The 42,680-nt window shown below is 72.1% G+C and carries 48 protein-coding genes; 13 read left to right on the top strand and 35 right to left on the bottom strand.

Translation table 11 applies throughout. The annotated features are described in order from the left end of the window. Nucleotides 1–607: 607 nt before the first annotated feature. From tyrS to E1262_RS26255, 7 genes are all read right to left on the bottom strand, one after another. Entirely contained in the window at nt 608–1,885 is a 1,278-nt protein-coding gene (tyrS, locus tag E1262_RS26285; RefSeq protein ID WP_132107235.1) for a tyrosine--tRNA ligase, read from the bottom strand. A 79-nt stretch (nt 1,886–1,964) separates the two neighbouring features. Beyond that, a complete protein-coding gene (locus E1262_RS26280; RefSeq protein ID WP_132107233.1) occupies nt 1,965–2,597 on the bottom strand; it encodes a DNA-3-methyladenine glycosylase in 633 nt (210 codons plus the stop codon). Nucleotides 2,598–2,677: 80 nt separating this feature from the next. Then, nucleotides 2,678–3,820: a mandelate racemase/muconate lactonizing enzyme family protein gene (locus E1262_RS26275; protein WP_132107231.1), complete on the bottom strand. Its 1,143-nt coding sequence runs from the start codon at nt 3,818–3,820 to the stop codon at nt 2,678–2,680. Nucleotides 3,821–3,852: 32 nt separating this feature from the next. Continuing rightward, nucleotides 3,853–4,719 (bottom strand): carbohydrate ABC transporter permease, encoded by an 867-nt coding sequence (locus E1262_RS26270; protein WP_132107229.1) that lies wholly within the window; start codon nt 4,717–4,719, stop codon nt 3,853–3,855. Next, the gene (locus E1262_RS26265) at nt 4,716–5,720 is read right to left on the bottom strand and encodes a carbohydrate ABC transporter permease (protein ID WP_132107227.1); all 1,005 of its coding nucleotides are present in this window, start codon (nt 5,718–5,720) and stop codon (nt 4,716–4,718) included. Before E1262_RS26265 ends, E1262_RS26270 begins: the two co-directional genes overlap by 4 nt. A gap of 17 nt (nt 5,721–5,737) precedes the next feature. Beyond that, nucleotides 5,738–7,177, bottom strand: a complete 1,440-nt coding sequence (locus E1262_RS26260; protein ID WP_162606089.1) for an ABC transporter substrate-binding protein — start codon at nt 7,175–7,177, stop codon at nt 5,738–5,740. Between the two features lie 17 nt (nt 7,178–7,194). Further along, nucleotides 7,195–7,419: a hypothetical protein gene (locus tag E1262_RS26255; protein ID WP_132107223.1), complete on the bottom strand. Its 225-nt coding sequence runs from the start codon at nt 7,417–7,419 to the stop codon at nt 7,195–7,197. A gap of 140 nt (nt 7,420–7,559) precedes the next feature. On the opposite strand from E1262_RS26255, the gene E1262_RS26250 reads away from it, so the two are divergent. After that, entirely contained in the window at nt 7,560–8,630 is a 1,071-nt protein-coding gene (locus tag E1262_RS26250; RefSeq protein ID WP_132107220.1) for a LacI family DNA-binding transcriptional regulator, read from the top strand. Between the two features lie 608 nt (nt 8,631–9,238). Here the strand turns inward: E1262_RS26250 and E1262_RS26245 are convergent. The 5 genes from E1262_RS26245 to E1262_RS26225 all read right to left on the bottom strand — a co-directional run bounded on the left by E1262_RS26245 (nt 9,239) and on the right by E1262_RS26225 (nt 12,927). Continuing rightward, entirely contained in the window at nt 9,239–9,508 is a 270-nt protein-coding gene (locus E1262_RS26245; RefSeq protein WP_132107218.1) for a DUF6510 family protein, read from the bottom strand. 2 nt (nt 9,509–9,510) lie between these two features. Then, a complete protein-coding gene (locus E1262_RS26240) occupies nt 9,511–10,275 on the bottom strand; it encodes a ferredoxin reductase (RefSeq protein WP_132107216.1) in 765 nt (254 codons plus the stop codon). Then, a complete protein-coding gene (locus tag E1262_RS26235; protein WP_132107214.1) occupies nt 10,245–10,844 on the bottom strand; it encodes a sulfite oxidase-like oxidoreductase in 600 nt (199 codons plus the stop codon). Before E1262_RS26235 ends, E1262_RS26240 begins: the two co-directional genes overlap by 31 nt. Nucleotides 10,845–10,955: 111 nt before the next feature. Beyond that, on the bottom strand, nt 10,956–11,984 hold the full coding sequence (locus E1262_RS26230) for a DNA polymerase IV (RefSeq protein WP_132107212.1): 1,029 nt from the start codon (nt 11,982–11,984) through the stop codon (nt 10,956–10,958). Nucleotides 11,985–12,066: 82 nt separating this feature from the next. Continuing rightward, nucleotides 12,067–12,927 carry a prolipoprotein diacylglyceryl transferase gene (locus E1262_RS26225; protein WP_132107210.1) on the bottom strand — a complete coding sequence of 287 codons (861 nt, stop codon included), beginning with the start codon at nt 12,925–12,927 and terminating at the stop codon, nt 12,067–12,069. Between the two features lie 108 nt (nt 12,928–13,035). Between E1262_RS26225 and E1262_RS26220 the strand changes: the two genes are divergently transcribed. From E1262_RS26220 to E1262_RS26190, 7 genes are all read left to right on the top strand, one after another. Next, entirely contained in the window at nt 13,036–13,419 is a 384-nt protein-coding gene (locus E1262_RS26220; protein WP_132107208.1) for a VOC family protein, read from the top strand. A 499-nt stretch (nt 13,420–13,918) separates the two neighbouring features. Beyond that, nucleotides 13,919–14,962, top strand: coding sequence for a LacI family DNA-binding transcriptional regulator (locus E1262_RS26215; protein ID WP_132107206.1), 1,044 nt, complete (start codon nt 13,919–13,921; stop codon nt 14,960–14,962). A gap of 28 nt (nt 14,963–14,990) precedes the next feature. Then, nucleotides 14,991–16,295, top strand: a complete 1,305-nt coding sequence (locus tag E1262_RS26210; protein ID WP_132107204.1) for an extracellular solute-binding protein — start codon at nt 14,991–14,993, stop codon at nt 16,293–16,295. A 12-nt stretch (nt 16,296–16,307) separates the two neighbouring features. Next, nucleotides 16,308–17,264, top strand: coding sequence for a carbohydrate ABC transporter permease (locus tag E1262_RS26205; protein WP_132107202.1), 957 nt, complete (start codon nt 16,308–16,310; stop codon nt 17,262–17,264). Next, complete coding sequence (locus E1262_RS26200; RefSeq protein ID WP_132107200.1) at nt 17,261–18,094, top strand: carbohydrate ABC transporter permease; 834 nt, start codon at nt 17,261–17,263, stop codon at nt 18,092–18,094. Before E1262_RS26205 ends, E1262_RS26200 begins: the two co-directional genes overlap by 4 nt. A 2-nt stretch (nt 18,095–18,096) precedes the next feature. Further along, nucleotides 18,097–19,170, top strand: coding sequence for a glycoside hydrolase family 130 protein (locus E1262_RS26195; protein ID WP_132107198.1), 1,074 nt, complete (start codon nt 18,097–18,099; stop codon nt 19,168–19,170). Nucleotides 19,171–19,190: 20 nt separating this feature from the next. Further along, on the top strand, nt 19,191–21,227 hold the full coding sequence (locus E1262_RS26190; RefSeq protein WP_132107196.1) for a hypothetical protein: 2,037 nt from the start codon (nt 19,191–19,193) through the stop codon (nt 21,225–21,227). A 30-nt stretch (nt 21,228–21,257) separates the two neighbouring features. Here E1262_RS26190 and E1262_RS26185 read toward each other — a convergent pair whose 3' ends face one another. Next, nucleotides 21,258–21,482 carry a hypothetical protein gene (locus tag E1262_RS26185; RefSeq protein ID WP_132107194.1) on the bottom strand — a complete coding sequence of 75 codons (225 nt, stop codon included), beginning with the start codon at nt 21,480–21,482 and terminating at the stop codon, nt 21,258–21,260. A 33-nt stretch (nt 21,483–21,515) separates the two neighbouring features. Beyond that, a complete protein-coding gene (locus E1262_RS31860; protein ID WP_275261822.1) occupies nt 21,516–21,650 on the bottom strand; it encodes a hypothetical protein in 135 nt (44 codons plus the stop codon). A gap of 59 nt (nt 21,651–21,709) precedes the next feature. Here E1262_RS31860 and E1262_RS26180 point away from each other — a divergent pair, with 59 nt between their 5' ends. Together E1262_RS26180 and E1262_RS26175 are read left to right on the top strand one after the other, a co-directional pair. Then, nucleotides 21,710–22,135 (top strand): MmcQ/YjbR family DNA-binding protein, encoded by a 426-nt coding sequence (locus E1262_RS26180; protein ID WP_132107192.1) that lies wholly within the window; start codon nt 21,710–21,712, stop codon nt 22,133–22,135. Continuing rightward, nucleotides 22,132–22,890: a class I SAM-dependent methyltransferase gene (locus E1262_RS26175; RefSeq protein WP_132107190.1), complete on the top strand. Its 759-nt coding sequence runs from the start codon at nt 22,132–22,134 to the stop codon at nt 22,888–22,890. Before E1262_RS26180 ends, E1262_RS26175 begins: the two co-directional genes overlap by 4 nt. Nucleotides 22,891–22,977: 87 nt before the next feature. Here the strand turns inward: E1262_RS26175 and E1262_RS26170 are convergent, their stop codons facing one another. Genes E1262_RS26170 through argC form a run of 9 tightly spaced genes read right to left on the bottom strand, consistent with a single transcriptional unit; the run spans nt 22,978 to nt 31,064 of the window. Further along, the gene (locus E1262_RS26170; protein WP_132107188.1) at nt 22,978–23,478 is read right to left on the bottom strand and encodes an O-acetyl-ADP-ribose deacetylase; all 501 of its coding nucleotides are present in this window, start codon (nt 23,476–23,478) and stop codon (nt 22,978–22,980) included. Between the two features lie 16 nt (nt 23,479–23,494). Further along, nucleotides 23,495–24,895, bottom strand: a complete 1,401-nt coding sequence (gene argH / locus E1262_RS26165; RefSeq protein WP_132107186.1) for an argininosuccinate lyase — start codon at nt 24,893–24,895, stop codon at nt 23,495–23,497. 10 nt (nt 24,896–24,905) lie between these two features. Beyond that, nucleotides 24,906–25,178, bottom strand: coding sequence for a hypothetical protein (locus E1262_RS26160; RefSeq protein ID WP_132107184.1), 273 nt, complete (start codon nt 25,176–25,178; stop codon nt 24,906–24,908). Further along, entirely contained in the window at nt 25,175–25,690 is a 516-nt protein-coding gene (locus tag E1262_RS26155; protein WP_132107182.1) for an arginine repressor, read from the bottom strand. Before E1262_RS26155 ends, E1262_RS26160 begins: the two co-directional genes overlap by 4 nt. Continuing rightward, nucleotides 25,687–26,619, bottom strand: coding sequence for an ornithine carbamoyltransferase (gene argF, locus E1262_RS26150; protein WP_132107180.1), 933 nt, complete (start codon nt 26,617–26,619; stop codon nt 25,687–25,689). Before argF ends, E1262_RS26155 begins: the two co-directional genes overlap by 4 nt. Continuing rightward, a complete protein-coding gene (locus tag E1262_RS26145) occupies nt 26,616–27,911 on the bottom strand; it encodes an acetylornithine transaminase (RefSeq protein ID WP_132107178.1) in 1,296 nt (431 codons plus the stop codon). The genes argF and E1262_RS26145 overlap by 4 nt, the downstream gene beginning before the upstream one ends. After that, nucleotides 27,908–28,789, bottom strand: a complete 882-nt coding sequence (gene argB / locus E1262_RS26140; protein WP_132107176.1) for an acetylglutamate kinase — start codon at nt 28,787–28,789, stop codon at nt 27,908–27,910. The genes E1262_RS26145 and argB overlap by 4 nt, the downstream gene beginning before the upstream one ends. Next, the gene (locus tag E1262_RS26135; RefSeq protein ID WP_132107174.1) at nt 28,786–30,018 is read right to left on the bottom strand and encodes a bifunctional glutamate N-acetyltransferase/amino-acid acetyltransferase; all 1,233 of its coding nucleotides are present in this window, start codon (nt 30,016–30,018) and stop codon (nt 28,786–28,788) included. Before E1262_RS26135 ends, argB begins: the two co-directional genes overlap by 4 nt. Continuing rightward, complete coding sequence (argC, locus tag E1262_RS26130) at nt 30,015–31,064, bottom strand: N-acetyl-gamma-glutamyl-phosphate reductase (RefSeq protein WP_132107172.1); 1,050 nt, start codon at nt 31,062–31,064, stop codon at nt 30,015–30,017. The genes E1262_RS26135 and argC overlap by 4 nt, the downstream gene beginning before the upstream one ends. Before the next feature lie 61 nt (nt 31,065–31,125). Between argC and E1262_RS26125 the strand changes: the two genes are divergently transcribed. After that, nucleotides 31,126–32,103, top strand: a complete 978-nt coding sequence (locus tag E1262_RS26125; RefSeq protein ID WP_203454464.1) for a phosphotransferase — start codon at nt 31,126–31,128, stop codon at nt 32,101–32,103. A gap of 12 nt (nt 32,104–32,115) precedes the next feature. Here E1262_RS26125 and E1262_RS26120 read toward each other — a convergent pair whose 3' ends face one another. From E1262_RS26120 to E1262_RS26100, 5 genes are all read right to left on the bottom strand, one after another. Continuing rightward, a complete protein-coding gene (locus E1262_RS26120) occupies nt 32,116–32,682 on the bottom strand; it encodes a Uma2 family endonuclease (protein WP_132107170.1) in 567 nt (188 codons plus the stop codon). A gap of 92 nt (nt 32,683–32,774) precedes the next feature. Then, a complete protein-coding gene (locus E1262_RS26115; RefSeq protein WP_132107168.1) occupies nt 32,775–33,596 on the bottom strand; it encodes an SDR family NAD(P)-dependent oxidoreductase in 822 nt (273 codons plus the stop codon). Further along, a complete protein-coding gene (gene pheT, locus E1262_RS26110; protein ID WP_132107166.1) occupies nt 33,593–36,085 on the bottom strand; it encodes a phenylalanine--tRNA ligase subunit beta in 2,493 nt (830 codons plus the stop codon). The genes E1262_RS26115 and pheT overlap by 4 nt, the downstream gene beginning before the upstream one ends. Next, nucleotides 36,085–37,203, bottom strand: a complete 1,119-nt coding sequence (gene pheS / locus E1262_RS26105; protein ID WP_132107164.1) for a phenylalanine--tRNA ligase subunit alpha — start codon at nt 37,201–37,203, stop codon at nt 36,085–36,087. Before pheS ends, pheT begins: the two co-directional genes overlap by 1 nt. Nucleotides 37,204–37,305: 102 nt before the next feature. Next, nucleotides 37,306–37,833 (bottom strand): PPOX class F420-dependent oxidoreductase, encoded by a 528-nt coding sequence (locus E1262_RS26100; RefSeq protein ID WP_132107162.1) that lies wholly within the window; start codon nt 37,831–37,833, stop codon nt 37,306–37,308. 35 nt (nt 37,834–37,868) lie between these two features. Between E1262_RS26100 and E1262_RS26095 the strand changes: the two genes are divergently transcribed. Next, the gene (locus tag E1262_RS26095) at nt 37,869–38,711 is read left to right on the top strand and encodes a TIGR03619 family F420-dependent LLM class oxidoreductase (RefSeq protein ID WP_132107160.1); all 843 of its coding nucleotides are present in this window, start codon (nt 37,869–37,871) and stop codon (nt 38,709–38,711) included. A gap of 67 nt (nt 38,712–38,778) precedes the next feature. Here E1262_RS26095 and vapC read toward each other — a convergent pair whose 3' ends face one another. The 6 genes from vapC to infC all read right to left on the bottom strand — a co-directional run bounded on the left by vapC (nt 38,779) and on the right by infC (nt 41,747). Continuing rightward, nucleotides 38,779–39,177 carry a type II toxin-antitoxin system VapC family toxin gene (gene vapC / locus E1262_RS26090; protein WP_132107158.1) on the bottom strand — a complete coding sequence of 133 codons (399 nt, stop codon included), beginning with the start codon at nt 39,175–39,177 and terminating at the stop codon, nt 38,779–38,781. Next, nucleotides 39,174–39,386 (bottom strand): type II toxin-antitoxin system VapB family antitoxin, encoded by a 213-nt coding sequence (locus E1262_RS26085; RefSeq protein ID WP_132107156.1) that lies wholly within the window; start codon nt 39,384–39,386, stop codon nt 39,174–39,176. Before E1262_RS26085 ends, vapC begins: the two co-directional genes overlap by 4 nt. Before the next feature lie 36 nt (nt 39,387–39,422). Continuing rightward, nucleotides 39,423–40,232: a TrmH family RNA methyltransferase gene (locus E1262_RS26080; protein ID WP_132107154.1), complete on the bottom strand. Its 810-nt coding sequence runs from the start codon at nt 40,230–40,232 to the stop codon at nt 39,423–39,425. Nucleotides 40,233–40,365: 133 nt separating this feature from the next. Then, on the bottom strand, nt 40,366–40,755 hold the full coding sequence (gene rplT / locus E1262_RS26075) for a 50S ribosomal protein L20 (RefSeq protein ID WP_132107152.1): 390 nt from the start codon (nt 40,753–40,755) through the stop codon (nt 40,366–40,368). Between the two features lie 58 nt (nt 40,756–40,813). Then, the gene (gene rpmI / locus E1262_RS26070; RefSeq protein ID WP_131986157.1) at nt 40,814–41,008 is read right to left on the bottom strand and encodes a 50S ribosomal protein L35; all 195 of its coding nucleotides are present in this window, start codon (nt 41,006–41,008) and stop codon (nt 40,814–40,816) included. A 19-nt stretch (nt 41,009–41,027) separates the two neighbouring features. Further along, a complete protein-coding gene (gene infC / locus E1262_RS31550; RefSeq protein WP_338033383.1) occupies nt 41,028–41,747 on the bottom strand; it encodes a translation initiation factor IF-3 in 720 nt (239 codons plus the stop codon). A gap of 226 nt (nt 41,748–41,973) precedes the next feature. Here infC and E1262_RS26060 point away from each other — a divergent pair, with 226 nt between their 5' ends. Beyond that, the gene (locus tag E1262_RS26060; protein ID WP_132107148.1) at nt 41,974–42,321 is read left to right on the top strand and encodes a DUF1844 domain-containing protein; all 348 of its coding nucleotides are present in this window, start codon (nt 41,974–41,976) and stop codon (nt 42,319–42,321) included. 117 nt (nt 42,322–42,438) lie between these two features. Here E1262_RS26060 and E1262_RS30590 read toward each other — a convergent pair. Then, a partial coding sequence (locus E1262_RS30590; protein WP_162606088.1) for a hypothetical protein occupies nt 42,439–42,680 on the bottom strand: 242 nt, incomplete at its 5' end.

The following is a 42,680-nucleotide window of genomic DNA, read 5'->3' as shown; positions in this document are numbered from 1 at the left end:
ATATTCCGACCACCCCACCCAAAAGGCAGGGCCATCAACCATCATCAGAAGAAACTCAACCCCAGCAACACAACAACCCCCGGTAAGAAGCTGTCGCGTCACCAAAGGAACCCCAAAACCAACCCCCAAAAAAGAGGATCAGCCCGAGGACACAAACAATTGGCATCAACCAAACATCATCAGGCACACTGTTGAGTTCTCAAAAATCGGACGCACCCACAAGCCACCCGCAAGGGCGTCAGCGTGGGACGCTTCGATCCGGTTGTGGATCTTCTTCGGTCAACGCCAGGCGGTTGGCCTGGCGGACGGCTCTGGAATCAGAGCCCCTGCCCGAAGCAGTTCCTTAAGCCTACTGCGTCTGGTTCGCCGAGACAAACCCGTTCGCAGCTCCCGCCACCCGCTCTGACCGGACCCAGACATGGGTCTGCTCAGCGAGCTGAGGTGGTGGTGACTCTGCAGGCCGGCCGCCGTTTCCGGCGTCCCGCTCCCCGTGAGCCGAAGAGAAACCTACGGCCCCGGGGAGCGGGAGTCAAATCCTGGCCCAGCCAATCGCTGTGACGGCCGTCTCACCCACGTTTCCGCAGGTCAGAGCCCTACGGCGACGAGATCACGCGAGCTCGACGCCGCCCACGGTGCGCTTGCCCCGGCGCAGCACCAGGTACCGGCCGTGCAGAAGATCATCGCGGCCGGGCCGGTCCTCCGGTGAGAGGCCCGGATCGAGCCGGACATTGTTGACGTACGCCCCGCCGTCGGAGATGGCCCGGCGGGCCGCGGACCGGGAGTCGACGAGCCCCGACTGGACGAACAGGTCGACGTACGAGGGCAGCTCCTCGCCCGCCTCAACCGCCGGCGCGCCGGCTTCGTCGAGCGCGGCCTTGAGCGTGCCGGCGTCGAGCTCCTCGAGCGCGCCCATGCCGAACAGCGCCCGGGACGCCGCGATGACCTTCGCGGTCTCCTCCGGCCCGTGGACCAGGGATGTGACGTCGGAGGCCAGCGCGCGCTGCGCCGACCTGGCCGCCGGTTTCTCCGTCACCTCGCGCTCCAGCTCCGCGATCTCGTCGCGAGACCGGAAGCTGAACACCTTGAGGTAGCCGATGACGTCGCGGTCGTCGGCGTTCACCCAGAACTGGAAGAACGCGTACGGGCTGGTCATCTCGGCGTCGAGCCAGACGGTGCCGCTCTCGGTCTTGCCGAACTTGGTGCCGTCGGCCTTCGTGACGAGTGGCGTGGCCAGCGCGTGCACCGACTGCCGCTCGACCCGGTGGATGAGGTCGACGCCGCTGGTGAGGTTGCCCCACTGATCGCTGCCACCGGACTGCAGGACGCAGCCGTACCGGCGGTACAGCTCGAGGTAGTCCATGCCCTGCAGGATCTGATAGCTGAACTCGGTGAAGCTGATGCCCTGGTCGCTGTTGAGCCGGGCGCTCACCGTCTCTTTCGCCAGCATCTTGCCGAGCCGGAAGTGCTTGCCAACGTCGCGCAGGAAGTCGATGGCCGACAGCGGCGCCGTCCAGTCGAGGTTGTTCACCATGCGCGCCGGGTGGGGTCCGTCGAAGTCGAGCAGCGGCTCGATCTGCTTGCGGATACGCTCGACCCAGCCGGCGACGGTGTCGCGGTCGTTCAGCGCGCGCTCGCTGGTCATCTTGGGGTCGCCGATCAGCCCCGTCGCCCCGCCGACCAGCGCCAGCGGGTCGTTGCCGGCCTGCTGGAGGCGTCGCATCGTCAGGATCTGCACGAGGTTGCCGATGTGCAGACTCGGCGCCGTGGGGTCGAAGCCGCAGTAATAGGTGACCGGACCGGCTGCCAGAGCAGAGCGCAGCGCCTGCTCGTCAGTGGACAGCGCGATGAGTCCGCGCCAGTGCAGCTCGTCCAAAATGTCGGTCACGGTCGGTCCTCGGTCTCCTCGTGAAGGGATGTGAGCACGAACGTCCCCATGATCCCGCACGGCTCCCGCCCCGCGCGAATCACTTCCGGCGCTTGGGCACGTGCGGACGGTACGTGGACACCGTCGGCTCCCCGTCCAGCCAGAACCGCCACGGGAACGCGGCGCCGTCGCCACCGGCCCCGCTGACGCCGACGCGCGGCCCTGACCGGACCCGCGCCGGGTCGACGTCGTCGCCCGGCAGCAGCTGCGTCGGCGACCCGGGAGCACACAGGTCGACGCCGTTGTCGGCCCGGCCCAGGCCGAGCGCCGTCGTCAGGCGAGCCGGGCCGCGGGCGTACTCGCGCGGCGAGCGCGCAGACAGCCGCCGCGCGGCCGCCAGCGCAGACCCCTCGATCACCTCGCCGGCCCGCAGCAGCACCGCCGTCGCCGTCCCGTCGACGTCGCACACCACGTTCGCGCAGAAGTGCATGCCGTAGGTGAAGTAGACGTACAGGTGGCCGGCCGGCCCGAACATGATGTCGTTACGCGGAGTGCGGCCGCGGAACGCGTGCGAGCCGGGGTCGTCGGCGCCCTGGTACGCCTCGACCTCGGTCAGCCGCACCGCCACCGTCCCCTCGGCCGTCGTGTGCCGCAGCACGCTGCCGAGCAGGTCGGGGCCCACGTCGAGGCCCGGCCGGGCCAGGAACTCGCGGTCGATCGTCGCCGTCTCCACCGAAGCAGTATCAACGACGACGGCCTCTCATCGACGACGGTGTCCGGTCCCCGCCCGCGCGCCCCGCGCCGGCGACCGCCTCACTGGTCGATCACGGAGCCGTCCATGTGCAGCCGCGTCTGGATCTCCCACGGCCTCGGCGGCGCCGCCTCGACAGCACCCTCGCGCAGCGTCACGCCGATCCCCGGGACGTCCGGGATGGTGAGGAAGCCGGCGCCGTCGTAGCCGTAGGCAGGCTCGACGATGTCCTTCTTCGGGTACTCGTCCTCGCCCAGCGGGTACTCCTGCAGCACGAAGTTCGGCACACTGGCGGCGATCTGCAGGCAGGCCGCCGTCGACACCGGGCTCAGCGGGTTGTGCGGGATGACGCCGACGTGCCGGGCCTCGGCCAGCGCGGCGACCTTCTTGGCACCCGTGATGCCGCCGACCAGGCAGACATCGGGGCGGACATACTGGACCGCGTCGCGGCGCAGCAGCATGTCGAACTCCCAGATGCTGGTGAGCCGCTCACCCGTCGCGATCGGGATGTTGATCTTGTCTGCGACGTAGGCCATCTCGTCGACGTTGTCGGGCAGGACCGGGTCCTCGATGAACATCGGGTGGAACTGCTCGATGCCCAGGGCGATCTGCACGGCCTCGGCCGGGGTGAGCCGGCGGTGGATCTCGATGCACAGGTCGACGGAGTCGCCGACGGCCTCACGGTACTGCCGGACGGCGTCGACGGCGCCGCGGACCTTCTGCGCGTGCGTCTCGAAGTACGGCTCGGAGAACGGCTCGTCGAGGAACGGCGTCAGGTGCCCGACCGCGGTGAACCCGGCCTCCTTGGCGGCGATGACCCCGTCGACCAACTCCGACCGCGTGGAGCCGAAGACGTGCCGGTACGCCCGCGCCTTCGATCGGACCCGGCCGCCGAGCAGCTCGTACACCGGCGTCTCGTGGTGCTGGCCCTTGATGTCCCACAGCGCGATGTCGATGGCGCTCAACGCGCCCATGACCGCCGAGCCGCCGAAGTGGCTGGAGCGGTACATGTACTGCCAGTGGTGCTCGATGAGCAGCGGGTCCTTGCCGATGAGGTAGCGGCCGAACGCCTCGACCGCCCCCGCCGACGCCTCGAGGAACCCCCACGCACCGGACTCGCCGAGCCCGGTCAGGCCGGTGTCGGTCCGAACCTCGACCAGCAGGTAGCGGTCGAGCAGGAGGGGACGAACATCGGTCACGATCACGGTGTCTTCTCCACTGTGTCTCTCGAACGGGGTCAGTCCTTCACCGAGCCGGATGTGAGTCCTTCGGTGAGGAAGCGCTGGGCCAGCGAGAACGCCACGACCACCGGGATGGTGATCACTACGCACCCGGCCATGAGCACCGTCGTCGGTGTCCCGACGTTCGCCTCCAGCTGGTTGATGCCCAGGGCGACGGTCCACGAGTCGCGGTCCTCGACCAGGAAGAGCAGCGCGAACAGGAACTCGTCCCACGCCGACATGAACACGTAGATGCCGACGGTGGCGATGGCCGGCGCCGACAGCGGGACGACGACGTGGCGGATCACGCCGATCCGGGAGGCGCCGTCGATGCGGGCGGCCTCCTCGATGTCGACGGGGACGCTGCTGAAGTAGTTGCGCAGCATGTACAGCGCCAGCGGCAGCGTGTACGCGAAGTAGATGATGATCACCGCGGTGAACGACGGCCGCATGCCCAGGCGCGTGAACATGACGAACAGCGGCACGGCGAACACCAGGGGCGGGAACAGGTACACCAGCACGATGGCGGCGTTGATGAACGACGCGCCCCGGTAGCGCAGCCGCGTGGCGGCGTACGCGGCCAGGATGCCGAACGACAGCGACAGGACGACGGTGACGCCGGCGATGTAGGCGCTGTTTCCGATGAAGCCGGCGAACCCGAAGCCGCCGTCGTCGCGGCTGGACAGGATGCGCGTGTAGCCGTCGAGGTCGATTTCGGACGGCCGCGGCAGCAGCCGGCCCGGCTCGTTGAGCAGCGACGACACCGGCCGGAACGACAGCCCGAGCATGACCAGCAGCGGGAACGCCGTGATGGCGACGAAGAACGCGATGCTGGCCCAGCGGGCGATGCGGAAGAACCGTTCCTCGAACGCGTGCCGGCTCATGCCTGGTCCCTCCTCGCCTGCCAGCGGACGTACACCGTCAGGACGACGAGCATCACCGCGGCGAGGATCAGCGACAGCGCCGCCGCGGCGCCGGGATTGCTCCGCCCGATGAGCCACTCGTAGATCTCGATCGAGATGACCCGTGTACCGGCGCCGCCGCCGGTGAGCAGGTAGATGTTGGTGAAGTCGTTGAAGTTCCAGATGAACCGCAACAGGAACAGCACCGCCAGCACACCGCGCAGCGCCGGGAACGTGACGTACCGGAACTGCTGGCTGATGGTGGCGCCGTCGATGGTCGCCGCCTCGTACAGGTGACGCGGGATCGCCTGCAGCCGGGCGTACACGAAGATGAACGCGAACGGGAAGTACCGCCACGCCTCGAACGCGATGACCGTGCTGAATGCCAGCGGCACGCTGCCCACCAGCGGCAGGTCGATGGTCTGCTGGCCGAAGAAGTCCACCCGCGACCAGCCGAACCAGTCCTGGCCCCAAGCGTTCACGATGCCGTACTGCGGCGACAGCATCGTGCGCCACACGAACGCCGCGGCCACGACCGGCAGCACGTACGGAACCAGCAGCAGCGCCTTCACCGCGCCCCGGCCGCGGAACGGCCGCCGCATCGCCAGCGCCGCCCACACGCCGAGCAGCAGCGACAGCACCGTCCCGGCCAGCGCGTAGACGACGGTGCGGCCGACCGTCGACCAGAACTCGCGCTGCCCCGTCACCAGCCGGAAGTTGTCGAACCCGAGTTCAGCCTGCAGGAACCCGAAGGGCGTGAAGTTGCGCAGCTCGATCAGCCGCAGGCTCTGCAGGCTGATCGTGACGTTCCACAGCAGCGGCAGCAGCACCAGGACGACGGTGGCGAGGATCGCCGGGAGCAGGAGCAGGTACGCGAAGCGCGCCTCCCGCCGGCGCGACGGGGATGCCGGCCGGCGGGCGTGGCGGGGCGGGGCGCCGCCGGGGTGGTCCGATCCCGGCGGCGCCTGCGTGGTGGTGGTCATCGGGTTCGCTGACGGGATCAGCCGGCGGACTCGATGAGCTCGAGCTCGTCGGACAGCTTCTGCTGGACGTCGGCGGCTGCCTCTTCGGGCGTCAGCACGCCGTTCTGGACCTCACCGACGGCGGCAGGGATGGTCGTGAGCTCGTACAGGACACCGACCAGCTCGCCGAACCCTTGCTGGATGCCCCACGCGTCGAAGTTCTGCGCACCGTCGACCAGGGCTGCGACTGTGTCCTCGCCGTAGTACTCCACCAGCGTGCCCTCGCGGTCGACGCCCATGTTCAGCTCTTGCCAGGCGTCGACGAACATCTCCGGCTCCTCGGGGGTGCCGGTGCGCATCGGGATCATGCCGTTGGGCACCTGGGCGAGCCACTCGGTGTAGCCGTCCCCGAGCAGGTACTTCACCAGCTCCTGCGCGTTCTCGGTGTCGGCGTCGACGGTGATGCCGAGGTTGCTGATGCGGCCGTACTGCGCGGTGTCGCCGTGGTAGCCCTCGATCTGCGACACCAGGCCGGTGTTGGCGGCGAGGTAGCCAGGTTCGGCGGTGCACTCCGGGCAGTTGGCCAGCTCGGCGTCCTCGAGCCCGGCGAGGCGGTGCAGCGTGAACGGGCCCTGCGGCATCATGGCGGCCTGCCCGGCCAGATAGACGGCGCGCTGGTCGACGCTGTTGAAGGTGCCGGCCGGCGAGTGGTTCTTCAGCAGCTCGTCGTAGAACTCGAACGTCTCGACGCACCGTTCGTCCTCGAGCGCGAGCCGGTCGTCCTCCCCGATGAGCTGGCAGCCGTTGCCCAGCGCGAAGTGCTCGAAGATCTGCTGGGTCACCTGATGGCCCGGGTCGTTGCCGAGCACGATGCCGTACCTGTCGTTCTCGGGGTCGTGCAGGGCCTGCGCCGCGGCCAGGATGTTCTCGAACGACGTCGGCGGCTCCAGGCCCGCGGCGTCGAACCAGTCCTTGCGGTAATGCATGATCAGCCCCCAGCCCGAGGTGGGGACGGCCGCGACCTCTCCGTCGACGGCGGCGAACTCCAGCCCCGCCTCGCGGAACGTGGCCGGGTCGAGCTCGTCGACGACCTCCTGCGCCGCCTCGCCGTCGAGCAACCCGTCGCCCAGCCACCGGCTGGTCATGACCATCGGGTGGTCGACGACGTCGGGCAGGGTGCCGGACGCGGCGTTCGTGATCATCTGCTGCGGGACGGCAGTCTCCTCGACCGTGACCAGATCGACCTCGATGCCGGTCTGCTCGGTGAACCGCTCGAGGTTCGCCTCCGTGCGGGCGACGCGGTTCGGCTCGGACTCGAGCGTCCAGAAGGTCAGCGGCTCGGACGACTCGCCGCCGGCGCCCCCGTCGGTGTCGTCGCCGCCACCGCACGCGGTGACGGCGAGCGTGGCAGCAGCCGCGGCCAACGCAAGGGCCAGGCGGCGCCGGGCCGGCCGGCGTCGGGTCGTGGAGAGCGGCATCGTCGGGTCTCCAATCATCAGGGTCGCGGCCGCGTGAGCGGCGCCGTAGGACAGGCCGCGACGTCGACGGCCGTCGCGACCGTGAGCCGGATGCAGTGGTCTGCGGTGGTCCGCAGTTCGTCGTCCGGGCCGTGCGCGGCCAACCCACCGGTGATGCGGGCCTGGTCGACGCCCAGCGGGCGGAGCGCCACGCCGGCCGCGCCCGACGGCGCCGTGGGCCCCGCTGGTCTCGAGTGCGTCATGGGCGCTCACTTTCGGAAACTGTTTTCCTGCACTTCACTATGCCGTATAGTGAACATTCGGAATAGGTTTTCTTTCGGCACGCTAGTGCGCCTCGCCAGGCTCGTCAAGCGCGGCACAATGAACGGATCGACGCGGCGGCATGATCCGCCGGGGTGGAAGGGGTGATCGAACGGTGTCGCAACGGGTGCCAACCGTCCGCGACGTCGCCGCACGGGCCGGCGTGTCGGTCGGCACGGTGTCGAAGGCGCTGAACAACCGTGGCCAGCTGCGCGATGAGACCCGGGCCCGGGTCGTCGCCGCGGCCCGCGAACTGGGGTTCCGGCCGAACACGTTGGCGCAGAGCCTGCAGTCCGGCCGCACCTACACCGTCGCCGTCATCACCACCGACCGGTTCGGCCGGTTCGGCAACCCGCTCATGCTCGGCGTCGAGGACGCTCTCGGCGCCGACCGCGTCTCCGTGTTCCTTTGCGACACCCGCGACGACCCCATCCGCGAGTACCACCACGCGCAGACCCTCGACGAGCGCCGCGTCGACGGCATCATCGTCGCCGGCCGCCGCAAGCAGACCCGGGCGCCTCTAGCGGTGGCGTCAGGGGTTCCGGTGGTCTACGTCATCGCGCGGTCCAGCGACCCGTCCGACTTCTGCGTCACCACCGACGACGTCGGCGGCGGCGTGCTCGCCGGGCGGCACCTGCTGGCTGCCGGACGTACCCGCATCGGCCACATCACCGGCCCCGAACGCTTCGCCGACCCCCGCGAGCGCGCCGCCGGCCTGCAGCAGGTGCTCGACGAGGCGGGCCTGTCGCTCGCCGGCGGGCAGGTCTTCTACGGCGAATGGAGCGAGGACTGGGGCCGGCGAGCCGCCGAGATGCTGCTGCACGCCGCCCCCGACACCGACGCGATCTTCTGCGGGTCCGACCAGCTCGCACGCGGCGTGGTCGAGACCCTGCGCGACCGGCGGCTCCGTGTGCCGGGGGACATCGCGGTGGTCGGGTTCGACAACTGGGAGCCGATGGCCGCGGGATGCCGCCCTCCGCTGACGACTGTCGACCCGAACCTGCGCGAGGTGGGCCGGGTCGCGGCGACGCGGCTGCTCGACATGATCGCCGGGACGCCGGTCGAGGGCGGAGTGGAGACGGTGCCGGCGTGGCTCATGCTCCGCGAGTCGACAGGGGTGCGGCTGACTGAGCCACCTCTCGGCTCGAACTGAACCTCGCCGGCCGGCGTTGGTGCTGTGGACGGCCGTGATCATCAACGATGGCTGACGTCACAAGGCGTCCTCCCGCTCTGCCACCCATCCATGCCTGGTGAAGTGGGAGAACGCCTGGGGACGTGAGGTGAGAGCCGTGTTCATGGGCGATCTGGTGTCCGCCAGAGCAGCAGTAGACCGCCCCTGAGCACGGTTCTCACCTGCCGACGGTCGCCCATGGCGCCCGCGCGGCAGCGGCCGCAACGACGGCCGACCGTGCGCCGGGGGTTGGCACCGCGGTGTGCTTGATCATGTGCTGTGGCGGCGCGTCAGGCGACCGCGAAGGGACATGATCACGACAGTCGGTGCGACTTGGCCACGCCCGTGCACATCGAGTGGTGCCCAAGCTCGCCCCGTCCCCCTGATAGCTGCCCGTTCTCAGGCCCGGGACGCGGCCCGTCCCCCGGACCAACGGATCGGGTCGGAGAGCCCCGAACGATCGCGTTCACGAGGAGATCTCGTGTCGCACCACGACGGCGATCGTGATGAGGCTTCGGTGATCCTCGTGATCCCCCAACCCTCCCGCGATCATCGACTTTTGCGGCTCACGGGAGGTCGGGGCGACCGCGTCAGGACGGCGGCAGCGGGACGCGCAGGCTCAGCGTCCCCTGGAGGTCGAGCCACGCCGCGTCGGGCGACCGGACCAGCCGGAGCATGACGTGCTCGCAGCCCGGGCAGCGGGCCACCCAGCCCGGCGCCTGGGCGTAGACGCGGAGGTCGGCGACCCGGCCGGTGTGGCCGCAGCTGACACAGCGGCCGCTGGCGGCGGTGACGTCGACGGCGAACAGCTCGGCGAGCGGGCCCGCCAGGGCGTTGCCGTCCTGGTAGTCCTGGGTCATGGTCAGCCTCCTGTCGGGCCGAAGCGCTCGGTGCGGATGCGACGCGGGTCGTGGCCCAAGCCGACCAGCGTGTTGGCCACCTTCTCGACGAACCCGGTCGGGCCGCAGACGTAGCAGGTGGGTTCGAACTGCGGCGGCCAGCCGTACTGCTCCAGGTCGGCGGCGCCGACGCGGCGAGGTGGGCGCGGGACACCCGTGGGTGCCGACCGCGTGTAAAGGGTGGCGACGTCCAGGCCGCCGTCGTCGCGGGCGACGCGGCGCAGCTCGGACGCGTAGAACTGGTCGGAGGGCGAGCGGACGGAGTGGATGAGCCGGAACGGCGCGCGGCTGCGTGCCTGCCGTCGCGCGCGGACCATCGCCATCAACGGGACGATGCCCGACCCGCCCGCCACCAGCAGGACCGGCCCCGTACGCGACGGGTGCCAGACGAACCAGCCGCCGACCGGTCCGCGCAACTCGAGGGGGTCGCCGACGGAGAACGTGTCGGTCAGGTACTCCGACACCTCGCCGTCCTTCACCCGCTGGACGGTCAGCTCGACGCGGTCACTGTCAGCCGGTGCGGCCAGCGAGTAGCTGCGCTGGGTGCTGTAGCCGTCCTCGTCGGTGAGCCGGACGTCGACGTGCTGGCCGGGCACATGGCCGGGCCAGCCGGGCACGTCCAGCTGAAGCGTCCGGGCGGTCGCGGTCTCGTGATGGACTCCGGCGAGTTTCGCGACGCGCCACTCGAGCCGGGCGCTCAATCGCCCGCGTAGCGCTGCTCGCGCCACGGGTCGCCGTAGTTGTTGTAGCCGACGCTCTCCCAGAAGCCCGGCTCGTCGAACTCCTGCAGCTGGATGCCGCGCACCCACTTCGCCGACTTCCAGAAGTACAGGTGCGGCACCAGCAGCCGCGCCGGTCCGCCGTGCTGTGGCGCCAGCTCGGAGCCCTCGAACTCGTAGACGACCCACGCCTTGCCGTCGAGCAGGTCCTCGAGCGGCAGGTTCGTCGTGTAGCCGCCGTAGCTGTGCACGAGGGCGTAGTCGGCCGTCGTCTCGACGTCCTCCATGAGCAGGTCGAGCGACACCCCGCGCCACGTGGTGCCCAGCTTGGACCACTTGGTGACGCAGTGGATGTCGACCGTCGGCTCCTCGGCCGGCAGCTCCAGCAGCTCGTCCCACGTCCACCGGTACTCCTGGCCGATCTCGCTGGAGATGGTGAACTGCCACCGGTCCAGCGGGATGTTCGGCGTCGGCCCGGCGGACAGCACCGGGAAGTCCTCGGTCAGGTACTGCCCCGGCGGCAGCTCGACGTCCTCGTCGCGCCGCTTCCTCCGGAACCCCGGAGACACGATCCCCATCGGTCCACCCCGTTTCCCCGCGTCGCGCCTGCAGGCGCGCCCCTCCCACCCTGGCGCACATAGTCCTCCCCCGAGGGCGCCGAGTCCAGAGCATTCGGGATGTCGGGTCGCTCAACCGCCGAACTCAGCGCGAACGCCCAGGAGCCGGACGGGCCGGCGGTCGGTGAACCGGCCGAGCGCCACCAGCGCGGCCGCGGCGAGCGCGTCTCCGTCGCTCGTCGGCTGGGTCAGCTTATGGCCGTGCGTGGAGGTGAAGAACGGGGCGTACCGCACCTTGACGACGACGCGGACGGCGGGCCGCTGCTCGGCGACGACCTCACGGGCCACCTCGTGCGCCAGCCGGACCACCTCACCTTCGACCTCGTCCCAGTTCTCGAGGTTCTGCTGGTACGTGAACTCCTTGCCGCGCGACCGGGCCAGCCAGGGCTCGCCGGTGACCCGCGCCGACGCGACGCCGCGGGCGACGCGCACCAGCCACGGCCCGATGGTGGGCCCGAACCGCGCGGCCACGGTGTCGGGCTGCGTGGTGGCGAGGTCGCGGACGGTGTGGATGTCCATCTCGGCGAGCTTCTTCGCCGTCTTCGCGCCGACGCCCCACAGTGCGTCGGTGGGGCGATCGCCGAGCACGTCGAACCAGTCGTCGTAGGTGAGCGTGGCGACGCCGGCCGGCTTGCCGAACCCGGTGGCCAGCTTGGCCTGCAGCTTGTTCTCGCCGATGCCGACGGTGCAGTCGAGCTCGGTGGCTTCGCGGACGCGCCGCTGGATGCGCCGGGCGGTGCCCTCGGGGTCGTCGTCGCCGGTCTCGCCGGCGTCGACGAAGGCCTCGTCCCAGCCGAGCACCTCGACGGTGCCGAACTCGCGCAGCGTCGTCATGACGTCTTCGGACACCGCCTCGTAGGCGGGCTTGTCGACCGGGAGGAAGACGGCCTCAGGGCAGCGGCGCGCGGCGGTGCGCATGGGCAGCCCGGAGTGGACGCCGAACGCGCGCGCCTCGTAGGAGGCGGTGGCGACGACACCCCGCTTGGTCGGGTCGCCGTCGCCGCCGACGACTACCGGCTTGCCGGCCAGCTCGGGACGGCGCAGAACCTCGACGGCAGCGATGAACTGGTCGAGGTCGACGTGCAGGACCCAGCGGGACACAGCGCCATTGTGTCCGGCCGCGCCGACAACCTGCGGGACGGCGGGCGGATCGGCTCCGCGGTCTCCGGCCCGGCCGGGCGGCTCAGCGGCCGGTGTCGGAGGTGGGATCGTCGGTCGCGGCCCGCCAGACGTCGCCCGGCGCCAGGCGCTCGGTGCCGGCCGGCGGCTCGTCCGGCCGCGGCTCGTCGGCCGGAGCCTCGCCCGCCGGAACCTCACTGGTCGGTGCGTCCCCGGCCGACGCGGTGTCGGTGTCCGGCTCGCCGTCGGCGGGACCGCTGTCCTTCGTGACGGCGGCACCATGGGCGTCGTATTCGACCTCGGGCGCGGTGTCGGCCGTGCCGGCGACCGGGAAGCGCGCGGCGTCGTCGGGGTGGTCGTCGTGGCGGGTGGGCGTGCCGCCGAGGAAGTCGCGGATGCGCTGGCCGTACGCCGCCGCCTTGGAGGGGTCGACGGGGAACGTGACGTCCTCGACGATGCGGGCCACGGTGTCGCGGACCTTCGTCGTGCCGGCGCTGGTGGCGGCGCCGCCGAGGATGGAGCTGACCTGGTCCTGCACCGACGTGATGGTGTCGTCGACGAACTCGCGGATGCCGGAGTCGTGGACCGGGCAGCGCGGCAGCGCCGACCTCACCGGGCGGATCAGCCGCTGCCGCCGTCGCCACGCGGGATCGTGCAGGTACGCCTGGCCGTCGACGACGTAACGGCAGACGAGGCCCTCGTCGGCCAGCGCGTCGAGGTCGTCGGCCATGGCGGTGGTGGGATGCTCGTCGAACCGCAGCGGCCACAGCCGCCCGTTGACCACGGCGGCGTTGTCGACCGCACGGCCGTCGTCGTCGAGGACGACGGGCAGGTAGGCCCAGGTGTAGGCGGCGGTCAGCGGCAGCCGGGCCACCCGCTCGTCCTGGACGTCGCCCGGCTGGATGGTCCTGGGACTGTGCGCCATGGTCGGCTCCTTCATCGGCTCACGTCGGCTGCTTCGAATCTACGTCAGCTTCGGCCGCCCGGAACGGGTCTACGCTCGCCGTAGGAGCACACTGAGGGGGCAGTCATCATGACCGGACGAGTCGTGCACTTCGAGATCCCCGCTGACGACCTGGAGCGGGCCCGTGCGTTCTACCGGGCGGCGTTCGGCTGGGAGCTGATGCCGATGCCGGAGGTCGATTACACCATCGTCTCGACGACGCCGTCGGACGAGAGTGGCAGGCCGAAGGAGCCGGGCGCGATCAACGGCGGCATGTTCACCCGCGACGCCGACCGGCCCGGGCCGATCGTGACGATCGACGTCGACGACGTGGACGCCGCGCTGGGCACGGTCGAGCAGCTCGGCGGTGCGGTCGTCCTGCCGAAGACCGACGTCATGGGGATGGGCTTCGCAGCCTACTTCCGCGACAGCGAGGGCAACGTCATGGGCCTCTGGCAGGCCACCGGCGGCTGACGGCCGTCGGCATAGGCGTTCTCCCGGTCCCCGGGCATGCATTCCTGGGGAAGCGGGAGCATGCCTGCTCAACGTGATCAACTCTTCGACCCGGTTCGTGGGCCTGGGTCGGCTCGGTGTGCCGCGTTGGCCGGGGTTCGTACCGTTGGCCGTCCCCCTGCTGATCATCCACGATCGCGTACATCACCAGGATTACCGGAGCCTCACCACGATTGCAGGCATGTTGAGGCTCCAGTAATCCTCGTGAAGCCCCCGGGCAGCAGGGGACGGCCCACGCCGCATCCCCGGCCAACGCTGCATCCTCGGCGAGCCGGACGCGACCGCCCACGGAACGGGCCGACACTTCAGGCCGGTGGGTCCGGGCGGGACGACCACGGCGCACCGTTCAAGGGCACGCCACGCCGCCGGGCCGGCGATCCGGACCACCTCTTGTGGCAGCGCCTAAACCGGTATAGGCTCTGACTCTAAACCGGTTTAGACCGCTCTGGAGGCGCCACCGATGCCCGCCGAACGTCCGACCATCGCCGACGTCGCGCAGCGGGCGGGCGTCAGCAAGGGCCTGGTGTCGTTCGCGCTGAACGGCAGGCCGGGCGTGTCGGCGCAGACCCGCGACCGCATCCTCGAGGCCGCCCGCGAGCTGGGCTGGCAGCCGAGCCTGCGTGCCCGGGCGCTCTCGGTGAACCGGGCGTTCGCGCTGGGCCTGGTCATCACCCGCGACCCCGAGATCGTCACCGGCGACCCGTTCTACCCGTCGTTCATCGCCGGGGTGGAGCGCGAACTCGCGCCGGCCGGGCAGGCGCTGGTGCTGAGCGTCGTCCCGGACGAGGACGCCGAGCTGGCCGCCTACCGCAAACTGGTCGCCGGCCGCAGGGTGGACGGCGTCTTCATCACCGACCTGCGCCACGACGACGCCCGCATCGAACTGGCCCGCGAGCTGAACGTCCCCGCCGTCACGCTCGGCCACCCGGAGACGCCGTCGCCGTTCCCCGCAGTGTCGATGGACGACCGCGCCGGCATCGAGGCCGCCGTCGACCACCTGGTCGGGCTCGGCCACCGGCGCATCGCGCACGTCGCCGGACCGGCCCGCATGCTCCACGGCAGCCGCCGCAGGCGCGCCTTCGAGGAGGCCATGACGCGTGCCGGCCTGCGCGCCGGCATGGTCGTCGAGACGGACTTCCGCGCCGCCGACGGCGTCCGCGCGACCCGCGACCTGCTCGCCCGCCCCGACTACCCGACGGCCATCGTCTACGCGAACGACCCGATGGCGATCGCCGGGCTCGGCGTGGCGCAGCGGGCCGGGCTGCGGGTGCCGGACGAGCTCTCGATCACCGGCTTCGACGGCAGCGACGTGGGTGAGCACATCTTCCCCGCGCTCAGCACCGTGGTCTCCGACGCGGTGAGCTGGGGCTCCGTCGCCGCGCGGGTGCTGCTGCGGTCCATCGCCGGCGAGCAGCCCGGCGACACCGACCTGCCGCCCGCGCGGTTCGTGCCCAGGGAGTCGACCACGCGAAGCCCCGAACCAACCCCCCGGGCGGACGTCTGACCGCCCGGACCCACAGAAGGAGACGACCGTGCAACGACGCACCCGAGTCATAGCCGGCGCCCTGACCGCGGCCGGCCTGCTCGCCGTCACGGCGTGTGGTGGCGACGACGACCCGTCCACCGGCGGAGGCGAAGGCGCCGACGGCGGCCGCGGCGATATCACCATCTGGTACTCGAACAACGAGGCCGAGGTCGCGTGGGGCGAGCAGATGGTCGAGGCCTGGAACGCCGAGCACCCCGACGAGCAGATCGAGGCCCAGGAGATCCCGGCCGGGGCCAGCAGCGAGGAGGTCATCGGCGCCGCCATCACCGCCGGCAACGCCCCCTGCCTCATCTTCAACACCGCGCCCGTCGCGGTGCCCGACTTCGAGCGGCAGGGCGGCCTGGTGTCGCTGTCCAGCTTCGACGACGGCGACAGCTACATCCAGGAGCGCAGTGGCGACGTCGCAGAGCAGTACCAGTCCGAGAACGGCGAGTACTTCCAGCTGCCCTGGAAGTCGAATCCGGTCATGATCTTCTACAACAAGGACATGTTCGCCGCGGCCGGACTCGACCCCGAGAACCCGCCGCTGAGCACGTACGACGAGTTTCTCGAGACCGCGCGCACGCTCGTGTCGTCCGGCGCGGCGCCGCAGGCCATCTGGCCGGCGCCGACCAGCGAGTTCTTCCAGAGCTGGTTCGACTTCTACCCGCTCTACGCGGCCGAGACCGGCGGCACCCCGCTCATCGAGGAGGGCGAGGCCACGTTCGCCGACGACGCCGGCACCGGCGTCGCGGAGTTCTGGAAGACGCTCTACGACGAGGGCCTGGCCAGCCGCGAGGCCTACCAGGGGGACTCGTTCGCCGACGGGCAGGCCGCGATGGCCATCGTCGGACCGTGGGCCATCGCCGTCTACGGCGAGAACGTCAACTGGGGCGCCGTCCCGGTCCCGACGTCCGCCGGCACACCGGCCGAGGAGACCTACACGTTCAGCGACGCCAAGAACATCGGCCTCTACACGTCCTGCGAGAACCAGGCCACGGCGTGGGACGTGCTGAAGTTCGCCACCAGCGAGGAGCAGGACGGCCTGCTGCTGGAGATGACCGGCCAGATGCCGATCCGGCAGGACCTCCCCGGCACCTACCCGGACTACTTCGCCGCCAACCCGGCCTATGAAGTGTTCGGCGACCAGGCCGGCCGCACCGTCGAGGTGCCCAACGTGAACAACTCGGTGGCCATCTGGCAGGCGTTCCGCGACGCGTGGTCGCAGTCGGTGATCTTCGGTGAGGGCGACCTCCAGGAGTCGCTGCAGGGTGCCGCCGACGAGATCGACGGCCTGGCGGGCCAGTCCTGACGGGCGACCGACATGACGGTCGTTCATGCCGAACCCCGGGCCGGGGACGCGGATCCGTCCCCGGCTCGGCGGGGGCGCTCGTCCCGCTGGAGCGGCATCCTCGGCCGGAATCCGTCCGGGCTGCTGTTCAGCGCTCCGTACCTGGCCTTCGTCGCGGTCGTGTTCGCGTTCCCGCTGGGCTTCGCGGTGTGGATCTCGTTCCACGACTACTTCTTCGCCGCTCCAGGCGCCGACGTCGACCGACCGTTCGTCGGGCTGGACAACTACACGAACGTCCTCTCCGACCCGGACGTGCGGCGCTCGTTCCTCAACATCGGCATCTTCCTGATCATCAACGTGCCGTTGACGGTCGTGCTGTCGCTCGTGCTGGCGACCCTGCTCAATCAGGTGGTCCGCGGGCGCGTGTTCCTGCGGGTCAGCTTCTACGTCCCGTACGTGACGGCGTCGGTGGCGATCGTCAGCGTGTGGCTGTTCCTGTTCAGCGGCGACGGGCTGGTCAACGAGGTGCTGGGGCCGCTGGCGCCGGATCCGCCGTGGCTGATCAACTCGTTCTGGGCGATGCCGTCGATCGCGTTCTTCGTCACCTGGAAGCAGCTGGGCTTCTACATCCTGCTGTACCTGGCGGCGCTGCAGAACGTGCCGCGGGAGCTGTACGAGGCCGCCGCGACCGACGGCGCGGGCCGGCTGCGGACGTTCTGGTCCGTGACCGTGCCAGCCGTGCGACCGGCGACGGTGCTGGTGGTGCTGCTGTCGACGATCATCGGCGCGAACCTGTTCACCGAGCCGTACCTGCTGACCGGCGGCGGCGGGCCGAACGGCGCGTCGGCGTCGCCCGTGCTGATCATGTACCAGCGGGGCATCGAGCAGGGCACGCCGGGCGTGGCCGCGGCGATCGGCGTCATCCTGGTCGTCCTCGTGCTGCTGGTCGCATGGCTGCAGCGCCGCTTCGTCGGGGGTGGTGAGTCGTGACCCGCCGTGTGTCGGTGCTGCGCTACGTCGTCCTGGGGATCGGGGCGCTGGCGTTCCTGTTCCCCTTCTACTACATGGTGATCGGCTCGCTGCAGCCCGAACCGGACCGGACACCGGCGGGCGCGTTCCCGGACCCGTCGAACCTGACGCTGGACAACTACGCCGCCATCGACGACCGCATCGACCTGTTCCAGGGGCTGGTGAACTCCGGCATCTTCACCGGCGGCGTGATCCTCGGGACGGTCGTGTTCGGTGTGCTGGCCGGGTACGCGCTGGCGGTGCTGCAATGGCGCGGCCGCGGCATGACGTTCGCGCTGGCCGTACTGGTGCAGGTGGTGCCGTTCCAGCTGCTGATGATCCCGCTGTACGTGCTGATCGCCCGCGACTACGGACTGGCCGACAGCTACCTCGGGATGATCCTGCCGTTCGCCATCAACTCCACCGCGGTCATCGTGTTCCGGCAGTACTTCCTGCAGCTCCCCCGCGAGCTGTTCGATGCGGCGGCCGTCGACGGGGCCGGCGATCTGCGCACACTGTGGAGCGTCGCGCTGCCGCTGGTCCGGCCAGTGCTGCTGACCGTCGTGCTGATCACGTTCATCGGGCCGTGGAACGAGTTCCTGTGGCCGTTCCTCATCACCAAGGAACAGTCGATGCAGCCCCTCGCGGTCTCGCTGGCCAACTACATCAGCAACGTCGCGGCGTCGGCGGCCAACCCGTTCGGCGCGATGCTGGCCGGCGCCGTCGTGCTGGCGGCACCCGCCGTCGTCCTGTTCCTCCTCTTCCAGCGCTACTTCACCTCCACGAACATCGGCTCCGGCGTGAAAGGCTAGGCATGACCGTCTCCACCGCGATCCCGTACACGCTGACCCGGCTGGGTGTCGTCATGGCGCCCGAGGACGGTAATCCACTCGAGGCCGAGGGGGTGCTCAACCCGGCGTCCGGCCGCGACCCGGACGGCGTGCTGTACCTGCTCCCCCGGCTGGTCGCGGCGGGCAACGTGTCGCGGGTGGGCCTCGCCCGCGTGGTGATCGACGACGCCGGCGTGCCGGTCGGCGTGGCGCGGGAACGCGCGGTCCTCGAACCCGATCGAGCGTGGGAGCGCGGCGCGGCGCACGGCGGCGTCGAGGACCCGCGCGTGACGTTCGTCCCGGCGCTCGGGCTGCACGTCATGACGTACGTCGCGTACGGGCCGCTCGGTCCGCGCACGGCGCTGGCCGTGTCGGAGGACCTGCGGTCGTGGCGGCGGCTCGGCCCGGCGCTGTTCGGCTACGACGACGACCTCGGCGTCGACCTCAACCTCTTCCACAACAAGGACACCGTCTTCTTTCCGACGCCGGTGACGTCGCCGTCCGGGACCGAGAGCCTGGCCGTGCTGCACCGGCCGATGTGGGACCTCGGCGAGATCCGGCCCGGTCAGGGCGTCGTGCTGCCGCGCGGGATCACCGACGAGCGGCACAGCATCTGGATCGGCTACGTCCCGCTGGCCGACGTGCTGGCGGACGTGCGCAACCTCGTGCACTGGCGCGAGCACCGGTTCCTCGCCGGGCCGGAGTACCCGTTCGAGGAGCTGAAGATCGGCGGCGGGCCGGCGCCGCTGCGTGTTCCCGAGGGCTGGCTGCTGCTGCACCACGGCGTCACCGGCGTGCTCGCGTCGGGGGTCGCCCAGCAGCAGCAGGTCAACTACGCCGCCGGCGCGCTGTTGCTCGACGCCGCCGACCCGTCCGTCGTGCTCGCCCGCACCCAGGAGCCGCTGCTGGCGCCGGAGACCGACGACGAGCGCAGCGGCATCGTCCCGAACGTCGTCTTCCCGACGGCGATCGAAGAGATCAACGGCGTCCACTACGTCTTCTACGGCATGGCCGACAGCAAGATCGGCGTCGCCCGGCTGGACCGCACGATCACCTGACCCCGAGAGGAGCCGTCTCGATGAGGAGACCGCGGATCGGATGGACGGCGGCCCTGGCCGCCACACTGCTGACGACGGGGACGCTGGTGGCGGCGGCCGCCCCGGCGGCGCCGAAGGCCGACCCGGCCGAGCCGCAAGCTGGCGCCGTCGGGCCCCTGGCCAACACCGCGCACCTGGACTTCCTGCTCGACCAGGCCTCCCCCGCGCCGGTCGAGGGGCACACGACCTACCGGCTGGCAGAGGAGCCGGCGCTGACGTTCCCGTGGACGTACGCCGACGCGCGGCCCGGTGGAACGTTCGAGCGGATCGGCGGCGGGCCGCTCGACCCGGAGACCGGCCACTACTCGCAAGGCGCCTACAACGCCGACGACGTGTCCCGCGCGGCCGTCGTCTACCTGCGGCACTGGCGGCAGACCGGGTCAGAGGCCAGCCGGGAGAAGGCGTACGAGCTGCTGCGGTCGCTGGCCTACCTGCAGACGTCGAGCGGCCCGAACGCCGGCAACGTCCTGCTGTGGATCCAGGCCGACGGCACGCTGAACCCGAGCGCCGAGCCGGTCGAGCTGCCCGACCCGTCGGACTCCGGGCCCAGCTACTGGCTGGCGCGGACGATCTGGGCGTTCGGCGAGGGGTACGCGGCCTTCGCCGGCGACGACCCGGAGTTCGCGGCCTTCCTGCGGGACCGGCTGCACCTCGCCGTCGACGCTGTCGACCGGCAGGTGCTGGACCGATACGGCGAGTACGCCGTCGCCGACGGTCTGCGGGTCCCGGCGTGGCTGATCGTCGACGGCGCGGACGCGACGGCCGAGGCGGTGCTCGGGCTGTCGGCGTACGTGACGGCGGCACCGTCGGACGTCGCGGCGCGCGAGGCGCTGCGCAAGCTGGCCGAGGGCGTCGCGGCGATGGGCGGCGGCGACCCGGCCGGGTGGCCGTATGGCGCGATCCTGCCGTGGGCGCAGTCGCGGTCGATGTGGCACGCGTGGGGCTCGCAGATGCCGGCGTCGCTGGCCGCGGCGTCGTCGGTGCTCGGCCGGCCCGACCTGGTGCAGCCGGCGGTCACCGACTCGGCGCGGTTCGTCCCGGTGCTGCTGACGGCGGGCGGCGCGGACAACGGCTGGCTGCCCACGCCCACCGAGCGGGTCCAGATCGCCTACGGCGTCGACTCGCGGCTCCAGTCGCTGCTGGCGGTCGGGGCGGCGGCGGACCGGCCGGCATTCGACGAGCTGGCGGCGCTGACGGCGAGCTGGTACTTCGGCGCCAACCCGGCCGGCGAGCCGATGTACGACCCCGCGACCGGCGTGACGTTCGACGGCGTCAATGCCGATGGCGTGATCAACCGCAACAGCGGCGCCGAGAGCACCATCCACGGCCAGCTGTCGATGCTCGCGCTGGACGCGAACCCGTCGGTGCGGGACCGGGCGACGGCGCTGACGACGGTGGCCGCTCGTGACGGACTGCGGCTGGTGGAGGCCGAGGCGGCGACGTCGACGACTGGGACGGTGCGGGCGCCTGAGTCCGCGTGGACGGGCGAGTCGCTGTGGAGCGGGTCGCTGCTGTCGCTGGCCGCCGGCCAGACCGCGACGTTCGACCTGGGCCCGTCCGACGGCGCCCGGCGGGTCGAGCCGGTGTCCTGGCTGCCGCTCGCGGGTTCTGCTGTGTCGGTGTGGACGGCGGACGGCCGGGCGCTGGCCGAGCTGCGGCACCGCGTCGGCGACCAGGGCCTCACGGCCGTCCCGGGTGCGCTGCTCCCCCAGCTCCTGCCCAGGCCGGTCCCGTCCGGCGCCTCGGCCGTGTCCGTCGAGGTGAAGCGCGGCACAGTCGACCTCGACGCGCTGCTGATCCGGCCCGAGGTTTCCCGGCTGACGCTGACCGGCGGCGACGGGGCGCGAGCGGAGCTGCTGCACTCGGCTGCCACCACGCCGCGGCGGGTGACCGTCACCGGACCAGGCACGGTGCGGGTCTACGACGCGACGGGCTCGCTGGTCGGCTCGCGCGCGGTGACCGAGCCGACCACTGTCACCCTGCGCCCCGGCGGGTTCGCCGTCGTCACGACGGGCTGACCGCGGTCGGCGGCGGCGCCGACGATCGCGTCACAGGACGGCGCCACGCGGAGCGACCTCGACGGCGGCCACGCCGCGGGCGAACACCACGACGAGCCGGTCGCCGTGCCGGGCGCGCAGCATCCCCGAGCTCGTGGCGAGCGCCGAGATGGCATGGTCGACCAGCTCGTCCTCATCGACATCGGTCCCTTCGATGGTGACGTCCATGTGCGCGCCGCCGACGAACTTGACACGCAACACCGCTGTCGCCGTCATGCCACCGCCTCGCGAGGACTAGGTTTCGGTCGGTCAGCGCTTCCTCACCGGCGGCACGATCGCGGCGGTGTCCTTTGCTGCCGCCTTGGCCTCCTTGTCCGCGCGCTTCTGCTTGACCGACTTGCCCGACTTTTTGGACAGGTGCTGCCGGGGTGACTTGTCGGCCATGGGTGCTCCCTGGTAGGGAGCCTGATCAGCTCCGAGGACCTCCACACTACGCTGAATCCATGGCGGACGACGGCAGCCGGCCGGCCACGGTCGAGGACGTGCACGAGCTGGCGCTGGCGATGCCGCACGTCGCCGTCTACCCGCGCACCGAGGACAAGCCTGTCTACCAGGTCGGCGGCAAGTCGTTCGTGTTCTTCCGCAACCCGCGCCCCGACGCCGTCGACCCGGAGACGGGCGAGCGCTACGACGACGTCATCGTGCTGTGGGTGGAGTCCGAGGCGGAGAAGGAGGCGCTGGTGCAGGACCCGCGCACGCCGTACTTCACCACGCCGCACTTCAACGGACACCGCTCGGTGCTGGTGCGCGCCAGCCGGCTGGGCGAGCTGACCCGCGCCGAGCTGGCCGAGCAGATCCAGGACGCCTGGCTGGCCCGCGCCTCCCGCGCCCGGGTGACTGCCTGGCTGAGCGACCACCGGCCGGCATGAGCGACGTCGTCCGCGCGAACCGCGACGCCTGGGACGACGCGTCGCTCAAGCACGTCCACGAATACGACGAGCTGCTGGCCGAGGCGCGGGCGGGCACGGCGCTGCTGCCGGCGGAGCGCCAGCTGCTCGGGCCGGTGCTGGCGACGGCGCCCGAGATCGTGCACCTGCAGAGCGGCCACGGCCTCGACGACGCCGCGCTGGTGCGGGCCGGCGCGCGGTCCGTCGTCGGGGTGGATTTCGGCGCGGTCGCCGTCGCGGCGGCGCAGCGGCGGGCGAACGAGCTGGGCCTGCCCTGCCGGTACGTCGTCGGGCAGCTGCCGGGCGCGCCGCTGCGCGACGGATGCGCCGACCTCGTCTACACCGGCAAGGGTGCGCTGATCTGGCTGCCCGACCTGCGCGTCTGGGCCCGCGACGTGGCCCGGATGCTGCGGCCGGGCGGGACGCTGTTCGTCTACGAGGCGCATCCCGCCGTGCCGCTGTGGACGTGGGACGCCGACGAGCCGCGGATCCGCGCCGACCGCGGCTACTTCGAGCGCAGCCACGTCAACGACACCTTCCCGGCCCGCGGCGCGGTGGAGCGGCAGGCGACTCTCGGCGAGATCGTCACCGCGGTCTTGGAAGCCGGGCTGGAGCTGCGCCACCTCGCCGAGTACCCCGACCCGTTCTGGCGCCCCGGCGACGTCGACGCCGCCGCCTGGCGCGGACGGCTGCCCAACGCGTTCTCCCTCCTGGCCGTCCGCCACCGCTATTGTTGATCTTGGAGTAAAGCCGCCATTACGGTCCCATTTGTCCAATAGATACCCGCATAACTCCAAGATCAACTTGGGTGTGGTGGCGGGCCGTCAGTCCAGAGCGGCGGTGAGCAGGTCGTACGTCACGCGGTCGAAGGCGACCAGCCGGATCAGTTCCACCCGGGTCGGCACCGAGCGGACGGTGTCGACGGCGATGCGGGCGGCCTGGTCGGGCGGATATCCGTAGATACCCGTCGAGATGGCCGGGAACGCCACCGACCGCGCTCCCAGCGAGTCCGCCACCTCCACTGACCGGCGGTAGCACGACGCCAGCAGCGACGCCTCGTCGCGCGTGCCGCCCTTCCAGACCGGCCCGACCGTGTGGATGACGTGGCGCACGGGCGGGTCGAGGTCGAACGCGGGCGTCGCCACCGCCTCGCCGGGCGGGCACGGCGCCAGTGCGGCCCCGGCCTCCTTCAGGCGTGGCCCCGCGGCCCGGTGGATGGCGCCGTCGACCCCGCCACCGCCCCGCAGCGACGAGTTCGCGGCGTTGACGATCGCGTCGACGTCCTCGCGGGTGATGTCGCCCTGGACCACCTCGACCCGAGCCATGCCGCCACGGTACCCGTCAGCCCCACGCGCGCCCCGCCGCCACCGCGGCCCGGACGGCGTCCAGCTGCTCGCGCACCCGGTCCGGCGCCGTCCCGCCGCGGGCCGACCGCGACGCCAGCGAGCCCGGCACCGACAGCACCGACCGCACGGCCGGCGTCAGCGCCGGCGAGATCGCCGCCAGGTCCGAATCGGACAGGTCCCACAGCTCGATGCTCCGCGACTCGCACTCCCGCACACACGCCCCCGCGATCTCGTGCGCCGACCGGAACGGCACGCCCTCGCGGACCAGCCACTCCGCCACGTCGGTGGCCAGCGAGAACCCCTGCGGAGCAAGCTCCTCCAGCCGCGGCGCGTTGAAGCGCAGCGTCGCCACCATGCCGGTGAACGCGGGCAGCAGGACGGTCAGCGTGTCGACGGAGTCGAACACCGGCTCCTTGTCCTCCTGCAGGTCGCGGTTGTACGCGAGCGGCAGCGCCTTGAGCGTCGTCAGCAGCCCGGCGAGGTTGCCGACCAGCCGGCCGGCCTTGCCGCGGGCCAGCTCGGCGATGTCGGGGTTCTTCTTCTGCGGCATGATCGACGAGCCGGTGGACCAGGCGTCGTCGAGGGTGACGAACGAGAACTCCTTGGTTGCCCACAGGACGACCTCTTCGGCGATCCGCGACACGTCGACGCCGATCATCGCGAAGACGAAGGCCGCCTCGGCGACGAAGTCGCGCGCCGCCGTTCCGTCGATCGAGTTCTCGACCGACGCCGAGAAGCCCAGCTCATGCGCGACGAACGAGGGGTCCAGGCCCAGCGACGAGCCGGCCAGCGCCCCCGACCCGTACGGCGACTCGTCCGTGCGCCGGTCCCAGTCGCGCAGCCGGTCGACGTCGCGCAGCAGCGCCCACGCGTGCGCCAGCAGGTGGTGCGACAGCAGGACGGGCTGGGCGTGCTGCAGGTGCGTCCGGCCCGGCATGGCGACACCGAACTGCGTATCAGACTGCGCCACCAGCGCGTCCACCAGATCGAGCACCAGCCCGGACACCGCCCGCGCCGACTCGCGCAGGTACATCCGGAACAGCGTGGCCACCTGGTCGTTGCGGGACCGGCCGGCCCGCAACTTCCCGCCCAGCTCCGGCCCGACCCGGTCGATCAGGCCGCGTTCCAGCGCGGTGTGCACGTCCTCGTCCGCCTCCGCGGGGACGAACTCGCCCGACGCGACGTCGGCGGCCAGCCGGTCCAGCCCCTCCCGCATCGCGGCCAGCTCGTCAGACGTCAGCAGGCCGGCGTGGTGCAGGACCGCGGCGTGCGCCTTCGACCCGGCGATGTCGTGGGGCGCCAGGCGCCAGTCGAAGTGCGTCGACTTCGACAACGCTGCCAACGCCGCCGAGGGACCGCCCTCGAACCGGCCACCCCACAATGCACTGCTGCTCACTCGTCCTCCGTCATGCGACTCGTTGTTGCCGATTCAGGCCGAGGCGCAAGGTCACCCGCACGGCCCCGGTGTCAGCTGCCAGTTCCCGGCGGGCCGCGCTCACGACGGCGGCACCGGCGGCCAGGACCGAGGCGCCGTCGTCGACGAGGCCGTGCGCACGGGCCAACTGCCCGGTCAGCAGCAGCGCCTCGGCCACGGTGACGGTCTCGCCGTCCACGGCGACCGGGCGGCCGGCGTCGAACGTGATGGTGACGGCGCCGGCATCAGCGTCGTAGGGCGTCATGACGGCGGCGCGGGCACGTTGCCCTCGGCGAGGGCGAGGAACCAGGCGGCGACGTCGGCTCCACCCTCCGGGTCGGTCGAGATGACGAGGACGGTGTCGTCACCGGCGATGGTGCCCAGGATGTCCGCACGGACCGCGTGGTCGATCGCCGACGCCAGGTACTGCGCGGCCCCGGGCGGGGTCCGCAGCACCACCAGGTTGGCCGACGACCGCGCCGAGATCAGGATCTCCTCGCACACCCGGATCAGCCGGGCGTCGACGGCGGACTTCGAGGCGGCCAGCGGGCGGGAGTCACCGCCCTCGCCGGGCAGCGCGTAGACCAGCCAGCCGTCGGCGTTACGGATCTTCATCGCACCCAGCTCGTCGAGGTCGCGCGAGAGCGTCCCCTGGGTGACCTCGATGCCGTTCTCGGCCAGCCGCTCGGCCAGCTCCGTCTGCGAACGGACCGGCGTCTGCGCCAGGATCTCGGCGATCCGGCCATGCCGGGCCGCGCGGGTGGCCGGCTGCGTCATGCCGTCGCCTCCTGCGCGAGCAGCCAGGTCAGCAGCGCCTTCTGCGCGTGCAGCCGGTTCTCGGCCTCGTCCCACACGGCGCTGGCCGGGCCGTCGATCACCTCTGCGGCGATCTCCTTGCCCCGGTAGGCGGGCAGGCAGTGCAGCACGATCGCGTCCGGCGCGGCCGCCTTCACCGCGTCCTGCGTGAGCGCGAACGGGACGAACGGCGCTTCACGACTCGGACCCTCTGCTTCCATCCCCATCGACACCCAGGTGTCGGTGGCCAGCACGTCGGCGCCGGAGAACCCGTCGGCGGGGTCGGTGACATGCGCGACCGAGCCGCCGGTCCGCGCCGCGATGGCCGCCGCCCGCTCCAGCACCGCGGCCGACGGCGCGTAGCCCGCCGGCGCCGCGATCCGCACGTGCATGCCGGCGGTCGCGCCGGCCAGCAGGTACGAGTGCGCCATGTTGTTGGCGCCGTCGCCGGCGTAGGTCAGCGTCAGCCCGGTCAGTGTGCCCTTGCGCTCGCGGACCGTCTGCAGGTCGGCCAGCAGCTGGCACGGATGGAAGTCGTCGGTGAGCGCGTTGACGACGGGGACGGCGGCAGCCGCGGCCATGTCCTCGACGCGCTGCTGCGCGAACGTCCGCCAGACGATCGCGGCACACTGACGGTCCAGCACCCGCGCGGTGTCCGCGATCGGCTCGCCGCGGCCCAGCTGCGACGTCTGCGCGTCGATGACCAGCGGATACCCGCCCAGCTCGGCGATGCCGACGCTGAACGAGACGCGCGTGCGGGTGGAGTGCTTGTCGAAGATCACCGCGACGGCGCGCGGGCCGTCCAGCGGCCGGTAGGCGAACCGGTCCGCCTTGAGCTCGTCGGCCATGTCGAGCACCTCGAGGTACTCGGCCGGCGACAGGTCGTCGTCGCGGAGGAAATGCCGGGTCATCGCGTCTCCTTCGGGGCGGTCCCGACGGCGTCCAGCACCGCCGGCAGCGCCGCCAGGAACTCGTCGGCCTGCGCGGTGTCGAGGATCAGCGGCGGCGCGAGCCGGATCGTATCGGGCCTGACGGCGTTGACGATGAACCCCGCGCCGAGCGCCGCGCCGAGCACCTCCGCGGCACGCGGCGCCGCCAGCTCGATGCCGAGCAGCAGCCCTCTTCCCCGCACACCGCGGACCAGCGGGTGGCCCAGCGCCAGCACCCCGGCACGTAGGTGGGCGCCGACGGTGCGGACGTTCTCGAGCAGGCCGTCGCGCTCGATGGCGTGCAGCACGGCCAGCCCGGCGGCGGCCGCGACCGGGTTGCCGCCGAACGTGGTGCCGTGCGCGCCGGGTCCGAGCAGGTCGGCGGCCCGGCCCAGGCCGATGCAGGCGCCGATCGGGAAGCCGCCGCCGAGGCCCTTCGCGACGGTGACGACGTCGGGCACGATGCCCTCGGCGGTGTGGGCGAACCAGTCGCCGCAGCGGCCGATGCCGGTCTGGATCTCGTCGAGGACCAGCAGCGTCCCTGCCCGCTCGGTGATCTCGCGGGCGGCCGCCAGGTAACCGGCCGGCGCCGGGACGACGCCGCCCTCGCCCTGCACGGGCTCGAGGAACACCGCCGCGGTGTCGCCGTCGACCGCCTTCTCCAGCGCTTCGACGTCGCCGTACGGCACGAACGTCACGCCGGCGGGCAGCGGCTCGAACGGCTGGCGGATGGCCGGCTTGCCGGTGAGCGCCAGCGCGCCCATCGTCCGGCCGTGGAACCCGCCCTCGGTGGCGACGACGTTCGGCCGGCCGGTCCGCCGGGCGATCTTGAACGCCGCCTCGTTGGCTTCGGTGCCGGAGTTCGTGAAGAACACCCGGCCATTCGATCCACGTCCTCGGCTGGAAAGCGTACCTCGGCCGGGCGCCCCCACCAGGTCGAGCAGCCGCTCGGCCAGCGCGATCTGCGGTGCGCTGGCGAAGAAGTTCGACACGTGCCCGAGCGTGGCCAGCTGCGCTGTCACGGTGGACACCAGCAGCGGGTGGGCGTGGCCGAGCGAGTTCACCGCCAGTCCGCCGAGCAGGTCGAGGTAGCGCCGTCCGTCGGCGTCCCACACGTAGCAGCCCTCGCCGCGCACCAGCACCCGCTGCGGGCTGCCGAACGTGTTCATCAGCGCCTGGCCGTAGCGCGCCGTCCAGGCGGCATTGTTGCTGGCCGCCAGCGCGTCCTCACCCAGCCCGGGCACCAGTGCGGAGGCTTCTGCTTGGTACGTCATGTCGGGATCACCATCGTTCCCACGCCTTCATCGGTGAACACTTCCAGCAGCAGCGAGTTCGGTACCCGTCCGTCGATGATCGTCGCCTCCGGCACCCCGCCCTCGACCGCGCGCAGGCACGCCTGCATCTTCGGGATCATGCCCGACGACAGCGACGGCAGCAGCGCCGTCAGCTCGCCGGCGGTGATCTCCTGCACGATCTCGGTGTCCGCCGGAAAGTTCCGGTACAGCCCCTCGACGTCGGTCAGCACGACCAGCTTCTCCGCCCCCAACTCGACCGCCAGTGCGGCGGCGGCGGTGTCGGCATTGACGTTGTGCACGACGCCGTCCGCGTCGGGCGCGACCGACGACACCACCGGGATGCGCCCGGCGTCGATGAGATCAAGAACCGCGCCGGCGTCGACCTCAGCCACGTCGCCGACCAGGCCGACGTCGACCGGCTCGCCGTCGACGACAGCGGACTGCCGCTGCGCCGTGAACAGGCCGGCGTCCTCACCGGACAGCCCGACCGCGAGCGGCCCGTGGCTGTTCATCAGCCCGACGATCTCGCGGCCGACCTGGCCGACCAGCACCATCCGGACGACGTCCATGGCCTCGGGCGTGGTGACTCGCAGCCCGCCGCGGAACTCGCTCTCGATGCCGAGGCGGTCGAGCATCGCGGTGATCTGCGGCCCGCCGCCGTGCACGATCACCGGCTTCAGCCCTGCCAGCCGGAGGAAGACGATGTCGTCGGCGAACGCCCGCTTGAGGTCGTCGTCGATCATCGCGTTGCCGCCGTACTTCACCACGACGATCTTGTCGTGGAACCGCTTCAGCCACGGCAGCGCCTCCACGAGGACCCCGGCCTTGGCCAGCGCGCCGTTCTGGATCCCCGTCATGTCGAGTACGCCGAGTTCTCGTGCACGTAGTCGTGCGTGAGGTCGCTGGTCAGGATCGTCGCGGCGGACGAGCCGGCGTTCAGCTCCACCAGCACGTGGACGTCGCGGCCGGTCAGGTCGACCGACGTCGACGGCTCGCCGAACCGCGTCCCGCCGGCCCGGCAGACCTTCACCCCGTTCATCGAGATGTCGATCTTCTCCGGCTCGAACGCCGCCTGCGTGGTGCCGACGGCGGCCAGCACCCGGCCCCAGTTCGGGTCGTTGCCGAAGACGGCGGCCTTGAACAGGTTGCTGCGGGCGACGGCGCGGGCGACCTCGACGGCGTCGTCCTCACTGGCCGCGCCGGTGATCTCGATGGCGATGTCGTGGTGCGCGCCCTCGGCGTCGTGCCAGAGCTGCTCGGCGAGGTCGGCACAGACGGTGGTGACCGCGGCGGTCAGCTCGTCCTGCGCCGGCGTGATACCGGACGCGCCGCTGGCCATCAGTACGACGGTGTCGTTGGTGGACATGCAGCCGTCGGTGTCGAGCCGGTCGAACGTGGTCTTCGTCGCCGCCCGCAGCGCGGCGTCGAGCGTCGCTGCGTCGGCGGCCGCGTCGGTGGTGATGACGACCAGCATGGTGGCCAGCGCGGGTGCGAGCATGCCGGCGCCCTTGGCCATGCCGCCCACGACCCAGTTCTTTCCTGGTTCCCCGGCCACCCCAGGCGCCCCGCTCCTCTCCTCCGCCTCGCCAGCGGGGCCACGACTGCCCGCACCGCCCTGCACCACGGCCTGCTTCGCGACGGTGTCCGTCGTCATGATCGCCTCGGCCGCGGCCGGGCCGCCGTCGGGCGACAGCTGGGCGTGCGCGGCGCGGATGCCGGCCTCGAGGATCGGCCGGTCCAGCGGCTGGCCGATCAGCCCGGTGGAGCAGACGGCGACGTCGAACGCCTGGCCGCCGGTCAGCTCCGCGACCAGCTCGGCGCTGGCATGCGTGGTCTGGAAGCCCTCGGGGCCGTTGTAGCAGTTGGCACCGCCGGAGTTGAGCACGACGGCGGTCAGGGTGCCGTCGACGATGGTCCGCTCGCTCCACAGCACGGGATTGGCCTTGCACCGGTTCGACGTGAACACGGCTGCGGCGCTGTGCTGCGGGCCCTCGTTGACGACGAGCGCGACGTCGGACTTGCCGCTGGGCTTCAGGCCCGCGACGACGCCGGCGGCCCGGAAGCCGGCCGCTGCGGTGACGCTCACGGCGCCACCCCCGTCGTCGGCAGGCCGAGAGTCTCAGGCAGCGCGAGCGCGAGGTTGGCCGACTGGATCGCCGCGCCCGCGGTCCCCTTGGTGAGGTTGTCGATGGCGGCGACCGCGACCAGCCGGCCGGCCGCCTCGTCGACCGTCACCTGGACGTGCGCGGTGTTCGCGCCGAGGACGGCGGCGGTGGTGGGCCACTGGCCCTGCGGCAGCAGGTGGACGAACGGCTCGTCGGCGTAGGCCGCCTCCCACGCGGCCCGCACGCCGGCGCCGTCCGCCGCGCCTGTGAGCTTGGCCGTCACCGTCGCGAGGATGCCCCGGCTCATCGGGACCAGCGTCGGCGTGAACGAGAGCGTCACCGGCGCACCGCCGCTCGCGAGCTGGAGGTTCTGCTGGATCTCCGGGATGTGCCGGTGCACGCCGCCGACGGCGTACGGGCTGGCCGCGCCCATGATCTCGCTGGCCAGCAGGTGCGGCTTCAGCGACTTGCCGGCGCCCGACGTGCCGCAGGCCAGCACGGCGACGATGTCGTCGGGGGCGACGACGCCGGCGGCCAGGCCGGGCGCCAGCGCGAGCGTGACCGCGGTGACGTTGCAGCCGGGGACGGCGATCCGCTTCGCGCCGGGCAGTGCGTCGCGCTGCTTGTGCCCGTCGGCATGGACGAGCTCCGGCAGGCCGTACGGCCAGCTGCCGGCGTGCTCGGTGCCGTAGAACTTCTGCCACGCCGCGGCGTCGGTGAGCCGGTGGTCGGCGCCGCAGTCCAGCACCAGCACGTCGTCGGGCAGCTGCGCGGCGATCTGCGCGGACGCGCCGTGCGGCAGCGCCAGGATCACTACGTCGTGCCCGGCCAGCGCCTCGGCCGTCGTCGGCTCCAGGGTCCGGTCGGCCAGCCCGATCAGCTGCGGGTGGTGGGTGATGAGGCGGTCGCCCGCCTTCGAGTGCGCCGTCACCGTTCCCACGCCGAGTTCGGGGTGCGCGAGCAGCAAGCGCAGCAGCTCGCCGCCCGCATAGCCGCTCGCTCCCGCGATCGCCACAGTCGCTCCCATGCGAATGAGTATGCAGAGTTCCGCAATTTCATGCAACGTGGTTCCGGTCACGCTAAATCGCGTGCGCCCGATCGCGGCGGTCGGCGAGCATGGCGGGATGCCGCCCGTCACCGCCTCCGGAGTCCGCGCTACCTGGGAGTCGCTGCCCGCCGCCGTGCGGGCCGGCGTCGAGGACGTGCTCAGCTCGCCGATCGTCGCCGCCGTCAACCAGTCCGGCGGGTTCTCCCCCGGCCTGGCCGCGCGGGTGCGCTGCGCCGACGGCGGCCGGGCGTTCGTCAAGGCGGTCGGCACGCCGCTCAACCCGGAGTCGCCGGGCATCCACCGGCGCGAGGCGGTAGTGGCGGCGGCGCTGCCGGCCGGCGTGCCGGTCCCGCGGCTGCGTGGATGCTACGACGACGGCGACTGGGTCGCGCTGGTCTTCGACGAGGTCGACGGCCGGATGCCACACGACCCGTGGCGGCCGGACGAGCTGCGCCTGGTGGCCGCCGCGGTGACGGAGCTGTCGCGGTCGCTGACGCCGTGCCCGGTGCCGTCACCGCGGCCGGCGCTCGACGCGCTGCGCGAGCAGATGCTCTGCTACCGGACGCTCGCCGCCGACCCGCCGGCCGATCTCGACCCCTGGGAGCGCCGGCACCTCGACCGGCTGGCCGACCTGGCCGCGTCTGCGCTCGATGTCGTCGACGGCGACACGCTGGTCCACTTCGACCTGCGGGCGGACAACGTGCTGCTCGACGGGTCGCGCGTGTGGTTCGTGGACTGGCCGTGGGCGTTCCGCGGGGCGGCGTGGATCGACTCCGTCATGCTGGTGAAGAACGCCGTGTTCCACGGGCGCGACCCGGAGCCCTACCTCGACGGTCACCCGCTGCTGGCCGGCGTGGACCCGTGGTACGTGACGGCGTTCCTGGCCGGGATGGCCGGGTTCTTCCGCGAGTACGGCCGCCGGCCGGCGCCGCCCGGCCTGCCGACGCTGCGGGCGTTCCAGCTGGCCCAGCACGCGACGACCCTCGCATGGGTCCGCCGCCGCACCGGCTGGGCCTGACGGCGCGCCGACTCAGCGGGGCGCGACCAGGTCGGCCGGGACGATGCGGACGGGGTACGGCAGAGTGAGCTCGAGTGCCTCGTCGCCAGTGGCCCGGCCGGCCTCGGCGTAGACGCCCTCGCGCAGCTCCCAGGCGGTGATCGACGGCTCGTCGGGGTCGACCACCCAGTAGGACGGCGTGCCGGCGGCCTCGTAGCGGGATCGCTTGAGCAACAGGTCGTAGCGACGCGTCGACGGCGACAGCACTTCGACCGCCAGCAGCGGCGCCTTCGGCAGATCACGCTCGGTGAAGTCCTCGAACCGGGCGACGAGCACGTCCGGCTCGAGCACGGTGTCGTCGCTCAGCGCCACGTCGAGGGGCGCGGGAAGGACCTCCAGACCGGTCGGACAGGCACGGTCGAGCATCAGGAGCAGACGTGTCACGGCGACCTGGTGCATCGGAGCCGGTGCCGGCGTCACGAGGAGCACCCCGTCGAGAAGTTCGTGCCGGCGCCCGTCATCGGGCATCGCGTCCAGCTCGGCCCGGGTGATGGGCCCGGGGTTGAGCGGCGGCAGCTCGTCGCTGCGCGGAACGGTCATGACCACCATGCTGCCTCCAGTTCGTCACGACCGCCAATGTTGCCGCGCGGAGGCGGCGGCCGCGAATCGCTGTCCACAGGGCTGTGGATAACTCACCGGAGCGGGTCGTCGGGGCCGTAGGGAACCAGCCGGACCACCCGTGCGTCGCCGTCGAGGATCCGCTCGCGCGCCGCCAGCAGCGACTCGACGGTGTCGGCGGCAGCGCGGAAGAACCGGCCCGACAACTCGTCGAGCACGCCGTCGTTGATGGCCGACACCAGCTCGACGACCGCGTCAGGCGACGTCCACTCCGTGCGCCCCTCGAACATCGGCAGCGGCTCCGACATCGCGGTGCGGACGTTGCCGGGCGCCACCTCGAAGGCCCGCACTCCCTGAGCGCCGTACTGAACGGCGAGGCTGGCGTTGAACCGCGCCAGCGCGCCCTTGCTGACCCCGTACGCGGTGTACGCGTCCAGGGCGCGGTACGCCATGCCGCTGTTGATGCCGACGATGCGGCCGCCGCCACCGGCCAGCATGACCGGCAGCGCGGCGCGGGTGACGAGCATCGGGCCGCGCAGGTTCACCTCGAGGACCCGCCAGCTGTCCTCGACGTCGGTGTCGAGGAACCGCCGCTCGACCGGCTCGATGGCGCCGGCGTTGTTGACCAGCAGGTCGATCCGGTCGAGGCTGCCGGCGACCGCCTCCACCGCCTCGACGACCTCGGCGCGATCCGCGACGTCCGCCGTCACACCCACGGCGGCGACGCCGCGCCGGCGGCACTCCTCGACGACGGGGTCGAGCGTCTCCCGCCGGCGCGCGACCAGCCCCACCGCGACGCCGCGGTCGGCGAGGCCGAGTGCCAGCGCCCGGCCGATGCCGCGGCTGGCGCCCGTGATCAGGGCGGTCCGCCCCGCCGGTACCGCGGCGGCCGTCATGCGCCGCGCAGGACCGCGCCGGTCCGCTCGGCGGCCGCGGCCACGGCGGCGTCGCGGGCGGCGGTGGTCTCCTCGACGGTGAGCGTGCGGTCGGGCGCGCGGAAGCGCAGCGCGTAGGCCAGCGACTTCTTCCCCTCGCCGAGCTGCGGGCCGGTGAACACGTCGAACAGCCGCACCGACTCCAGCAGCGCGCCCGCGCCGGAACGCAGCGCGTCCTCGACGTCGGCGGCCGGCACCGAGAGGTCGACGACCAGCGCGACGTCCTGCGTCGCGACCGGGAACGTCGAGACCGACGGGGCACGCACCGGCTCGTCGCTCACGCCGCCGGGGAAGAACCGGTCCAGCTCCAGCTCCATCGCACTCGTCCGCGACGGCAGCCCCAGCGCCGCGACGACCCGCGGGTGCAGCTCGCCGGCATGTCCGACCAGGGTGTCGCCGACGTACAGCGCGGCACAGCGACCGGGGTGCCAGGGCGCGTGCTCGTCGTTCACGACACGCAGTGCCACACCGGCGGCCCGGGCGACGACCCGCGCGGCCTCGACGGCGTCGGCCCAGGTCGCCGGGCGAGCCGGGCCCCACCAGCCGGCCGGTTCGCGGTCGCCGGCCAGCGCGACGGCGACGCGGCGCGGCTGCGCCGGCACGGCGGCGAGCAGCGCGGCCAGCTCGTCGTCGGTGGGCCGGCGGTCGACCGGCAGCCGCGGCGGGACAGGCAGCGGCCCCGGCTCCGGCCGGTACACCAGCCCGGCCTCGTAGACGGCGACGTCAGTGGCGCCGCGGCCGACGTTGCGGCGCAGCGTCGCCAGCAGGCCGGGCAGCAGTGTCGTGCGCAGCAGCGGCTGCTCCTCGGAGATCGGGTTGGCCAGCCGCAGCGCGACCCGCCGCGCGTCGTCGGCCGGGATGCCGAGCGCGTCGAAGTCGGCCTCGCCCACGAACGGATACGACGGCGCCTCGACGAAACCCGCCGCGGCGACGGCGCGCTCGACCCGCCGGCGCAGCCGCTGCGCGGGCGTGATGCCGCGCCCGGCCGGGGCGACCGGCAGCACCGACGGCACCGCGTCGTACCCATGCAGCCGGGCGACCTCCTCGACCAGGTCGTACGGGTCGGTGAGGTCGGAACGCCAGGTGGGCGGCTGGACGGAGATGCGGTCGGCACCCACCGGCGAGACCTGCGCGCCCACGGCCGTGAGCAGCGACGTCACCTCGTCGGCCGGGTAGTCCACGCCCACGACCCGGGCCGGCAGGCCGACCGGGATCTCGATGACCTCGGGCGCCGGGACCGACCCGGCCACCGTCAGGCCCGGCTCCTGCGTCGCGCCACCGAGCTCGACCAGCAGGTCGACCACCCGCTGCGCCGCCACCGCGGGCAGCGCGGGGTCGACGCCGCGCTCGAACCGCTTGGACGCCTCGCTGGGCACCTTGTGCCGGCGCGCCGTACGGGCGATGCCGGTGGGCTCGAAGTGCGCCGCCTCGACCACGATCGCCGTCGTGGCGTCGCTGAGCTCCGTCGAACCGCCACCCATGACGCCGGCCAGGCCGATGGGCCCGGAGTCGTCGGTGATCAGCAGGTCGTCGGTGTCCAGCTCCCGGGCCACGCCGTCCAGCGTCGTGATCTTCTCCCCCGCCACGGCCCGGCGGACGACGATGGGCCCGCGCAGCGCGTCGCGGTCGTAGCCGTGGATCGGCTGGCCCAGCTCGAGCATGACGTAGTTGGTGATGTCGACGGCCAGCGAGATGGGCCGCATGCCGGCCAGCTGGACCCGCCGCTGCAGCCAGCGCGGGCTCGGCGCGGACGGGTCGAAGCCGGTCACCGTGCGGGCGGCGAACACCGGGCAGCGCTGCGCGTCCTCGACCTGCACCGGGTAGCCGTCGTCACCGGCCATGTCGAGCCCCGGCCGGACACCGGGGTCGCTGTACGGCACACCGAATGCGGTCGCCGCCTCGCGGGCGACGCCGCGGACGGACAGGCAGTAGCCGCGGTCGGGTGTGACGGCGATGTCGAGGACGTCGTCGCGCAGCCGCAGCAGCTCGATCGCGTCGTCGCCGGGCGCCGCCTCGTCCGGCTGCAGCACGATGATGCCGGCGTGGTCGTCACCCAGCCCCAGCTCGCGCGCGGAGCAGATCATGCCGTCGGACACGTGCCCGTACGTCTTGCGCGCGGAGATCGCGAACCCGCCGGGCAGCACGGCCCCGGGCAGCGACACGACGACGAGGTCGCCGGCGGCGAAGTTGTGCGCGCCGCAGACGATGCCGCGTGGCTCCGCCTCGCCGACGTCGACCGAGCACCAGCGGATGGTCTTGCCGTTCTTCTGCGGCTCGTCGGTGAACTCCAGCACCCGGCCGACGACCAGCGGGCCGGCGAGCTCTGCGCCCGCCTCGTGGACGGTCTCGACCTCGAGGCCGGCCCGGATCAGCCGGGTCGCGACGTCGCGCGGGCTGACGTCGCCGGGCAGCGCCGCGTACTCGCGCAGCCAGCTCAGGGGGACGCGCATCAGATCTCCATCCCGAAGGCCGTGGCGAACCGGACGTCGCCCTCGACCATGTCGTGCATGTCCTCGACGCCGTGCCGGAACATCAGCGTGCGCTCCAGGCCCATGCCGAACGCGAAGCCGGTGTACCGCTCCGGGTCGATGCCGCAGGCGATCAGCACCCGCGGGTTGACCATGCCGCAGCCGCCCCACTCGATCCAGCCCTCGGACCCGCAGGTGCGACAAGGGTTGTCGGGGTCGCCGACGGACGCGCCGCGGCAGACGAAGCACTGCAGGTCCATCTCGGCGCTGGGCTCGGTGAACGGGAAGTACGACGGGCGCAGCCGGGTGGTGAGGCCGGCGCCGAACATGGAGGACGCGAAGTGGTCGAGGGTGCCCTTGAGGTGCGCCATCGTCAGGCCCTCGTCGACCGCCAGCCCCTCGACCTGGCTGAACACCGGCGTGTGGGTGGCGTCGAGCTCGTCGGTGCGGAATGTCCGGCCGGGACAGATGACGTAGATGGGCGGCTTCCGGGTGAGCATGCTGCGCGCCTGCACCGGCGACGTGTGCGTGCGCAGCACCAGCCCGGAGTCCCCGGAACCTCCAGCCTCGACCCAGAACGTATCTTGCATGGTGCGGGCCGGGTGGTCCGGGCCGATGTTGAGCGCGTCGAAGTTCAGCCACTCGGCCTCGACCTCGGGGCCCTCGGCGACCTCCCAGCCCATCGCGACGAAGACGTCGGCGACCCGCTCCTGGATGGTGGTCAGCGGGTGCCGGGCGCCCTGCGGCGCGCGGTCCCACGGCAGCGTGACGTCGACGGCCTCCTCGACCAGCACCCGCTCGTCGCGCTCGGCCTCGAGGACGGCCTGGCGCTCGGCGAGCGCTGCGGCGACGTCGCGGCGGGCGGTGCCGACGCGCTGGCCGGCCTCCTTGCGCGCCGCCGGCGGCAGCGCGCCGATCTCGCGGTTGGCCAGCGCCAGCGGCGACCGGTCGCCGGTGTGCGCGAGCCGGGCCTCCTTGAGCGCGTCGAGGTCGCCGGCCGCGGCGAACGCGGCGAGGGCGTCGGACACCATCGCCGCGACCTGATCGGGGTCGAGCGGGGTCACCTGGACTGGGTCGTAGTCGCTGTTGGGCGCGGACATCTTCCTCGTCTACTCACGCGTGGTCACAACCCCGCGAGTCTACGACCCACGGGGCGCTGATCGGGTACCGCGGGTTCGAGCTGACGGCGGCGACCTCGGACATCAGTGCCCGTGACCGTGACCGTGGCCGTCGTCGTGGCCGTGACCGTGGTCGTGGCCCTGATCCTCGTCGGGGAAGAGCCGGGCCGGAAACCCGCCGGTCGCGATGGGGCCCCAGCGCTGCGGCGTGATGCGCAGCAGCGACTTGCCCTGCCGGTGCATGGCCTCGCGGTAGCCGTCCCAGTCCTCGTGCTCGCCGGCGACGTTGCGGTAGTACTCGACCAACGGCTCGATGGAGTCGGGCAGGTCGATGATCTCGGCCGGCCCGTCCACTTGCACCCAGGCGCCGTTGAAGTCGTCGGAGAGCACGACGATGCTGGCGTGCGGGCGGTGCCGGACGTTGTTGGCCTTCGCGCGGTCGGGGTACGTCGAGACGACGATGCGGCCGGAGTCGTCGACGCCGCAGGTGACCGGCGAGGCCTGCGGGCCGCCGTCGGCGCGGGTGGTGATGACGATGCCGTGGTGGCGCGGCCGGACGAAGTCGAGCAGCCCGGCGAGATCCACGGTGGTGTTCGTGGCGATGTTCGGCATGAGGCCACCTTAAGAGGACTGCGTAGTGTCGACGCATGCTCACCCTGCCCGACACCGAACTGCGGGTCGTCCTGCCCAACGAGTCGCCCGAGATGGAACCCGGCCGCCTGACCGACCTCGCCGTCCTCGCCGAGCGGCTCGGCTACCGCGCCGTCCTGCTGCCCGACCACCTGTTGCCGCCGGAGCCGTACGGCCCGACGTACGGCGGCGTCTACGAGCCGCTGACCACGCTGGCGTACCTCGCGGCCGCGACGGAGCGGATCCAGCTGGGCATGTCTGTGCTGGTGCTGCCGCTGCGCGAGCCGTTCCTCGTCGCCAAGCAGGCCGCGACGGTGCACCGGTTGTCCGGCGGGCGGCTGGTGCTCACCGCCGGCGCCGGATGGGAGCGTAACGAGTTCGACGCCGTCGGCGCCGACTACGCCGGCCGCGGCGCCTACGTCGAGGACGCGCTGCGGCTGCTGCGGGCGCTGTTCTCCGGGGCCACCTCATACGACGGCCCCCGGTTCGGCTTCCAGCGCGGGGTGTTCGAGCCGCTGCCGCTGACGCCGTTGCCGATCGCGGTGGGCGGCACCACCGACGCCGCGCTGCGCCGGGCGGCCGCGCTGGCCGACGAGTGGCACGCCTTCGCGCTCGACGCCGACGGGTTCGCGTCGCGGCTGGCCCGGTTGCGGACGCTGCGCGAGGACGGGCCGCTGGCCGGGCAGCCGCTGCGCGCGGGCACGCGCATCGAGTGGCCCGGCGGGCGGGCCGAGCTGGCCGCCGCCGTGGAGTCCGTGCACGGGCTCGCCGCGGCCGCCGCTGACTCCGTCGCCGTCTGGTTCGGTGACCACGAGGGCTTCGGCGAGCGGATGGCGGAGTTCGCCGCCGCGTTCAGGTGACGACGCGGCTCGACGGGCGGCGCGGTGGTGATGTCCGGCTTGCTGCCGCCCTACGCGGGCACCCCGATCACACCGGGTGCCCGCGCAGCGGCAGGCAGTCGGCGATGGCGTCGTAGTCGGCGTCCTTGTGCAGCAGCGCGACGTCGTGCCGCAGGGCGACGGCCGCTATCAGGCAGTCGACGAGGCTGCGCACGGTCCGGCCCTGACGGCGCACGGCGAGGTAGACGGCCGATGCCTGCCTGAAGTCCAGCACCGGATCGACGCTCAACAGCGGCAGCCCGTTCGTGAGCCTCTCCAGCGCATCGGCACGCGTCGGCGTGTCGGCACCGGCGAGCAACTCCATGATCACCGGCTCCGTGATCCCCACCTCGGCCCCTCGCCTGATCAGAGCCGTCAGCTCCCTGGCCACCGGCGTATCGGCCGCACGGAGGTAGTCGATCCAGGCCGACGTGTCGACGAGGATCATCCGGCCGCGGCGGAGTCGGCCGACCGCAGTTCGTCAAGGTCCGCACCCCAGCCGACGCCGCGCAGCCCGAGAAGGAAGTCCTTCGTCAACGGCACGCCGACGAGCCGGCGCAGAGCGAGATCGACCGCCTCACGTTTGGTCGAGACTCCGTATCGCCGCATGACCTCGTCGACGAGCTGGTCGTCGAGATCGATGTTGGTGCGCGTCATACACCAAGGATACACCTCGCGGTCAGCGGTCAGCGGTCAGCGGGCGGCGCGGCGGCGGGCCCGGGCCGAGCCGTACAGGCAGACGGCGGCCGCGGTGGCGAGGTTGAGGCTCTCGGCGCGGCCGTAGATCGGGACCCGGACGACGTGGTCGGCCAGCGCGCCGACCTCGGCCGGCAGTCCCCACGCCTCGTTGCCGAACAGCCACGCGACCGGGCCGGCCAGCAGGCCGTCGTCCTCGGCCCGGTCGAGATCGAGGTCGCCGGCGCCGTCGGCGGCCAGCACCGTCAGCCCGCGCTCCCGCAACGCGGCCACCGCGTCCGCAGTCGGGACACCGGACACGACCGGCAGGTGGAAGACGCTGCCGGCCGACGCCCGCACGGCCTTGCCACCTTGCGGATCGGCCGACCCGTGGGTGAGCACGACGGCGTCCGCGCCGGCCGCGTCGGCGCAGCGGATGACCGTGCCGGCGTTGCCCGGGTCGCGGGCCTCGGCGAGGACGGCGACCAGCCGCGGCTCGCCGGCCAGGGCGGCCGTGAGCTCCACCGTCAGCGACCGGCACACCGCTACCAGGCCCTGGGGTGTCACCGTCTCCGACAGCGCGGCGAGGGCGGCGTCGGCGGCGATGGATACCGGCACGCCGGCGTCCTCGGCGGCCGCCACGATGGGTGCCCACCGCGCCGCCGCCGTCGTCGTCGCGAACAGCTCGACCACCCGGCCGGCCCCGGCGGCGACCGCCTCGCGGACCGCCTGCGGGCCCTCGGCGAGGAACAGCCCCGCCTTCTCGCGGGCGCCACGGCGCAGCAGCTTGTGCGCCTCACGCACCCGCCCGGACCGTTCGGTCAGCATCGGGTCTCCAGGATTTTCCGGTGATCATGATCCCTGGCGGTCACCCTGCGACCGCCAGAGGACATCATCACCGGACACACGAAGACCGGGCCTGCCGACGCAGGCCCGGTCTCGACGGACGAACAGACGCCGCTCAGGCCGCCGGAGCCGCCGGCGCGTTGCGATCGGCCGGCAGCGCCGCGCGCGCGACCTCGACCAGGGCCTTGAACGCGCCCGGGTCGTTCACCGCGAGGTCGGCCAGCATCTTGCGGTCGACCTCGACCTCGGCCAGCCGCAGCCCCTGGATGAAGCGGTTGTACGTCAGGCCCTCGGCCCGGGAGGCCGCGTTGATCCGGGTGATCCAGAGCTGCCGGAAGTCGCCCTTGCGCTGCTTACGGTCGCGGTAGGCGTAAACGAGCGAGTGTGTGACCTGCTCCTTCGCCTTCCGGTACATCCGGGAGCGCTGACCCCGGTAGCCGCTGGCCCGCTCGAGGGTCTCACGGCGCTTCTTGTGGGCGTTGGCCGCCCGCTTCACGCGTGCCACTGGTACTCCTTGCTGGATTCGGCCGATCGGGCCGAAGGGTGAACTGGACGGTCGCCGCTTACTTGCCGAGCAGCTTCTTGATGCGGCTCTGGTCCGGCTTGGCCACCTCGGTGGTGCCGGCGAGCTTCCGCGTCAGCGTGGACGGCTTGTGCTCCAGGTAGTGGCGGCGGTTCGCCTTCTGGCGCAGCACCTTCCCGCTCCCGGTGATCCGGAACCGCTTGCTCGTGCCGCTGTGCGTCTTGTTCTTCGGCATGGCGCCGTCTGTCTCCTCGTCAGTCTTCGTTGTCGGGGGTCGGCCGGTCGACCTCGCCCCGCTGAGCCTTCTCGGCCTCGGCCGCCTTCCGGCTCGCCGTCCGCTCGGCCCGCTCGGCCTCTTCGTCGGCGCGGCGCTGCTGCTGCCGCTCGACCTTCGCCGCCTCGCGCTCGGCCTTGGCGTCGGCCTTCTTGCGGTGCGGCCCCAACACCATGATCATGTTGCGGCCGTCCTGCTTCGGCGACGACTCGACGAAGCCAAGCTCGTTGACGTCCTCGGCCAGCCGCTGCAGCAGCCGGAAGCCGAGCTCCGGCCGCGACTGCTCACGGCCGCGGAACATGATGGTGACCTTGACCTTGTCACCCTCGGCCAGGAAGCGCTCGACAGCCCGCTTCTTGGTCTCGTAGTCGTGCTTGTCGATCTTGGGTCGGAGCTTCTGCTCCTTGATCAGGACGTGCGACTGGTTCCGGCGAGCCGCGCGCTCCTTCATGGCGGACTCGTACTTGAACTTGCCGTAGTCCATGAGCTTGGCCACCGGCGGCCGGGCGCCGGGAGCGACCTCGACCAGGTCGAGATCGGCCTCCGCCGCAAGCCGGAGCGCGTCCTCGATACGGACGATGCCGACCTGCTCACCGTTGGGGCCGACGAGCCGGACCTCCGAAACGCGGATCCGGTCGTTGATGCGGGGCTCTGCGCTGATGCCTTCCTCCTGAAATCGACGGGGTGGTGCCTCGACCACGCCGCGGAAATGCCAAAAGGCCTCCGCGAACGTGCACGCAGAGGCCAACCCATCGGTGCCGCGCCGCATTCCTGCGTCGCGACCACTCAGACGCCCGGGTGGACGCCTTGACCAGGGAACCCGACGATCTGTGCGATCGTTGCGGGTGGGAGAGGTCTCCGCTTGCTGGCCGCCTCACCCGAGGGCTCGGATCAGGCGGTCCGGTCGGTGTGAGAGCCTAGCATGAATGAGCACGCCGGATCACATCGCGGCCCAGGCCGGTCGCGACATCGCCGAGGTCCCCGCCGTCGAGGTCATCTCCACCGCGGCCGTCCACCTCATGAGCGCCGCCGCCGTCCACCTCGGACTGGCCGAGGACCTGCCGGAACATCGCGATCTGGACGAGGCGCGGTCGTTGATCGAGGCGTTGGCGGGACTTATCACCGCGGCCGCGCCGTCGCTGGGGACGCACCATGCGGGGCCGTTGCGGGACGGGTTGAAGACCCTCCAGTTGGCCTTCCGGGAGGCGTCCACGATTCCCGATGCGGTGGGCCAGGGCCCCGGCGAGAAGTACACCGGGCCGGTCTACTCCTAGTCGGCAGTGGGCCGGGCACATCACCAGGATTACGGGAGCCTCAACACGATTGCAGGCGTGTTGAGGCTCGGGTGATCCTGGTGACGGCTCCCGGATCCCCGGCACCGGGCCGGGGCGTCAGCCGATGAGGGCGCGACGGACGCGGCGGCGAACGCCTCGCCAGACGCGGCCGCCGGTGCGGCGGACGCGGGCCGCTCCCCCGCCCCGACCTTCCGAGCGGGCAGCAGCGGCGGCGGCCCTGACCGTGGGCTCGGCCTCCTCGACGCCGGGCCAGGGGCCGAGCGGGCGCCAGCCGGCGGCCAGCGACCGAAGGCCGGGAGCGTCGACGGCGAACATGATGGGGCCGGCGAGGTCGATGA

The organism is Jiangella aurantiaca (assembly GCF_004349105.1).
Classification (GTDB): Bacteria; Actinomycetota; Actinomycetes; order Jiangellales; family Jiangellaceae; genus Jiangella; species Jiangella aurantiaca.
This window is presented reverse-complemented; position numbering and strand designations above follow the sequence as displayed.

What these genes read in the sequence shown, in the direction of transcription:
- E1262_RS26270 (WP_132107229.1), bottom strand. Translation starts at nt 4,719, where the DNA reads ATGAGCCGGCACGCGTTCGAGGAACGGTTCTTCCGCATCGCCCGCTGG.
- E1262_RS26155 (WP_132107182.1), bottom strand. Translation starts at nt 25,690, where the DNA reads ATGACGCAGCCGGCCACCCGCGCGGCCCGGCATGGCCGGATCGCCGAG.
- E1262_RS26190 (WP_132107196.1), top strand. Translation starts at nt 19,191, where the DNA reads ATGAGGAGACCGCGGATCGGATGGACGGCGGCCCTGGCCGCCACACTG.
- E1262_RS26245 (WP_132107218.1), bottom strand. Translation starts at nt 9,508, where the DNA reads ATGACCCAGGACTACCAGGACGGCAACGCCCTGGCGGGCCCGCTCGCC.
- E1262_RS26160 (WP_132107184.1), bottom strand. Translation starts at nt 25,178, where the DNA reads ATGACGCCCTACGACGCTGATGCCGGCGCCGTCACCATCACGTTCGAC.
- rpmI (WP_131986157.1), bottom strand. Translation starts at nt 41,008, where the DNA reads ATGCCGAAGAACAAGACGCACAGCGGCACGAGCAAGCGGTTCCGGATC.
- E1262_RS26180 (WP_132107192.1), top strand. Translation starts at nt 21,710, where the DNA reads ATGGCGGACGACGGCAGCCGGCCGGCCACGGTCGAGGACGTGCACGAG.
- argC (WP_132107172.1), bottom strand. Translation starts at nt 31,064, where the DNA reads ATGGGAGCGACTGTGGCGATCGCGGGAGCGAGCGGCTATGCGGGCGGC.
- E1262_RS26080 (WP_132107154.1), bottom strand. Translation starts at nt 40,232, where the DNA reads ATGCTGACCGAACGGTCCGGGCGGGTGCGTGAGGCGCACAAGCTGCTG.
- pheT (WP_132107166.1), bottom strand. Translation starts at nt 36,085, where the DNA reads ATGCGCGTCCCCCTGAGCTGGCTGCGCGAGTACGCGGCGCTGCCCGGC.
- E1262_RS26175 (WP_132107190.1), top strand. Translation starts at nt 22,132, where the DNA reads ATGAGCGACGTCGTCCGCGCGAACCGCGACGCCTGGGACGACGCGTCG.
- E1262_RS26250 (WP_132107220.1), top strand. Translation starts at nt 7,560, where the DNA reads ATGATCCGCCGGGGTGGAAGGGGTGATCGAACGGTGTCGCAACGGGTG.
- E1262_RS26120 (WP_132107170.1), bottom strand. Translation starts at nt 32,682, where the DNA reads ATGACCGTTCCGCGCAGCGACGAGCTGCCGCCGCTCAACCCCGGGCCC.
- E1262_RS26195 (WP_132107198.1), top strand. Translation starts at nt 18,097, where the DNA reads ATGACCGTCTCCACCGCGATCCCGTACACGCTGACCCGGCTGGGTGTC.
- E1262_RS26215 (WP_132107206.1), top strand. Translation starts at nt 13,919, where the DNA reads ATGCCCGCCGAACGTCCGACCATCGCCGACGTCGCGCAGCGGGCGGGC.
- E1262_RS26265 (WP_132107227.1), bottom strand. Translation starts at nt 5,720, where the DNA reads ATGACCACCACCACGCAGGCGCCGCCGGGATCGGACCACCCCGGCGGC.
- argB (WP_132107176.1), bottom strand. Translation starts at nt 28,789, where the DNA reads ATGACGGGGATCCAGAACGGCGCGCTGGCCAAGGCCGGGGTCCTCGTG.
- argF (WP_132107180.1), bottom strand. Translation starts at nt 26,619, where the DNA reads ATGACCCGGCATTTCCTCCGCGACGACGACCTGTCGCCGGCCGAGTAC.
- E1262_RS26220 (WP_132107208.1), top strand. Translation starts at nt 13,036, where the DNA reads ATGACCGGACGAGTCGTGCACTTCGAGATCCCCGCTGACGACCTGGAG.
- E1262_RS26095 (WP_132107160.1), top strand. Translation starts at nt 37,869, where the DNA reads ATGCTCACCCTGCCCGACACCGAACTGCGGGTCGTCCTGCCCAACGAG.
- E1262_RS26205 (WP_132107202.1), top strand. Translation starts at nt 16,308, where the DNA reads ATGACGGTCGTTCATGCCGAACCCCGGGCCGGGGACGCGGATCCGTCC.
- E1262_RS26170 (WP_132107188.1), bottom strand. Translation starts at nt 23,478, where the DNA reads ATGGCTCGGGTCGAGGTGGTCCAGGGCGACATCACCCGCGAGGACGTC.
- E1262_RS26145 (WP_132107178.1), bottom strand. Translation starts at nt 27,911, where the DNA reads ATGACGTACCAAGCAGAAGCCTCCGCACTGGTGCCCGGGCTGGGTGAG.
- E1262_RS26235 (WP_132107214.1), bottom strand. Translation starts at nt 10,844, where the DNA reads ATGGGGATCGTGTCTCCGGGGTTCCGGAGGAAGCGGCGCGACGAGGAC.
- E1262_RS31860 (WP_275261822.1), bottom strand. Translation starts at nt 21,650, where the DNA reads ATGGCCGACAAGTCACCCCGGCAGCACCTGTCCAAAAAGTCGGGCAAG.
- pheS (WP_132107164.1), bottom strand. Translation starts at nt 37,203, where the DNA reads ATGTCCGCGCCCAACAGCGACTACGACCCAGTCCAGGTGACCCCGCTC.
- E1262_RS26225 (WP_132107210.1), bottom strand. Translation starts at nt 12,927, where the DNA reads ATGGCGCACAGTCCCAGGACCATCCAGCCGGGCGACGTCCAGGACGAG.
- E1262_RS26100 (WP_132107162.1), bottom strand. Translation starts at nt 37,833, where the DNA reads ATGCCGAACATCGCCACGAACACCACCGTGGATCTCGCCGGGCTGCTC.
- E1262_RS26260 (WP_162606089.1), bottom strand. Translation starts at nt 7,177, where the DNA reads ATGCCGCTCTCCACGACCCGACGCCGGCCGGCCCGGCGCCGCCTGGCC.
- E1262_RS26255 (WP_132107223.1), bottom strand. Translation starts at nt 7,419, where the DNA reads ATGACGCACTCGAGACCAGCGGGGCCCACGGCGCCGTCGGGCGCGGCC.
- E1262_RS26115 (WP_132107168.1), bottom strand. Translation starts at nt 33,596, where the DNA reads ATGACGGCCGCCGCGGTACCGGCGGGGCGGACCGCCCTGATCACGGGC.
- E1262_RS26060 (WP_132107148.1), top strand. Translation starts at nt 41,974, where the DNA reads ATGAGCACGCCGGATCACATCGCGGCCCAGGCCGGTCGCGACATCGCC.
- vapC (WP_132107158.1), bottom strand. Translation starts at nt 39,177, where the DNA reads ATGATCCTCGTCGACACGTCGGCCTGGATCGACTACCTCCGTGCGGCC.
- E1262_RS26085 (WP_132107156.1), bottom strand. Translation starts at nt 39,386, where the DNA reads ATGACGCGCACCAACATCGATCTCGACGACCAGCTCGTCGACGAGGTC.
- E1262_RS26185 (WP_132107194.1), bottom strand. Translation starts at nt 21,482, where the DNA reads ATGACGGCGACAGCGGTGTTGCGTGTCAAGTTCGTCGGCGGCGCGCAC.